The organism is Shewanella litoralis (assembly GCF_009828585.1).
Taxonomy (GTDB): Bacteria; Pseudomonadota; Gammaproteobacteria; order Enterobacterales; family Shewanellaceae; genus Shewanella; species Shewanella litoralis.
This window is the reverse complement of the sequence record NZ_WSRZ01000011.1, coordinates 1-57671: the sequence shown is the minus strand read 5'-3', so window position 1 is coordinate 57671 and position 57671 is coordinate 1. Positions and strand designations below refer to the sequence as shown.

Here is a 57671-nt window from a genome sequence, read left to right as displayed (position 1 = left end):
CATTACCGATGAAGCCTGCGGTTTCTTTACCCAAGAGTATCAATTCGATTACTTACTCCATCAGTTTGGCAAACCCGTTTTAGTGTGGGGTGATGGCATTGTCATGGGTGGCGGCTTAGGTTTAATGGCCGGCGGCAGTCATCGTATCGTCACTGAGCGCAGTCGAATTGCCATGCCAGAAGTCACCATTGGTTTATACCCTGATGTCGGTGGCAGTTACTTTTTAAACCGCATGCCAGGCAAGACTGGGCTGTTTTTAGGCTTAACCGCCTACAACATGAATGCGAGCGATGCGCTATATGTTCAACTGGGCAATCATTATTTAACCAGTGATCAACAAGAGCCATTGTTCGATGCGATGGCAGAGCTTAACTGGAGCCAGGACTCTGAGCACAATCATCAGTTGTTAAGTGATTTACTCACCACAATGACCGAGCCGCATTTAGCAACGCTGCCAGACAGTCATTTACAGCAATTTCAAACTCAAATCGATTTATTAATGGCGGGCGATATTTTAGATGTTCATCACCAATTATCGACCTTAAATACTGAGCTTGAATGGCTACAACGAGCGCAGAAAACCGCGCTAGCCGGTAGCCCAATTAGTTGGCATTTAATTTTTGCTCAAGCCCAATTAGGTACTGAACTCAGTTTAGCGCAATGTTTCCAGTGGGAGCTTGGTGTTAGCGTGAATTGTTGCTCTATGGGTGATTTTTGCGAAGGGGTTCGGGCATTATTGATTGATAAAGACCGCCAACCTAAATGGTTGTTTAGCGATGTTGAAGCCGTAGAACAAAGCCGAATTGACCAACTGACCACATCCCCGTGGAACGCTGACAACCACCCATTAGCTGACTTTACTGAATAAGGATTATTATCATGGCAACAGTAGCATTTATTGGTTTAGGTAATATGGGCGGCCCAATGGCGGCCAATTTAATCAAAGCCGGCATGACCGTGACAGTATTTGATTTAAATCCGCTTGCAGTCGAAGCGTTAACTTCACAAGGTGCACTCAGTGCTAAAACCGCTTGCGGCGCAGCGGCATCAGCAGACTTTGTGATTACCATGTTGCCTGCAAGCAAACATGTTCTGGGTTTATATTTAGGCGATGCCAATAACAAAGGTTTACTTGAGGTGGTGTCTAAACAGACCTTATTAATTGATTGCTCAACCATTGATGCCGACAGTGCTCGTATTGTGGGTGCAAAAGCTGCCGACATGGGGATTGAGTTTATGGACGCGCCAGTATCGGGCGGAACCGCAGGCGCTGCAGCAGGCACCTTAACCTTTATTTGTGGTGGCTCAGAGGCGGCTTACACGCAAGCCCAAACCGTGTTAACCGTCATGGGCGGTAATATTTTTCATGCGGGCGCAGTAGGGGCAGGACAAGTTGCCAAGATTTGTAATAACATGCTGTTGTCGGTATTGATGATTGGTACCAGTGAATCTATCCAATTAGGCTTAGATAATGGCTTAGATCCTAAAGTGTTGTCTGATATCATGAAAGTCAGCAGCGGCGGTAACTGGACACTCGAAAAGTACAATCCATGTCCAGATGTAATGGAAAATGTGCCGTCGTCTAAAGGGTATCAAGGCGGCTTTATGGTCGACCTCATGGTAAAAGATTTAGGCTTGTCGCAACAGGCGGCATTAGCCTCTAACTCGAGTACACCGATGGGCTCACTTGCACGTAGTTTGTATGTTAATCATGCGCGTCAGGGTAATGGTAGCCGCGATTTCTCGAGTATTTTTGAACAGTTTGCAAAGAAAAAATAAAGGATTCAGTTGATGGAATTAAAAGATAAGGTTGTCGTCATTACTGGCGGAGCAGGTGGTTTAGGTCTGGCGATGGCCCATGATTTAGCTGCCCAGGGTGCTAAATTGGCGCTTATCGATGTTGACCAAACCAAGCTTGAGCAAGCTTGTGCAGATTTAGGCGCAACAACTGAAGTACAAGGTTATGCGCTAGACATTACCGACGAAGAAGATGTGGTGGCGGGCTTTAAGTATATCGTTGAAGACTTTGGCCAGGTGAATGTGCTTATCAATAACGCGGGCATTTTACGTGACGGCTTAATGGTTAAAGCCAAAGATGGCGTTGTCACCGACCGTATGTCGTATCAGCAGTTTCAATCGGTTATCAATGTTAACTTAACTGGCAGCTTTTTATGTGGCCGTGAAGCCGCTGCAGCAATGATTGAAACCAAGCAAGCAGGGGTCATCATTAACATCTCTAGTCTGGCTAAATCGGGCAACATGGGTCAATCAAATTATTCAGCATCTAAAGCCGGTGTTGCCGCGATGTCTGTTGGCTGGGCTAAAGAGTTAGCGCGTTACAACATCCGCAGCGCTGCTGTAGCGCCGGGTGTGATAGCCACTGAAATGACCGCGGCCATGAAGCCAGAGGCATTAGAGCGTTTAGAGAAAATGGTCCCAGTAGGACGTTTAGGTCAACCTGCAGAAATCGCATCAACGGTTCGTTTTATCATTGAAAATGATTATGTAAACGGCCGCGTATTTGAAATTGACGGCGGTATTCGCTTATAGAGCGGTGGTATTTAGCTTCGTCAGTTTGTTATGATGCTGTCACGCCGAGCCATACAATGTGTATTCGCTCGGCGTGACTTTTTTACTTTTAGGGATTGATCACGTGGCAAAATTAGAACTCATACTCAAAAAAATCATGCTTATCGTGGGGATCCTGGGCGTTGTGATTATCTATGGCGGCTTTTTGTACCTGTTGTTTTCGGGGCGCTCTACCGCAGCCCTGCCATGGTTCTTACTTATTTCCCCGTGGATTTGTGTGTATTTTGGTTTGAGCCACGTACAACAAGTAGCGGTGATAAGCTGGTTTGTGAGTAAATTCAGCTTTAAAAAGTCATCTAAGTAATGCACTCTCAGTAAGGTTAATCTATGGCTTCTGCCACGCCACTATCACGCAGCGCACTGACATTTTATACCTTAATCGCTTTAATCGCGTTTGCGGCTAACTCAGTATTTTGCCGCCTTGCATTGTCAAATGAACAGGCTGTACCTCTTATTGACCCAAGCAGTTTTACCGCCATCAGATTAACATCTGGTGCATTGATGTTGGCCTTATTGATGCTGCTAACATCGGCAAAAAAGCGATCAACACAAGATCTCGCAACAGAAAACCGAGCAACAAAACATACATTGCCAACACAAGCCCATGGCAGTTTTTTAGCCGCAGGCCTGTTGTTTGTTTATGCCATTGGGTTTTCGTACGCGTATGTACTGCTCGACACCGCGACCGGAGCATTAGTCTTATTTGCCGCAGTGCAAATTAGCATGATGTTTATCAGTTATTTACAAGGTCACAGACTGAATGTACTTGAGATAGTTGGCGCGCTAGTAGCGTTTGCCGGCTTTGGTTATTTAGTGTGGCCGAGCATCAGCCTTGGCAGTGAGACATTATCAATTAGTGGCTTAGTGCTGATGGCCATCAGTGGTTGCGCCTGGGGCGGTTATACCTTGATGGGCAAAGGCGCGGCAAAGCCATTGTTTGCCACTGGTTACAACTTTATTCGCACTTTACCCTTAGTGTTGTTAATGCTTGCCAGCGTATGGTTGTTATCGATGTTAATGCCTGTCGACCCAATGCAATCAGAATCAGCAGGGCTAGCATTTCACTTAAGCACTCAAGGGATTGTACTGGCTATACTGTCTGGCGCGCTGGCCTCAGGTGTTGGCTATGCGTTATGGTATCAAGCACTTAGAGGGCTCAGTGCTAATCATGCCGCAGTATTACAACTGTCTGTGCCGGTAATAGCAGCCGTTGGCGGCGTTATCTTTGTTGGCGAGCAAATCAGTGTTCATCTTATTATTTGTACCAGTATTATTTTGTTTGGCATTGCCCTGGTTATTTTCGCCAAAACAAAACATAAACTTTAACGAGAATTAACGATAAAAGAGGTTTCATGACAGATTCGACTGTATACCCAATTGGCACACCGGGACAAAAATGGACCGACGCTGAAAAAGCCCAATGGCTTGCCCAAGTGACGATTAAGCGCTCATATCAAGAAGAAGTGGTGAGTAAATTAACCCCGCTGGCAAACCAGTTTGAGCAAGTGCAATACGGCGCATTATCTTATGACACTGACAAGTATCCGTTATTTGGCTTTAAAACGCCTAACTGGGACAGCAACAAAAAGACCATTTTAGTGACCGGTGGCGTACACGGCTACGAAACCAGTGGTGTCCATGGCGCAATTCAATTTTTAGCCACTAAAGCCAAACACTACAGCCAGTATTTTAACATTGCCGTGGCGCCCTGTGTCAGCCCGTGGGGTTATGAAACCATTAATCGTTGGAACCCAAAAGCGATAGACCCAAACCGCTCATTTTATGCCAATAGCCCAGCAGAAGAGTCTGCGGCCTTAATGGCGTTTGTGGCCACATTAGGTGAGGTGTATGCCCACATCGATTTGCATGAAACCACCGACACAGACGAGCTAGAGTTTAGACCGCTACTGTCTGCCCGTGATGGCGTTGAATACGATAAAGGCGTTATTCCTGACGGATTTTATTTGGTTGGCGACAGTGATAATCCAACCCCTGAGTTTCAAAAAGCCATTATCGATTCGGTGGCCAAAGTGACTCATATTGCACCAGATGATAATGGCCAATTAATTGAAGTACCGATTGAACAATTTGGGGTGATTAATTACCCGGTTAAAAAGCTCAGCCTGTGCGCAGGGATCACCGTAAATCATTTCAATACCACCACAGAAGTGTATCCAGACAGCCCACATGTTACGACGCAACAATGTAACCATGCGCAAGTGGCTGCCATTACAGGCGGCTTAGATTACATTGTGGATTATTTAAATTAACAAAGTCGTTAAATTGCAAATGCTTTGCTGTTGCGGTTTTTCATTGCATCAACGGCAAAGCATTATGATTGGGTTTAGGTTGATAAATAGACCAAAAATCCTTACAATGTCGCGCTTTATATCTACCCCTTCGGCGATGCCGTATATCAGTTTAAATCTCACTATTATTTGTTTAACATTTTTTAAGAGCTGACTTGAGTCATACAGATGTCAACTCGCACCGTTAAGCTATAATGTGATACCGGTTTAAACACACAACACGATTTGGAATTTCATTTTGATTACAACAGCTAACATCACAATGCAGTTTGGCGCTAAGCCACTGTTTGAAAATATCTCTGTCAAATTTGGTGGCGGTAATCGCTACGGTTTAATTGGCGCGAATGGTTGTGGTAAATCCACCTTTATGAAAATCCTTGCCGGTGATTTAGAGCCTTCAAGCGGTAACGTATCGTTAGACGTTAACGAGCGCATGGGTAAACTAAACCAGGACCAGTTTGCATACGAAGCCTTTTCAGTCGTAGACACTGTGATCATGGGCCACCGCGAATTATGGAAAGTGAAGCAAGAGCGTGACCGCATCTACTCACTACCTGAAATGAGCGAAGAAGACGGCATTAAAGTGGCCGAGCTTGAAATGGAATTTGCTGAAATGGACGGTTACACCGCTGAATCTCGCGCGGGTGACTTATTATTAGGCGTCGGCATAGGCACTGAGCAGCACTTTGGTTTAATGAGCGAAATCGCCCCGGGTTTTAAATTACGAGTCTTGCTAGCGCAAGCGCTGTTTTCTGACCCGGATTTATTGCTACTAGACGAACCAACCAACAACTTGGACATCGACACCATCCGTTGGTTACAAGATATGTTGAACCAACGTAACAGCACCATGATCATCATCTCGCATGACCGTTATTTCTTAAACTCAGTGTGTACTCACATGGCTGACTTAGATTACGGTGAGCTGCGCGTATTCCCAGGCAACTACGACGAATACATGATGGCAGCACAGCAGTCACGTGAACGTTTAATGAGCGACAACGCCAAGAAAAAAGCCCAAATTGCTGAACTGCAAACCTTCGTTGCACGTTTCTCGGCTAACGCATCTAAAGCGAAACAAGCGACATCGCGTGCAAAACAAATTGATAAAATTAAGCTTGATGACATTAAAGCCTCTAGCCGTGTTAACCCGTTTATTCGTTTCGAACAAGAAAAGAAATTGTTCCGTAACGCATTAGTTGTAGAAAACCTAGCAAAAGGTTACGACACACCCTTGTTCAGCAAATTTGACCTAATGGTTGAAGTGGGCGAGCGCATTGCGATTTTAGGTCAAAACGGTGTGGGTAAAACCACCCTTTTACGCACCCTAGTGCACGACATTCCGCAGGATGAAGGTACGATCCACTGGTCTGAAAACAACAACATTGGTTACTACGCCCAGGATCATGAAGCAGACTTTGCTAACGACATGACCTTATTCGAATGGATGAGCCAATGGCGTAAAGAAAACGATGACGACCAATCAGTACGTGGCATTTTAGGCCGTATGTTGTTTGGCGCAGACGACATTAAAAAGTCGGTTAAAGTGTTATCGGGTGGTGAAAAAGGCCGTATGTATTTCGGTAAACTTATCATGCAAAAGCCAAATATCTTATTGCTTGATGAACCAACCAACCACATGGACATGGAATCGATTGAGTCATTAAACAACGCCCTAGAGAAATACGAAGGCACATTAATGTTCGTCTCTCATGACCGTGCATTTGTATCGTCACTTGCGACACGTATCCTTGAAGTCACGCCACAAGGCATTAATGACTTTAAAGGCACTTACGATGAGTTCCTCGCAAGCAAAGGTATTGAAGGTTAAGTTAATTCGCTTTCAAGCAAGTTAATTAAAAAAGCCCTGAACATATGTTCGGGGCTTTTTTTATATTATTGATTTAAGAGTATGAATATCAATATACTCAAGCCATTAAATGATAACAGGCAGAAAAATACATGAGCATTACCCTTGAACAAGCAACTAGTACCTTGAATGAACTTAAATGTCGTACTAATTTTAATATTAAGAATGTCACCGAATACATGTTGCCAGAGCTCAAAGAGCCGGTATATGTGCATGTAGAAGGTAAAGTACCGTTATTGATTATCCGTCCTGCATTTGAAGTTTTCTCAAGTGAGCTTGCCACTATTGACGGCGTGCACGCCAAATACGATTATTATCACAATGCCCAAATGACACGTTTTCCAACAAGGCAATACAAAGGCTTAAATGAAACCCACTACGGATTAGCGTTTAGGTTTGATAATGTTGAAGCCATCAAACTGTTTATTAATCGATTAATTGAAATCGTAAAAGGATAAGTAGGAGAATCCCTCGCCATGACAGAACAATTTAATATCAATCAATTTAATTGTTCCATTAGCGGTAAAGGCCAAAGCCTGCTATGGGCCCACGGCTTATGTGGTTGTATGCAAAGTGAAGATGCCATTGGCGTGTATGCATGGCATCGGTTTCCTAAAAAACTTCAACTTATTCGCTACGACGCCATTGGCCATGGCTTATCAACTCAAGGCGAGTCTGTTGATGACTACCTTTGGCCAAATCTAGCCAAAGACATGCTCCGTGTCGCCGAGCATTATCGCGTGGCAACACCGCTTATTTTAGGCGGTCAATCTATGGGCAGTGCCACCAGTTTGTATGCTGCATTAGCCCATCCAGATAAAGTTAAAGGCCTGGTGTTAATGACGCCACCCATAGGATGGCAGGCAAGGGCAGAAAAAGTCGATTATTACCATAAAATAGCCAAAGCGGCGCGAATGTTAGGCGGTAAAGGCCTCGCCAAAATGAATGCTAAGCATTTAGATAAAATGCTGCCTAGCTGGTTAATCGATGCTCATAAACACAGCGTGTTAGGCATGCTCGACGGCTTAAAATCGATGAAACGCCAAACATTACATCAATTGTTTACCGCAGCAGCACACAATGACTTACCCACCACAGCGCAACTTGCCTGTATTGATGTTCCAACACTCATTTTGGCCTGGGAGGGTGATGATGCTCATCCTGTCGACAGTGCTGTTGCCTTAAATAAATGGCTGCCCAATGCCACTTTGCACATTGCTAACTCAATGGACGATGTTAATGAATGGCCAGCATTAATCAGTGAGTTTTGTCTTGCAGTGAATCAATAGCGCGGATTGTCCAGCCGCTACCTCAGAGTAGGTAGCGGGTGTTGCAGTTAAGTGATATTAGCTAATTTAGCTGTGAGCTATGTCTGAGTTTGATTTATTTGGCATACAAAAATGAATCAAATCAGTTAACCTCAGCCTTACTATTATTGTGTTTATATAATCAACAAGGAATGTTTATGAATTGGCAGTGGATAAGTAACCTTAAAATATCGCGTAAGCTTGCTTTGCTTGTGTTACCCCCGCTGCTCACGACTATCTTGTTTGGTGGCATGTACGTCAATAATGAATATCGCACTCAGCAGCAACTGCAGTTAGTTATCGAGTTGTCTAACGTTGCCATTATTAACAGTTCGCTAGTGCATGAACTGCAAAAAGAACGTGGCATGAGCGCCGGTTTCATTGGGTCTACAGGGCAATCATTTAAAGAGGCCTTACCTAGTCAACGTAGCCAAACAGACAATCAAATAAGCCGCTTTAAACAATTTGCCCAACAAGCTGATTTCCCCGTCCAATTACAATCTACTTACGATCAAGTAGCCTCATCGTTGACTCAATTGAGTCGTATGCGTGATAGGGTCAGTAATTTAGCCGTTTCAGTGCCAGAGCAAGTGGGTTATTACACCCAAATGAACACGCTTTTACTGTCGATGGTCGATGAAGCCGCTAGCCAAAGCCAAGACAGCGAATTGTCAATGCGCCTAAAAGCGTTTGCGGCTTTCTTGCAGTTAAAAGAGCGTGCAGGCATTGAACGAGCAGTATTGAGTACCACTTTTGGCAATAGCGAATTTGCCCCGGGCTTGTTTCGCAAATTTGTCACTTTAGTCGCAGAGCAACAAACCTATGCTGAGCGATTTATCGCAGCGGCGAATACCAGCAACATTAAGGCATTTAAACAAGCACAGCAAAGCAGTGCCATGGCAGAGGTAGAGGCGCTTCGTGAAGTGGCGTTTACACAAGATGGCGCAGCCATGTTGGCGCAAAACCCAGAAGAGTGGTTTAAAACATCAACAGCACGCATTGCAATCCTAACAGCACTTGAAAAACAATTTGGTGATGACTTAATTCAGCTCAGCCAAAACAAGCTGGGCCAAGCTACCCAACACATGTATTACACCGGGTTATTATTACTGCTCGCATTAGTGTTTGTCATTGTAATGAGCATGAGTGTGTCCGGGTATTTACACCGCAGTTTAAGCGTATTGCACAAGCAAATGCTCCATGCTGGCACTCAATTTGATTTAACCACCCGTTTACCTCATCAATCTGAAGACGAATTTGGCCAAATTTCAATAGCCTTTAATCAAATGATGGCCGAGTTCGAAGATATCATTTCTCAGGTACGCGTTAATGCGGTCAATCTGGTCAATGCCGTTGAGCAAATGAATGGTTACACACGCTCAATGCAAACCGACGTGCTACAAGGCTCATCAGAAGCAGAGCAAGTGGCTTCAGCCATGACACAAATGAGTGCAACCGTGCATGAGATTGCCGCCAATGCTGTTCAAGCTTCAGATGCGTCAGCTAAAGCCAATTTAGAGGCCAAAAGCGGTGAAAGCGATGTCAGCAAAACCGGTGATGCAATTCAGTTACTAGCCAATGAAATAGCTGATGCTGCAGAAGCAATTGGTCGTTTAGATACTGATGTACAAAGTATTGTGACCATTCTTGATGTGATTAGCGCTATTGCAGAACAAACTAATTTGTTGGCACTGAATGCTGCAATTGAAGCCGCAAGGGCAGGCGATCAAGGCCGAGGCTTTGCCGTTGTGGCCGATGAGGTTCGCACGCTCGCGCAGCGTTCGCAAAGCTCAACAGAAGATATCAAAAATATGACAGAGAGATTAAAGTCCGGTGCAGCCACCGCAGTCAGTGCAATGAAACGCGGCCAAGCGCAGGCACAGCTCAGTGTTGAGGAATCTAAGCATGCTGGCAGTGAACTTAAGCTTATTGCACAACATGTTAGCGTGATTGACAGTATGAATGAACAAATTGCCGCCTCGACGCATGAACAGTCAGCCGTGGCAGAAGAAGTGAATCGTAATGCGATGAAAATTACAGAAATTTACCACCACACCCAACAAATATCACAACAACTTGCAGAGCTTAACGACAGCCTACTCAACGACGCCAGCAATATGTCACAGCAAGTCAGTAAGTTTACCTTATCAACAGAGTAGAGCGCTAAATCAAAGGCCGCATCAACAAAAACACCTGGATCCCTGATAAAGGATCTCAGGGATGACGGCATAAAGAAACACCAGGATCCTCAATAAAAGCATTCGAGGTTGACGGCATAGAGCAACATCAAACACCGTCAACTACCACGTCATTTGCTTGTTCATATTCAAACAACGTCAACTACTCCGTCGTTCCGGCAATGCTGTTGAGCCGGAATCCAGGTGTTGGCTTTTTACGCTTTTAGGCCCTAGGTTCTAGGAACTCGCAAGCTCGCCAGAGAGCGGACTTCGTCCTTCTAGAATCTAAGAAACACCTGGATCCCTGATAACAGATCTCAGGGGTGACGTGCGAGTGTGGCCAAATGGCACATTTGCTTATTCATATTACAACAACACCAGCTAATACGTTGTTTGCTCATTAATATTCAAGCACCGCTTACTACTCCGCATTTTGTTCTTTCGTATTCAAACAACGCTTATTACTGCGTCGTTCCGGCAATGCTGTTGAGCCGGAATCCAGGTGTTGGTTTTTAGGGTTTTAGGCCCTAGGCCCTAGGCCCTAGGTTCTAGGAACTCGCAAGCTCGCCAGAGAGCGGACTTCGTCCTTCTAGAATCTAAGAAACACCTGGATCCCTGATAAAAGATCTCAGGGATGACGTGCGAGTGTGGCCAAATGGCACATTTGCTTATTCATATTCAAACAACACCAACTAATACGTTGTTTGCTCATTCGTATTCAAGCACCGCTTACTACTCCGCCTTTTCTCATTCGAATTCAAGCACCGCTTACTACTCCGCCTTTTGTTCTTTCGTATTCAAACAACGCTTACTACTCCGTCGTTCCGGCAATGCTGTTGAGCCGGAATCCAGGTGTTGGTTTTTAGGGTTTTAGGCCCTAGGTTCTAGGTTCTAGGAACTCGCAAGCTCGCCAGAGAGCGGACTTCGTCCTTCTAGAATCTAAGAAACACCTGGATCCCTGATAAAAGATCTCAGGGATGACGTGCGAGTGTGGCCAAATGGCACATTTGCTTATTCATATTCAAACAACACCAACTAATACGTTGTTTGCTCATTCGTATTCAAGCACCGCTTACTACTCCGCCTTTTGTTCATTCATATTCAAATACCGTCCACTACTCCGTCGTTCCGGCAATGCTGTTGAGCCGGAATCCAGGTGTTGGTTTTTAGGGTTTTAGGCCCTAGGTTCTAGGTTCTAGGAACTCGCAAGCTCGCCAGAGAGCGGACTTCGTCCTTCTAGAATCTAAGAAACACCTGGATCCCTGATACAAGCTCTCAGGGATGACGTGCGAGTGTGGCCAAATGGCACATTTTCTTATTCATATTAAAACAACACCTGCTAATACGTTGTTTGCTCATTCGTATTCAAGCACCGCTTACTACTCCGCCTTTTGTTCTTTCATATTCAAACACCTTCCACTACGCCGTCGTTCCGGCAATGCTTTTGAGCCGGAATCCAGGTGTTGGCTTTTACGTTTGAAAGCGACAGCCAAAGTCGCAAGACATGAGAGACAAGAAACACCTGGATCCCTGATAACAGATCTCAGGGATGACGGCATAAAGAAACACCAGGGTCCTCAATTAAAGCATTCGATGATGACGTGCTAGAACCTAGAACCTAGAACCTAGAACCTAGAACCTAGAACCTAGAATCTAGAACCTAATCCCTTGAGTCTGTAAGCGAAGTGTTCGGTAAACCGTTATCAGTCTACGCTTTAGTACAATGCTGCAATAATTTAATAAAAAACTCACTGCCTTTGCGTTCAGCAAAAGCAATATTGCGTTCAGGGATAGATTCGGGGTCGGTGTAGTTTGCCAGCGCAACTTCCATGCTGGCTTCGCGAATGATGTGTAAGGTTGGGTAGGGGGCTCGATTGGTAAAATTAGCGGCGCTGTCTTGGGCTTCGCCTTCAAAGCAGTAGTCTGGATGAAACGTCGCAAGCTGATAAACACCTTCATAATCATGCTCAATTAAGGTATCAGTGGCTTCGTCGACCAAATCTAAATAAGCATAAAACCCTTCAAATCCACGCGGCAGAATAAACAAGGTGGTTTCGGTTTCTGGGTGTTCATCAAGGTATTGGCATTCCGTTATCAATGCTTTTAATACCGCTTTGACTTTAGTGTGTTCAATGGCCACATAACGAATACTGGCACGTTCAACTTCTCTACGAGCAAACGGGCAAATATTGTATTTCATGATGACATCAACAACCCACTTTTCTGTGTGGGCGAGGCATTCATGTTGTTCCATTGTTTAGCCTTATCTTTATAACTGTGCTGATGCGGGTAACACCATAGGGATAATAGATGCCACTAATAACACTGCCATCGAAATATTAAAAATGCGTTGCTGGCGTTCATTTTTTAACAGGCGTTTTAATGCAACACCAAAACTAAGCCACACGATAGCACAAGGAAACGCCACACATAAAAACACACTGGCAATCGTAATCACCTGGCTGTTGAGTTCATGTTGTACTGAGGTGAACGTGGCAATTGCACCCACGGCCATAATCCAGCCTTTGGGGTTAACCCATTGAAATGCGGCCGCTTGAATAAAGCTAAACGGTTTACTGACTTGTTTACCTTCCATTTTGCTGCTGCTATTAGCAATGAGCCACGACAAATAGAGTAGGTAGGTAATACCAACCACTTTGATGACAGTATGAATAATCGGGTACGCCTGAAATATGGCACTTAAGCCTAATCCCACGGCTAAAATCATGGTCGGAAAACCTAAGCTGATCCCAAGCAAATGCGGAATACTGCGTTTAATGCCAAAGTTAACGCCGGAGGTCATCAACATAATGTTGTTGGGCCCTGGCGTAATACCAGCAGAAAAAGCAAACAATGCGATGGCGAGCACTAACTCCATGAACGGATCTCTTAAGCTACGATGTTGAGAAGCAGAATTTTAGGGGAATTTTTCAACTGTTCATAATGATATTTTAATAAATGTGTAAATAAATTTTCTCGCAAATCAGCGAAACTGCTGAACATAAAGAACAGCAGTCGCCACAACACTTAAGTTGATGTGATGGTTATACCATTACGCATGACTTCGAAAGAGAATAACTATTCATTCAGTCATTCGCCTTGTTTAAGCCCTTTTAAATTCTCGCTGAGAGATCACTTATTAACGCGGAATGGTATTACTTAAAAACTCACTTCAACTTCATAAGATGAAAACTTACGAATGTTAATCACGCCAGTATCAAAAATCAGATATTGGCCTTTAATGCCTTGCAATGTACCTGTAACCTCTGCAATTTTATCAAAGTTATGTGATTTCACTTTGGTTGGAAACGCGGTAATAGGGTAGCTAATGGCCTGAATATTGGCATCTAAACGCTCAATGACAATATCTTCATGTTCTATGGCAAGTGCTTGCAGTTTGTCTTCAATTAACGGAATAAGCTGCGCGGCTTGCTCAACCAGATCAATGTCATCATTGTGGCCTTTTAACATGGCCTGCCAATGGGTTTTGTCGTTAATAAACTTAGCTAACTCGATTTCAATTAACCCTGACATTTTACGGGTCGATACTTTAAATATTGGCAAACCCTGAGTGGCACCCTGATCTATCCAGCGCGTAGGGATTTGCGTGTGACGAGTGATGCCAACTTTAATGCCAGAGGTATTAGACAAGTATACGTAATGCGGTACAAAGCAGTTTGACATGGCCCACTCTGGCTCACGGCAGGTGCCTTGATCAAAATGACAGGTTTCAGGTTTCATGATGCACATATCGCAACTGGCAAGCTTGCTCATACACACATAGCAATGACCTTGCGAGTAACTCTTCTTGGTTTTTTTGCCGCAGCTGCTGCAAAAAATATTACCAGTGTGCGTCATGGTCAGGGTTTTACCTATTAATGGGTTGAGGGCTAAACGCGCCTCACCTACAGGTAAATGATACTCCACCTCATGACTGTCATTGAGGTGGGTTTTCAGTTTTGATAGCGTTCCAAACATGGTGAATCCATTTTATCGTCTTTATTTGCTGGCAGTTTAGCAGATGATGAAAATGGAATTTAGCCTTAATTTGCCCAACTTGGTTTATGTGCTGTTTGTCTGTTAACTTTTTAAGCTGACTGGCTCAATTTATCTAATACCACATCGTCACCCATTTCATACAAGGAAGTAGCAATCATTTCTTCTTGTGCCGGGTCGGTAAGCCCAAGCTCCATGGTGGCCCTAAATAAAGCAATTCCGGTATGGCTGGCGGTTTCATATTGGCTACTAAACTTTTCAATGTTAATGCCTAATGCATTCATTTTATTAGAAATATGTAACACAATGCCTGGGCGGTCATAAGCGACAAGATTGTAACGGAGTTGCTTGATGGGTTTTGCACTTAAACTGGTTTTAGCGAAGGTCAAAGTGAGGCCATCAATGCATTCAAGCGCATCAACCAACTCGTCCCATTTGGGTGCCGGAACTTCCAACTGTAATATTGCGGCAAAAACACCATCAATATGGCGCATTTCAGAATCAAGCCAGTTACCGTTGTGGCGACTGACTACATTGGCGATTTGTTCAACTAAACCTTTTCTATCAGGTGCTTGCAAAGTGATAAGGTAACGCATCATACGATATTTCTCCTATATACATTGGCTGTAACACAACTGTCATCTTTACGTCATATAATCGCAGCCACTTAAGATTGCGTTATGGCTTTACTGTTGTTTTACGACGATTGACCTATGCAGCTAATGGCGATTGAGTGATTAACACTGACGAGGGCATCAAGCCGCAATATTCGTTGTTAATTTACTGAGTTTAGTTAGCTTTTAGTCATAAATATTTATTGTTAGCACAGTAAACTGCACAATCAAAGCGCTAATTATGGCATCGATTAATTATTAGAGGTTCTTAATGGAAAGTCAGGTAAATCAACCTGGTTCTGCTGAAAAAAGTTTACTTGCCGGTAAACAAGCATCACGCAGAGCATTTAAGGATAAAGCAGCAGAGTTTGGGATAACCGTCGGCGGCACCATGGTGTTTGTGGCGTTGTTATTAATATTTTTCTACTTGCTGTATGTCATCAAGCCTATCTTTGATGGCGCACACATAGAACCTGTAACCAGTGTGAGTTATCAACATACTGATGCCAAAACGTTAATGATTGGCAGTGACGAGCAAAACGAAGTGTTATATCGCGTCACGCAATTAGGGACGGTTGATTTTTACTCTTCAGTAACGGGGCAATTAATTTCATCGTTTACACCGACCTTGCCAGAAGGCGCGACCATTACCAGTAGTGCTAAATCAAGTCCAAGTGAGCAACGTTTTGCATTAGGCCTAAGTAATGGCCAGGTGATTGTTGTCGGCATCGACTTTGCGGTGACCTACCCAGACAATCAACGCCAAATTACGCCTAAATTGACTTATCCAATTGGTGATGAGCCCTTAACCATCAACGAAGATGGCGCCGTATACAACCTAGTGTTCGACTACAGTGGCAGCCGCATGAGTTTTGCCTACCAGGATGCTAATGGGGCATGGAAACTCAATCGCCAGGAAGGCGAAGAAAACATGATGACAGAAGAAGTTGAATGGTCTTCTATTGAAGTGTTTGTTGAAGATGCGCCTAAGCAAGTGGTGTCAGCATTAATGACCCCCGATCATCGCCAACTTATTTTAAGCACCACTGACAAGTTATTTGTGTACAACACTCGCGATGCTGACGAGGTTGAATTACTGCAAGTACTGGATGTGAAAAAGGGTGAAGCCAAAATCAAGCAAGTTAACTTACTTGCTGGCGCTAGCTCAATTATGATCAGCTACGACAGTGGTGTGATTAGCCAATACTTCCAGGTGAATGGCGATAAAGGCCGTTTGTACCAGCAAATTCGCGAGTTTGACGATGTTGCGCCAGTAAGTACCATGGCCACTGAGTTTTATCGTAAAAGTTTTGCAGTGTTGAGTTCAGAAGGGGAATTAACCTTACTGTACACCACCAGCCAACGTAACCTATTTGATGAAAAGTATTCGCTTCCTAACCCAGGTTTAATGGCCTTTAGCCCACGTTCAAATGCCTTAGTCATTGAAGCGGATAACAAGCTAAATCTGTTTTCTGTAGAGAACGATCACCCAGAAGTATCATGGAGCGCCCTTTGGCAAAAAGTGTGGTACGAAGGTTACCCAGAGCCACAATATGTGTGGCAGTCAACCTCTGGCTCAGATGACTTTGAGGCTAAATTAAGCTTAATGCCACTCGCATTTGGTACCATGAAAGCTGCGTTCTACGCCATGATGTTTGCTGTACCGCTGGCCATTGCGGGCGCGATTTACACCGCTTACTTCATGACACCTAAAGTGCGTAACGTGGTTAAACCGACCATTGAAATCATGGAAGCATTACCCACGGTAATTTTAGGTTTCCTAGCCGGTTTATGGTTAGCGCCACTGATTGAAGATCACTTGCCAGGCATTGTGGTGTTATTGACGCTATTGCCAGTGTCGATATTAGTCACTGCATTTGCCTGGAGCAAAATGCCAGAAACCTGGAAGCACCGCTTACCAGAAACCTACCAAGAGCTGATGTTACTGCCAGTGATTATCTTTGTTGGTTGGTTCTCGTTCACTATTAGTCCAGTGATTGAAGTGGCATTGTTTGACGGCAACACACGTCAATTTATCACGAATGATTTAGGCATTACCTTCGACCAACGTAACGCGTTTGTGGTCGGTATTGCGATGGGCTTTGCGGTTATTCCAACCATCTTCTCGATTGCCGAAGATGCGATATTCTCTGTACCACGTCATTTATCAAACGGCAGTTTGGCATTAGGTGCCACCAACTGGCAAACCCTAACACGTGTGGTATTGCTCACAGCAAGTCCCGGTATTTTCTCAGCCATTATGATGGGCCTTGGCCGCGCTGTAGGTGAAACCATGATTGTATTAATGGCAACCGGTAATACAGCAATATTAGAGTGGAGTGTATTTGAAGGCATGCGTACCCTGGCGGCCAACATTGCGGTTGAAATGCCAGAGTCGGCCATTGGCAGTTCGCACTATCGAGTGCTGTTCTTAGCCGCCTTTGTCCTGTTTATTTTCACCTTCTTCTTCAACACCATTGCAGAAGTCGTACGCCAGCGTTTACGCGACCGTTATAGCTCACTGTAAGGAAAGATGATGACTCATATATTGATTATTTCGCCAATCGCCTTGAGAGGTTTGTGCAATGGGTAAGTGGTTTAAATCAGGCTCACCGTGGATTTGGATGACCGGTGGTGCCGTAAGTATCAGTTTGATTGCCGTTTTAGGCTTATTACTGTTAATCGCATGGCGTGGCTTGAGTTACTTTTGGCCAGCTGACATTTACGAATGGCAACTAGAAGATAACAACGGTGTAAAAAGCACCTTAATCGGTGAGATTTATGATCGAGAAGAAGTGCCAACTGAGCGCTTAATCTCAGCCGGTCATAAATTTACTGAGCACCCAGGTGAGTTTGTGACACGTTACCTCGTTAAAACCGGTAACCGTGAGTTTGTGGGCTTAGATTTTCGCTGGATATTAGCCACAGATATCGTGAGCCGTACAACCCCAGCTGATGTTGCAAAACTAGAACGTACCAAAAACGGTAACTTCTACGGCTACCCAGTGGCAGTGATTGAAGATGGTAAACGCTTAGAGCTCAATAGCGAAGCCGATATCGAAGCGTCGTTGTTTAGCCATATTGACCGTGCAGTTGAGATTTCTGACCAGGCATTAAGTTTGCAAAAATCTGACATCGGCTCAATTAACTACCAAATTGAACGCTTGCGCTTAAAAGAGCGTGGTTATGAACTCGATGGCAAACTAACTGACAAGCGTAAAGCTGATATTAAAGCGCAAATAGAACAGCTAAACCAAGATTATCTAGTGCTTGAAAAAGACTTGTTTGCACTGCGCGATGAGGCCGCACGAGACTCAGTTGTTGTGCGTGACATGCGCGGTGAAGAAGTGATACTCAAGCTAGACTCTATTTTAGATGTTAGCTACGTTAACCACATGAATGTCATTCAAAAAGTCGGTCACTGGTTTGTCGGTATTGGCCGCTTTATAAACGATGACCCGCGTGAAGCCAACACTGAGGGTGGTGTATTCCCAGCCATATTCGGTACTGTGTTCATGGTAATGTTAATGGCGGTTATCGTGACCCCGTTTGGTGTTATTGCCGCCATTTACCTGCACGAATATGCCAAAAAAGGCCCGATCACTAAGATGATCCGTATCGCGGTGATTAACTTAGCCGGTGTACCGTCAATTGTGTATGGTGTGTTTGGTTTAGGCTTCTTTGTTTACATGATGGGTGGCTCAATTGACCAATTGTTTTTCCCTGAAGCGTTACCCGCGCCAACATTTGGCTCACCAGGGGTTATTTGGTCTGCACTGACATTGGCTATTTTAACCTTACCGGTTGTGATTGTATCGACAGAGGAAGGTTTAAGCCGTATCCCAAGTGCGGTACGTCAAGGCAGCCTGGCATTAGGTGCTACTAAAGCAGAAACCTTATGGCGCATTGTTATTCCAATGGCAAGCCCAGCCATTATGACCGGTTTAATTTTAGCCGTAGCGCGTGCAGCCGGTGAAGTGGCACCGTTAATGTTAGTCGGTGTGGTAAAATTAGCCCCAACATTACCGATAGATATGAACTTCCCGTTTGTGCATTTAGAGCGTAAGTTCATGCACTTAGGTTTCCATATTTACGATGTAGGCTTCCAAAGCCCTAACGTTGAAGCGGCTCGCCCATTGGTGTACGCAACGTCATTCTTATTAGTATCAGTAATTGTTGCACTTAACTTAACCGCGATTAGCGTGCGCAACCATTTACGTGAAAAATTCCGTTCGCTAGAACACTAATTAGCGATATCCTGAAGGAAAGAAAAAAATGATTTCTATTGATAGTTCAGCAATGCAAACTCAAGCAGTTGATTTAGTAAACTTACCCGCGCAGGATACCGCACTTGAAATCCGTAACCTTGATTTACGTTATGGTGACAAACAAGCGTTATTTGATGTGTCGATGAAGATCCCTAAAAAACAAGTCACTGCATTTATTGGCCCAAGTGGTTGTGGTAAATCAACGCTGTTACGTTGTATCAACCGCATGAACGATTTGGTTGATAGCTGTAAAATTGACGGCGAAATTTTGCTTCATGGACAAAACATTTATGACAAGAAAGTCGATGTCGCATCACTTCGTCGTAATGTGGGTATGGTGTTTCAGCGTCCTAACCCGTTCCCAAAATCAATCTACGAAAACGTGGTATACGGCTTACGCTTACAAGGGTTAAATAACCGCCGCGAATTAGATGAAGCCGCAGAGCGTTCGTTACGCGGCGCGGCAATTTGGGACGAAGTTAAAGACCGTCTACACGACAACGCCTTTGGCTTGTCTGGTGGTCAGCAACAGCGTTTAGTGATTGCACGCGCGATTGCCATTGAGCCCGAAGTGTTATTACTCGACGAACCGACATCGGCTTTGGATCCTATTTCAACCTTAACCATTGAAGAATTGATCACCGAACTTAAACAACAGTACACCGTGGTGATTGTCACGCATAACATGCAGCAAGCTGCACGTGTGTCAGATCAAACGGCGTTTATGTACATGGGTGAATTGGTTGAATACGCCGATACCAACACGATTTTTACCACCCCGAAAAAGCGTAAAACCGAAGATTATATTACCGGTCGTTACGGTTAATCCGCGCGATAAACGCTTTTAATAACCAGACAATTTTTTAGGTGGGTATGATGGAAAAAATGAATTTAAGTAAACACATCTCTGGTCAGTTTAATGCTGAGCTTGAAGATATTCGTAACCGTGTTTTGGCCATGGGCGGTTTAGTCGAGCGTCAACTTGAGCAAGCTCTTGATGCACTGACAACCTTAGATGCCGAATTGGCACAAAAAGTGATTGAAGGCGACCACAGAGTCAACGGCATGGAAGTGGCGATTGACGAAGAGTGCACCCGTATTATTGCCAAGCGCCAGCCAGCGGCGAGCGACTTACGCATGATTATTGCTATTTCAAAAACCATTGCGGATCTTGAGCGTATTGGTGATGCGTGTGTGCGTATCGCCAAAGCGGCGCTTGAAAAACGGGCAAATAGCCAGCAGCCTTTACTTGTGAGCATTGAAAGCATGGGCCGCCATGCAACACGCATGTTGCACTCAACCCTTGATGCACTTGCACGTATGGATGCGGAGCAAGCACTTGAGTTACATAAAGAAGATGCCAAGTTAGACAAAGAGTACGAAGGTATTATTCGTCAGTTAATGACCTACATGATGGAAGATCCACGCTCAATTCCTGGTGTGTTAGACGTGCTATGGGCTGCTCGCGCAGTAGAGCGTGTTGGCGACCGTTGTAAAAACATCTGTGAATACGTGATTTATTACGTAAAAGGTAAAGATGTGCGCCACACTTCTTACGAAGACATGGAAAAAGACCTGTAACGTTTCAATCATAAGATGTAAACGTGTTACACGACCGTTAATCGCGATGCTATGTTTGTTAAGGCCCCTTAATAGGGGCTTTTCTATGTCTGTTAAATGGCGAATTTTTCAGTTTACTAACGGTATCAACCATTACTACATAGCGACGCCTTAATCAAAAACCGCTGGATGCATTCTGAGTGGTCACTTATTAATGCGGCATGGTGTAATCACAATCATGTGGACATAATGACAGTATTGATAATATGTACTGGTTCAAATTGTCCCAGTCATTTTTGTCAATCGGTCTTTTACTTTGACGTAAGTCTCACTTTTGATGTGGCACTGTAATTGCTAACTTTAAGTATCTATTAACTTCGGCAAGATTTATGAGACGTGAAATCAATCGATACCACAACGTCAATAAGATTTCAGGTGAATTTAGTGGCGCATTTGCGGACTTAGGCACCTTCCTTCCTTTAGTGTTAGGTTTAATTGCGCTTAATCACTTCTCTCCACAAGGGATATTTTTCGGTTTCGGTTTGTTTGCATTATTTACAGCACTTTATTACCGAAGACCCATGCCTATACAACCTATGAAGGTTATTAGTGCGTTAATTATTGCAGAAGGAATGTTGCTTGGAATGCTCCAGGCATCAGCCATACTAATGGGTATTATCCTGCTGATATTAGCTTATAGCGGCATTATTCAATGGATGGCTAAGCAGTTATCGCCAGCAATCAGTATCGGTATCCAGTTAGCAATAGGACTCCAGCTTATTTGGCTCGGTGGTGTCATGATGAGCGAAACCTGGTTTATTGGTTTATTGGCCTTTGGGTTATTGTTCGCGAGCCGTTACATGTCAATGCAATATTTGGTCATGCCGTTAGTGATTATCCTTGGTATTACTTGGCAATTTACCAGCGGTACAGCGCCTAGTTTTAATTTTAGTCAGGCCAGTGCATGGCAATTAAGTTGGCCGAGTATCCATGAATGGGGCTCAGCTGCAATGCTATTAGTATTACCCCAATTAGCCCTCACATTAACCAATGCCGTGATTGCCGTATCGGCAATGGCGAAACATAAATTCCCAGAAGATGCCGCTAAATTTGAGCCACAACAATTTGCTAAAACTTCTGGTTGGGCTAATTTATTGTTAGCGCCTTTTGGGGCTACAGCCATGTGTCATGGCGCCGGAGGGCTAGCAGTGCAATATCACTTTGGTGCTCGGACATGGCTCGCTCCCACTATATTTGGCAGTACATGTCTACTTATTGCTATTTTTTGGGGCCAGGGCATTGCCAGTGCACTTTCATTTATTCCTCTCGCTATTTTAGGCAGCCTACTTGCCATAGCCGGTACACAATTAGCGTGGTCAAAGCGGTTTATCGATGGTAAGCCTTTTTGTATTGTTGTTATTTTTTCAACCGCAGCAACATGCTTATTAATCAATACTGCAGCAGGGCTGGCCATTGGCGTTTTGTTAGAGTTAGGCCGTCATCAATGGCTGAATGTCGCTAAAACAAATAAGTAATCTGTTATGTTTGCACCCTGTGTTCTGAGATACACATAGCCGTTAACCGATCTCAGGTCGTGAGTCGCTTATAGACAGTGAGTAGATTTGAAGTGACTAATCAGCAAACTGTGTTAACATTTTTGACCTGTTTTTTCTGCTTTTGTGTGTTTAATGAAAAAGACCCTTGCCCGTGGTTTAATGAATTTATTGCCGATGGTGTTATCCATTTGGCTTTTTTGGTCGCTATTTATATCACTTGATGGTTTAGGTAAATTATTACTTGAACTTGTGGGTGTTCAATCTGTTTTTGTCGGCGCAGGTTTTGGTCTGGTTGCCAGCCTAGTGTTTGTTGCCGGTTTGCTTTTTTCAGTCAGCCCAATCGCCTGGGTTTACGGTTGGATTGAAAAGCAACTGATGAAATTTCCGCTGTTTAAATCTGTATATGGCAGTATTCGTGACATTGCCAGTTTAATGAACCGCGACGGCGAGCCTAAAACCCAAAAAACCGTATTAGTGAAACAAGCCAATGGCAGTTATGTGGTCGGGTTTATTATGAGCGAGTCAGCACCGCAGCCGTTAGCCGATGCTCTGCCAGATGGCGATTGGGTGCCGGTGTTATTTCAGCTCAGTTACCAAATGGCCGGTGTGACCAGTTTGGTGAAACGTGATGATTTAATCTTTGTTGATTGGTCATTTGAAGATGCCATGCGCTTTAACTTAACCGCAGGTATTGCCAACAGTAAAGCGCAATAACGTCTAGGACTATCACTGACGTTACTCGCTCGTTAAGTCTCATTGCATCTTACATAAGTATTGAAAATAAAGGTTTCAGCCCAATTTGTGGCTGAAATCTTTTTTTATACCGATTAAAGCGCAATGTTTATCACAAACCACAGACTTTCCAATTGTTTTGTTTTTGTCTATGGTAATATCTGCACTTATCCCAAATTGAAATAGAATTTATGTTGGCTTGAGCAATTTTGTTCATGGCCAACTCATTTTGTTTTTATTTTTCTCTATCTTGGAGATTTTATGTCAATAAAGTCGAGTATTAATCCGCCGGTGTTTTTTTCATCGGTGGTGATTATCTTTTTTATGGTGTTGCTCTGTGCCGTTTGGCCAGAAGGCGCCAGCCATTTTTTTAAAAGTGTACAGTCATGGTTAGAAATTAAAGCGGGTTGGCTTTATATTCTGGGCGTTGCCATCTTCTTACTGTTTATTCTTTTCGTTATGGTCAGCCGTTTTGGTGATATTAAATTAGGCCCTGATCATGCGGTGCCTGATTACAGCTATAAAAGCTGGATTGCGATGCTGTTTTCAGCAGGCATGGGTATTGGCTTAATGTTTTTTGGTGTGGCAGAACCGGTAATGCATTTTCTTGCACCGCCAGATGCAACACCTGAAACCATTCAGGCAGCCAAAGATGCACTCAAAATTACCTTTTTCCACTGGGGTATTCATGCATGGGCTATTTATGCCGTTGTCGCGCTAAGCTTAGCGTATTTCTCATACCGTCATAAACTACCGCTATTACCGCGCTCAGCGTTATATCCGCTAATTGGCGAACGTATTTATGGCCCAATCGGCCATGCGGTCGATACCTTTGCCGTTATCGGCACCATGTTTGGTGTGGCCACGTCATTAGGCTTTGGTGTGTTACAGGTTAACTCTGGTTTGAGTTACTTAATGAGTGACATTCCAAATAACACCACAGTGCAGGTTGGTTTGATTATTGTTATCACTGGTATTGCAACCTTGTCAGTGTTTTCTGGTTTAGACAAAGGGGTTAAACGTTTAAGTGAGCTTAACCTTGGTCTAGCCTGTTTGTTACTTGTGTTTGTATTATTGCTTGGTCCAACCGTGATGTTACTGCAAGCATTTGTGCAAAACACCGGTAGTTATTTAAGCGACATAGTCGGCAAAACCTTCAACCTATATGCCTACCAGCAAAAAGAAGATTGGATTGGTGGCTGGACATTATTGTACTGGGGTTGGTGGATATCATGGTCACCATTTGTCGGTACCTTTATTGCCCGCGTCAGTCGTGGTCGTACTATTCGTGAATTCTTAATCGGTGTGTTGTTTGTACCCAGCGCGTTAACCTTCCTATGGATGACCGTATTTGGTAACACAGCAATCGACGCCATTATGAACCACGGTGCAACCTATTTAGCTGAAGCGGTATCAAGTGATGTGTCAGTGGCGTTGTTTAAGTTCTTTGAACATATGCCAATGTCTAACGTGTTGTCTGTTATTGCACTGTGTTTAGTGGTGACGTTTTTTGTAACCTCATCAGATTCAGGGTCATTAGTGATTGATAACCTGACCTCTGGCGGTGATGCAAATGCGCCAGTATGGCAACGTATTTTCTGGGCCTTATTACAAGGTGTGGTTGCATCAGTGTTGTTAGTTGCGGGCGGATTACAAGCTCTGCAAACTGCCGCGATTGCCAGTGCATTACCATTCTTAATTGTGATGTTATTCATGTGTGTCGGCTTATACCGAGCATTACAAGATGACTGGCTTAAAATCAACATCGTACAGTCGCACAACACCAGTGTGCAGTATGTAAAAGCCAACATGAGCTGGCAAGACCGTCTTGATGTATTGGTGTCACAACCTACTCACCACGATGCTCAGGTGTTTTTAGATACCATTGCTCGTCCAGCACTAAATGAAGTCAAAGACACATTTGTGGCTAAAAACATTCAAGCTGAAATTATATTGCGTGATGGTCGCGTACGTTTGGTGATTGGTGCCGACGAATCGTTAGCATTTGCTTATGGTTTACGGATTCGAGCACACACCATGACAGGTGCTGAGTTAACTGATGAGAGTGTCGAACAAGCCTTTTATCGTGTTGAAGTGTATCTAGAGCATGGTGGACAGCAATATGATGTAATGGGTTACACCCGTGAGCAGATTATTGCCGACATTATCACTCAGTATGAGCGATACCTGCATTACCTTTATTTATCGAATTCAGCTCCAGTAGCCGAATAATCGTCAAATAACCGCGTATAAACAATTGCCCCAAGCGATAACAGTGATTATCCTTGGGGTAATTTTTTTGTATAAGTGATGCATCATGTCAACCAATCAAAATCCAAGTAAATTAGACAAAGTCTTAGCAGAAGCCCGCGACTACAAAGCCACCCGTGAAAAGGGCTATCGCGAACAAGCACTTAAATTATACCCATGGGTCTGTGGCCGCTGCACCCGCGAATTCACCCATAAAAATTTGTCAGAACTCACGGTTCACCACCGCGATCATAACCATGATAATAATCCTTCAGATGGCACCAACTGGGAATTATTATGCCTGTACTGTCATGACAATGAACACTCACGATTTGAAGAACTCATCCGCTACGGCAGCACCAAAGAAGCCAAACAAGAAGCCGCCACCTTCAACCCGTTTGCAGACTTAAAAGCGATGATGGAGAAGAAGTAGGTTTCCCCCGCTTTTGGACAACGCCCGCACTTCATCATTCAAACAACGCCGACGACTCCGTCGTTTGCTCATTCGTTTTCCGATGACGCAGACTACTCTGTTGTTTGCTCATTCGTATTCCGATGACGCCCACTACCACGTCGTTCCGGCAATGCTTTTTAGCCGGAATCCAGGTGTTGGCTTTGGGGTTTTAGGCCCTAGACTCTAGGAACTCGCAAGCTCGCCAGAGAGCGGACTTCGTCCTTCTAGAATCTAAGAAACACCTGGATCCCTGATAAGAGATCTCGGGGATGACGGGCGGGTAGAGCAACAGCTTTACCTAGAACCTAGTACCTAGAACCTGATTTTAAAGAAACACCTGGATCCCTGATACGAGCACTCAGGGATGACGGGCAAGAAGATGACGGGCGAATGGGGCGATTGCTTTACCTAGAACCTAGTACCTAGTACCTGATTTTAAAGAAACACCTGGATCCCTGATACAAGCACTCAGGGATGACGTGCGGGTGGGACCAAGCTTTACCTAGAACCTAGAAGGACGAAGTCCGCGCTGGGCGAGCTTGCGAGCTCCTAGAACCTTAAATATAAGAAACACCTGGATCCCTGATAACAGATCTCAGGGATGACGGCATAGGGCAGTAGCAAACACGGTTCACTACCACATCGTTTGCTCATTCGTATTCAGACACTATTCACTACTACGTTGTTTGCTCATACGTATTCAAATACCGCCCACTACTACGTCGTTCCGGCAATGCTTTTGAGCCGGAATCCAGGTGTTGGCTGTTAGTTTTTTACCTCTTGTTGATACGCTTTTCTGCAGCTAGCCATTGGGCGCGTGACAAGGTTTTGTTGTTACTGTCGCCCATAAATAGTTGCTTTCTATCGTCTAGCTTATCCAAAATCTGTTGTTTTTGCTGATCTGTGGCTTGTGACCAAATCACAATTTCGTCAATGTGGCGAAAACAGCCCATACAATAATCGTCAGCATTTAAGCCACAGCGGGCGACACAAGGCGAGTGCATAGTTTACAATTCCGGTTTGGGTGTTCAATGCCGTGCATCCTATCATTTCAATCGCCTAAGGTTAACTGTAATACCAATATGTCAGCACTCGATTATCAACAGTCTTTTCAATCACTCGACTCATTGCTTGAAGCATTAAAACCCTTATGGCAGCTGGTGGCCTTTGAGTGTGACCACTTACCCTGGCAGCAGGCATTTCCTTGTTTAGCGCAAACAGTATGGCAATTAGACGATGCTGAAATTGATGCGATTGATGCAGACCAGCATAAGCTTGTACATGCATTATTACCTAGCCTCATAAGCGACATAAAACAAAGCGATAATCCAAAGGCAGATGAATTAATTGAGCGATTAAGCTTGTTAGTCATCACTTTGCCTACAAGCTTGAGCACAGCAGAGCCGACAGCCCAGCAGCAAGCGGATTTAGCTCATTTTAGCGCCCATATAAAAGGCCGGAAGTGGCAACAAATTACCGCTTTTGCTGAGCAAATAAACCCGCAATACCAAACGACATTAACGCCTTTACCCATATTAGAATGGTGCGCAGGCAAAGGGCATTTAGGCCGTTTAGTTGCCAAGCAGCAACAAGTACAAGTGACCAGCCTTGAATGGCAAGCCAGTTTATGCGAACAAGGCCAAGCGTTTGCTACACAATGGCAATTACCACAGCGCTTTATCTGTGCCGATGCATTTGCGCCGCTTAACCCCAATGAGAGCATTTTTTATCCGCAGCAACACGCCATTGCATTGCATGCCTGCGGCGATTTACATGTGCGCTTGTTAAACCTTGCGACTAAGACCAACACTCAGGCGATTTCAATTTCGCCTTGCTGTTACCATTTAATTCAAGACTCGCATTACCAACCACTATCGATTCAGGCCAAAGCCAGTCAAATTAAGCTTTCAAGGCATGACCTACAACTGCCATTACAACAAAGCGTGATTGCCAGCCCTAAACAACAGGCATTAAGGTTACAAGAAGTGTCATGGCGGTTAGGGTTTGATTGTTTGCAACGCCAAATTCGAGGTATTGATGCCTATTTACCTGTGCCGACGATTAAACAAAGCCAACTCAGTGGCAGCTTTACCGATTTTTGTCTTTGGGCTGCACATTACAAACAGTTAGCGCTACCTAACGACATCGATTTTGATGCATTGTTACAACGCGGAATAGCGCGACAACGGCTTACAAAGCGCATAGACTTAGTCGCGCATTTATTTCGTCGTGCACTCGAAATGTGGTTGTTACTCGACCGAGTCTGTTTTTTGCAACAACATGGATATGACGTTTCATTGAGTGAATTTTGTGCAAACAGTGTCACACCAAGAAATGCGTTTATCCAGGCAATTAAAACAACAGCTTAAGCACGTTAATAAGCAGTTTTATTATTAAGCCTTTGTTTAAGCTATTTTATTTAACTTAAGTCTGTAATAATCAAGATGCTAGTTAATCAACAGCATTCACAAAGCCGTAAAAAAAACGTCAAATAAGCCGAGTTAGCTGCGGTTTTTGATTGAATAATCATGCCATTCTTGTTCAAATGGCGGGTTAATAACGAATAACAACTATTCTAGAGGCTTTTGGGCTTGCTAGAGCGAAGCGAATTATACGGTTTAATGAAATATTCACGCGTCTTTATCAATAGTCTGGCCTATGAGCTAGCACCACAAGTAGTGTCGAGTAGCGATTTAGAATCTCGCTTAGCACCGCTATATCAAAAGTTTCGCATTCCAATGGGGCAACTTGCCGCATTAACCGGAATTACCGAGCGTCGCTGGTGGCCTAAAGGTCATCGTTTATCCGACGGTGCAATTGCTGCTGCACGCAAAGCAGTTAACGAGACTGGCATTAATGTCAGCGAGCTTGGCGCCGTGGTGTATACCGGCGTATGTCGTGACCAACACGAACCGGCTACCGCATGTCGTATTGCTGCAGAGCTTGGCGTCTCAAAAGACACTGCCATTTACGACATCAGTAATGCCTGCCTAGGCGTACTGTCTGGCATTTTAGACATCGCTAACCGTATCGAATTGGGCCAAATTAAAGCGGGTATGGTGGTGTCTTGTGAATCGGCGCGCGACATTGTCGATGCCACTATCGATCACATGCTGGCCGAACCCACAATGCAAAATTTTGCCCAATCACTTGCAACCTTAACCGGTGGCTCTGGCGCAATAGCCGTGATTTTAACCGACGGCACTTTACCGCTCACAACCACTCGTCAGCATCAATTATTGGGTGCCAGTCATTTGTCTGCCCCTGAGCATCATCAGTTGTGTCAATGGGGCCTGCAAGAAGCAGGGCACTTGTTGTATCGCGAGTTTATGCGCACCGACGCAGTCACATTATTAAAAGAAGGCGTTGAGCTTGCAAAACACACCTGGGAGCACTTTTTAGCCCAGCGTGATTGGGTAGTGGAGCAGGTTGATAAAGTGATTTGTCATCAGGTTGGCGCATCAAACCGTCGCCAGGTACTAAATGCACTTAACATTCCGCACGAGAAAGAATATCCAACTTATCAAAAGCTTGGCAACATGGGTACGGTATCGCTACCGGTAACCGCCGCCATCGCGCACGACGCAGGTTTTTTACGTGTTGGCGATCAAGTCAGCTTTTTAGGAATAGGCAGTGGTTTAAACTGCATGATGTTAGGGATTAAGTGGTAAGCCTAAGGCTGCGCTAATTTTTGCATTTCATTATAAAAATAGTTTACAGGATGCAACATGCAAGACAACTTACTGCCCTTTAAAAGTCATTATTTAGACCGTAACGGCAATAAACTGCACTACATCAATGAAGGCCAGGGTGAGCCAGTGGTGATGGTGCACGGTAATCCTAGCTGGAGCTACTATTATCGTAACCTGGTCAGTGCATTGAGCGACCAGCATCAATGTATCGTACCAGACCATATTGGTTGTGGTTATTCAGACAAACCCGATGATCCACAATACGACTACACCTTAAATAATCGTATTGACGACCTAGAAGCCTTGCTCGACAGCCTCGATGTTAAACAAAACATCACTTTAGTGGTACATGACTGGGGTGGAATGATCGGCATGGGCTTTGCCGCTCGTCATCCTGATCGCATCAAACGCATTGTGTGTTTAAACACGGCAGCGTTTCATTTGCCTAAAACCAAGCCGTTTCCTTGGGCATTATGGATTTGCCGTGAAACCTTATTAGGCACCTTACTCGTTCGCGGTTTAAATGCGTTTTCATCTGCTGCATCGTATGTGGGCGTTAAGCGTAAGCCCATGAGCAAAGAAGTGCGCGAAGCTTATGTAGCGCCGTTTGACTCATGGAAAAACCGCATTTCGACTTTACGTTTTGTGCAAGATATTCCATTAAAGCCAGGCGATCGCAACTACGATTTAGTGACCAGTATTGGCGACAGCTTAAATCAATTTGCGACCGTACCCACCTTGATTTGTTTTGGCTTACAAGATTTTGTATTCGACAAGTACTTTTTAGCAGAGTGGCGCCAGCGTATGCCACATGCTCAGGTACACGAGTTTGCAGACTGCGGTCATTACATTCTCGAAGACGCCAGCGACGAAGTGATAGGCTTAATTAAAGACTTTATCGCGCAAAACTAAACAATAAAAGGCTCATTTGAGCCTTTTATGTATGTTAACCGCCTACAAAGATTGCTTATGACTCAAACATCCACTCAAGCTAATGCCAACATCTGCCAGCACCTTAAGCGTGCTGCGCAAAACATGCCAACGGGCTTAGCTGTTGCCGTACAACACGCTAAGCAAGGTCAGTTTACTTACCAGGAAATTGACTTTGCCAGCTTACACCAACAATCAGACATGATTGCCAAAGGGCTTATTCAATACGGCATTACCCGCGGCATGAAAGCCGTGTTAATGGTTACCCCAAGCATTGAGTTTTTCTCGTTAACCTTTGCCTTGTTCAAAGCCGGGATCATTCCTATTTTGGTTGACCCAGGCATGGGCATCAAAAACCTTAAACAGTGTTTTGAAGAGTCGCAACCAGACGCCTTTATCGGTATTCCAAAAGCGCATATTGCCAGACGTATCCTCGGCTGGGGCAAGGGCAGTGTAAAACAGGTCATTAATGTCGGCGGCTCAGGGTTACAGCGCTGGTTAGCCAACGCCACAAGCCTTGAAACCATTACTGAAATTGGCCGAAATGAAGCTTATCCCTTTGAAATGGCCTTGTTAAAACCAGATGATATGGCCGCCATTTTGTTTACCAGTGGTAGCACAGGTACGCCCAAAGGTGTGGTATACAGCCATGCCATGTTTGAAGCGCAAATCAGCGCATTAAAAGATGATTATGGTATTGCCCCTGGTGAGCGTGATTTAGCGACCTTTCCGCTGTTTTCACTATTTGGTCCAGCGCTTGGCATGGCCTCAATTGTGCCTGACATGGACGCCAGTAAACCCATTACCGCCAACCCTGCTAACTTGTTTGCCGCTATCGAGCAATATCAATGCAGCAACATGTTTGTTAACCCAGCATTACTTGAACGCCTTGGCCAGGCTGGCGAGCAAACACAACATAAACTAAACAGCGTTAAGCGAGTCATTTCAGCAGGTGCACCCGCGACCATTAGCTCGATTAAACGTTTCAGTAAAATGCTCAACCCTGGGGTGCAAGTGCTGAACTCTTATGGCGCGACAGAGTCATTACCCATCAGTATGATTGGTAGCGACGCGCTATTTACCACCAGTGAATTGACCGATCAGGGCAAAGGCATTTGTGTCGGCAAACCGATTTCGTCGGTTAACATCAGCATTATTGCAATAAGCGATCAGCCGATGCCACGTTGGGATAACGTTACGCCGTTGGCGCCAAACCACATCGGTGAAATCGTAGTCAGTGGCCCTATGGTTAGCCAATCATATTATCAGCGTCAACAAGCCACCAAAAATGCCAAAATTTTCGACGGTGAAGTTTATCGCCATCGTATGGGCGATGTAGGTTATCTCGACGATGACGGCTTATTGTGGATGTGCGGCCGCAAAGGGCATATTGTCGACGCCAAACGTGGCCAACAGAAGCTTAAACGTTTTTATACTATTCCTTGTGAGCGCGTATTTAATACCCATCCGCAAGTGAAACGCTCTGCCATCGTAGGCGTTGAAGTTGCGGGCGATACAGTACCTGTGGTGTGTATTGAGTTAAACAAAGACATCGTATGTTCAACCGCTAACGTACTGTACCAAGACTTGATTAAGCTCGCTGAACAATACCCGCACACCGAAGGCATTAACCGCTTTTTAATTCATCCAGACTTTCCGGTCGATGTGCGCCATAACGCCAAAATTTTCCGTGAAAAATTAGCGGTATGGGCACAAGCTAAGTGGCGAGAATAAGGGTTCTGCATGCAATTGACTGATTTAGCACAACAAGAGCAACACGCACTTTCGCAACTCAGCGCTAAAGTAAGCAAAGTGTTTGTTACCGGCGCAGGCGGCTTTTTAGGCTTCGCGATTTGTCAGCGTTTACTTGCCGCTGGCATTAACGTGGTGGGCTTTGCCCGTGGCGCTTATCCTAATCTTGTAGAACTCGGCGTTGATATGCATCGCGGAGACATCAGCGATTTTGCTAGTGTAAAACAGGCTATGCAAGGTTGTGACATGGTGTTTCATGTGGCATCAAAAGCGGGTGTGTGGGGCAGCAAACAAAGCTACTACTCACCCAATGTTGATGGCGCAGCCAATATTATCAATGCTTGCAAGACACTTAATATTCAATCGCTTGTGTATACCAGCACCCCAAGTGTCACCTTTGCCGGCGTCGATGAAAACGGCATTAATGAGTCAGCCCCTTATGCCAGTGAGTATTTAAATTACTACGGCGAATCAAAAGCCCTCGCTGAACAAATGGTGTTAGCCGCCAACAGCAACAGTTTAAAAACCACAGCGCTACGCCCACACCTTATTTGGGGGCCAAACGATCCTCATTTAGTGCCGCGAGTCATTGAGCGAGCCAAAGCAGGGCGATTAAAATTGGTGGGTAAACAAGATAAACTGGTCGACACCATTTATGTCGACAATGCCGCATATGCGCATATTTTGGCAGGTGTTGATTTAGTTAATCGTGCTAACAGCGCCGGTAAAGCGTACTTTTTAAGTAACGACGAACCCATCACCATGGCCGCCATGTTAAATCAAATTTTAGCCTGTGCCGATTTAGCGCCCGTTACAAAGCGCGTGCCAGCAGGTATCGCCTACGCCGCAGGTGTAGTGCTTGAAACCGTCTATGGATTACTGAATAAATCACAAGAACCCATCATGACACGCTTTGTCGCACGGCAACTCTCAACCAGCCATTACTTTAATATCAGTGCTGCCAAGCAAGATTTAGGCTACCAGCCACTGGTTAGCATTGAACAAGGCATGCAAAAGCTGAAGCAATCCTTATCGAAATAACGGCTTTGTTTACCAGCCTGACATTTAAAATAGATGATTTATGTAAACAGCTGTTTGTAAAATTGTTTTTACAATATTTTAAGGGTTATTTTTCAGCAATTACTTGGTTATATTTTATTCCGCTGTATCTTAAATTCCGACCACCACAACAATAACCCCAAAGAGGGTAAAACTCATAACAAGGTGGCGCAGGGAGAAGCAATGCAAAATAATAATCAGGGTAAATGGAACTTAGCCACACTCGCCATTCATGGCGGACATCAACGCGAAGCCTTTGGCTCGCTCACCACACCTTTATATCAAACCGCCACCTTTGTATTTGACAGCGCCGAACAAGGCGGAGCCCGTTTTGCGGGTGATGAACAAGGTTACATCTATACCCGTTTAGGTAACCCAACCACCGCAGAATTAGAGCGCAAAATGGCATTGCTAGAAGGCGCAGAAGACGCCGCCGCAACCGCATCGGGCATGGCCGCCGTATCAAGCGCACTATTAACCCATTTGCACGCAGGCGATCATCTTGTTGCCTCTAAAGCCGTTTACGGTTGCACCTTCGCGCTCATGACCACTCAGTTAACGCGCTTAGGCATTACGAGTACATTAGTCGACTTTACCGACATGCCAGCAGTTGAGGCGGCCATTAAGCCAAACACCAAAGTGTTATTTTGCGAAACCCCAGTTAATCCACATCTACAAGTGTTCGACCTTACTGCCATGGCAAACGTCGCTAAAGCGCATAATCTCGTGTCAATCGTCGACAACACTTTTATGACCCCATTGTTGCAACAACCACTTTCACTTGGGATCGACATGGTGATCCACAGCGCCACCAAATACTTAAACGGTCACGGCGATGTGATAGCAGGGATTGTGTGCGGCAATGCAGAACATATGCATCGATTAAAGTTTGAAATACTAAAAGACTTTGGCGGAGTGATTTCACCACACGATGCATGGTTAATCTTACGCGGGTTAAAAACCTTAGACGTACGCTTAACCCGCCATTGCGACAATGCAGAAGTGTTAGCGGAGTATTTAGATAAACACCCTAAATTCAGTCAGGTGTTTTATCCAGGCTTAACACACCATCAAGGCCACCGCTTTATCGGCAACCAAATGAAACGCGCCGGCGGCGTTATCGCATTTGAATTAACAGGCAACAAGCAAGACTCCATCAACTTCGTCAATCGCCTCAAATTATTCACTATCGCCGTAAGCCTAGGCGACGCCGAATCGCTCATACAACACCCCGCATCCATGACACACTCACCCTACACCCCAGAAGCCCGTTTAGCCGCAGGCATCACCGACAACCTACTGCGTATCTCGGTTGGTTTAGAAAACGTACAAGACTTAATAGCAGACATAGAACAAGCACTGCTGTAGTTAGGCTTGCCCCCGTCATTTGTTAATTCGTATTAAGAATGAAACCCACTATTCCGTCGTTCCGGCAATGCTTTTAAGCCGGAATCCAGGTGTTAGTTTTGGGGTTTTAGGCCCTAGGCCCTAGGCCCTAGGCCCTAGATTCTAGGAACTCGCAAGCTCGCCAGAGAGCGGACTTCGTCCTTTTAGAATCTAAGCTACACCTGGATCCCTGATACAAGCACTCAGGGATGACGGCAAATGATGACGGGCGGGGCGATGATAGCTTTACCTAGTACCTAGAATCTAGAACCTGATTTTAAAGAAACACCTGGATCCCTGATACGAGCACTCAGGGATGACGGCAAAAAGATGACGGGCGGGTGAGGCTATAGCTTTGCCTAGAACCCAGTACCTAGTACCTAAAACCTGATTTTAAAGAAACACCTGGATCCCCAATTAAAGCATTTGAGGATGACGGCAAAAGATGATGTACGAGTAGGCCAACACTTGCATGCCACTACTTCGTTGTTTGCTCATTAATATTCAAATACCGCCAACTACCACGTCGTTCCGGCAATGCTTTTGAGCCGGAATCCAGGTGTTGGTTTTTGCTTTTAATGTCCAAGCAAGGTCAACTGAAACACCTGGATCCCTGATACGAGCACTCAGGGATGACGGGCGGGTGAGGCAACACCTGGATCCCTGATACAAGCACTCAGGGATGACGGCATAAAGATTACTGCAACGTTCACTACTTCGTTGTTTGCTCATTAGTATTCAAGCAACGTCCACTAACACGTCGTTCCGGCAATGCTTTTGAGCCGGAATCCAGGTGTTGGCTTTTGCTTTTAATGCCCAAGCAAGGTCAACAGAAACACCTGGATCCCTGATAACAGATCTCAGGGATGACGGCATAAAGATTACTGCAACGCCCACTACTTCGTTGTTTGCTCATTCGTATACAAACAACACCCACTACTACGTCGTTCCGGCAATGCTTTTAAGCCGGAATCCAGGTGTTGGCTTTACGTTTGAAAACGACAGTCAAAGTCACAAGACATGAGAGACAAGAAACACCTGAATCCCTGATACAAGCACTCAGGGATGACGGCATAAAGATGACGGGCGGGTGGGGCGATGATAGCTTTACCTAGTACCTAGAATCTAGAACCTGATTATAAAGAAACACCTGGATCCCTGATACGAGCACTCAGGGATGACGGCATAAAGATTACTGCAACGCCCACTACTTCGTTGTTTGCTCATTAGTATTCAAGCAACGCCCATTATTCCGTCGTTCCGGCAATGCTTTTGAGCCGGAATCCAGGTGTTGATTTCAGCTTTTGCATTCAATAACAGGATTCTGAGCTTTGTTCGGACCGACGAAGCTTGCATTTAACTGCTATATTTTGAGATTACGTTAATTGAGCTAAGTAATTATGGATAAGCAATCATATATTTACATCATGGCTAATCGGCCCAATGGCACACTCTATATTGGAGTGACTTCTGATTTAATCAGACGAAATTGGGAACATAAAAATGGCTTGGCTGATGGCTTTACCAAAGAACATTCAATTAAAATGTTAGTTTATTACGAAGTGTTTGATGACATCTATAATGCTATTACCAGAGAGAAACAGCTTAAAAACTGGAAGCGTGAATGGAAGATTAAATTAATTGAGAAGTTTAATCCACGCTGGGAAGATCTTGAAATTTAGATGCCCAAGCAAGGTCAACAGCAACACCTGGATCCCTGATACGAGCACTCAGGGATGACGGCATAGGGCAGTAGCAAACACGGTTCACTACCACGTCGTTCCGGCAATGCTTTTTAGCCGGAATCCAGGTGTTGGCTTTACGTTTGAAAACGACAGTCAAAGTCACAAGACATGAGAGACAAGAAACACCTGGATCCCTGATACGAGCACTCAGGGATGACGGCATAGGGCACTAGCAAACACGGTTCACTACCACGTCGTTTGCTCATTCGTATTCAGACACCGTTCACTACTTCGTTGTTTGCTCATTGGTATTCAAACACCGCTCACTACCACGTCGTTCCGGCAATGCTTTTGAGCCGGAATCCAGGTGTTGGCTTTTTGCTTTAATGCCCAAGCAAGGTCAACAGCAACACCTGGATCCCCAATTAAAGCATTTGAGGATGACGGCAAAAGATGATGTACGAGTAGGCCAACACTTGCATGCCACAACTTCGTTGTTTGCTCATTCGTATTCAGACACCGTTCACTACCACGTTGTTTGCTCATTCGTATACAAACAACGTCCACTACTTCGTTGTTTGCTCATTCGTATACAAACACCGCCAACTAACACGTCGTTCCGGCAATGCTGTTGAGCCGGAATCCAGGTGTTGTCTTTACGTTTTTAAGCAACGTCAAAAGAAACACCTGGATCCCTGATACGAGCACTCAGGGATGACAGCAAAAGATGACGGGCTAAGAGGGTAAAGCATTAGAGAAACACCTGGATCCCTGTGATAAGAGATCTCAGGGATGACGGGCTAAGAGGGCAAAGCATTAGAGTAAAACCTGGATCCCTGATACAAGCACTCAGGGATGACGGCATAGGGCAGTAGCAGACACTGTCCACTACCACGTCGTTCCGGCAATGCTGTTGAGCCGGAATCCAGGTGTTGGCTTTTGCTTTTAATGCCCAAGCAAGGTCAAAAGAAACACCTGGATCCCTGATAACAGATCTCAGGGATGACGGGCGGGAGAGGCAACACCTGGATCCCTGATACGAGCTCTCAGGGATGACGAGTAAATGAGATAAAGAAACAATTGTGGAGCGTCAACTTTGCCTAGAACCTAGAAGGACGTAGTCCGCTCTTAGGCGAGCTTGCGAGTTCCTAGTCTCTATTCTTTTTTTAACCCACAAAAAAGCCCAAATTAATGGGCTTTAATATGACAGTAATGTCGGGGTAGTTTGCTAATTAGCGAGCTAATTAGTTGCCAGAAGCACCAGCTCCGCCGCCGCCACCGCCGCCGCCGTTATTACCACCAGTGTTACCGTTGCCACGGCCAGGGTTTGGTCTGTTAGCCGCTGCAATTGCAACAGGGTTGTTAGAGTTAGCAGCGTTGTTAGAACCCGCAGCAGTTGCTGAGTTGGTAGCAGCAGTGACTACGTTAGCAGATACGCCGTTTACAGCAGCTACAGCCGCAATCTTGTCTTGTGACACACCAGCAGTGGCTGCAGCAGCAAGAATTTTGGTTTGTGCAGCTTCATCAGCGCCAGCAGCTTGAAGTGCGGCAGCTAAAATAGCTTCTGCTTCTTCAGCGGTTGCGCCTGCAAGCATTTGTTCGGTGTAATCACCAACAGTGCCAGCGGCGACTGCGGCTTCTAAACCTGCGTTGAAATCATCTAGGCTGGCAGCTGAAACACCGGCAGACATCCCAGTTGTCAACAGCGCTGAAACTAGTAATAAAGTGAGTTTGTTTTTACGCATCATGATGCCTCGTTATTTGTTGAGTGACTAAAGTCGTTCAGCTGCAATGCACTGATCCATGTGTTGGTTGCATTAGCAGGTATGATTGTACTGAAATTCCGTACGGCATACAATCCATTACCTTGCAAACCATCGATATTCATGAGTGAAAAGTGTTCACCTATCATTGCCGATTCCACCTGTGGCGCAATGATTTTAATACCAATCCCATGGCATATTTGCGTCACTGTTTGCACAAAAAAGCGTGTGTCAGCCTCAGCAATATCACGCACATAGCTAGGATCAATCTTAATAAAATCAATGTTTAAGTTTCTGATATAACAAAATGAGCTCAAACTAGAACCAAAACGTTCAATCGCAATACCAATATCTAATCGTTTCGCCCGGCGGATAAATTTCTCCGTAGACTCAAGCGAAAGCATGGCACCCGCCTCGTTAAATTCATACAAAAGTGGTGGAAGCGATTTGTGCATTTTTTGATAAAGATCGAACAACCAATCCGTAAATACCGGATTATGCATCGCGCGGTTACTAATATTAATCGCCACACGGGTATGCTCAATGTGCGTAAGCTTATAAAAAATGAAACACACAACCGCCTGCTCAAGCTCTTGTAACACCCCTAAACGCTCCGCCATAGCAAACACGTCTAAGGTCGATAACACTTCGCCCTCAACTTTAAAGCGCACAAAAGACTCAACGTAAAGTATCGACTGCTTATCATCCACTACCGGTTGCAGCATTAAATCAAATATTTTATCTAACGGAATACACTTAATGGCAAAGTCATTAGGATGACAATGGCTAATCTCATTTTTAAAGTATTCAGTAAACTGGGTTAATATGCCCACCCATTCTTCGCGCGAATGGTTTTTTTGCATTGCCTGAGCCGACACCAGGCCTTTGTCATTGTCAGCATATTGATTATGCACCAGCTGATGGTCCAGGCGTTTAACCACTTCGGCAAAGTCTTCTTGATGATTAACACGGGTCAGCGAATGCTTAGCAAAACCATGATTAAAGCGCGACGAGCTTTCAATCAAAATACTGGCGGCAATTTGCTGGTCAATTTGTTTTGCTGCGTCTTCAGTCAGTAAACTTAAAAAGGCAAACTCAGAACCCGAAATACGATATAACGTGGCATCTTGCATGTGGCTCATTTGTTGACTAAACAACTGCGCACCCGACAAAATATAATCATCACCACTGCCATAACCTTCAATATCGTTAATGTGTTTTAACGACGTCATCGACACTAAGCCTAAATAAAATCGATTACCGTGAGTATCATACTCAGCCTGAATCGACTCAAAACGTTTTAACAACGCACGGCGATTAGGCAGACCAGTGTGAGGGTCAATGTACACCTCTTGCGACAACGCCTCTGCTAATTTTGTTTGTTCGTTAAACGAACGTTGAATGTTTTCAACCATACGATTAATCGCATTTACCACAGTACGTAACTCTGAAGTAAACGGGTTTATTGAATTAAGGCTAAAGCGCTTTTGAATCACCGACTCAGCTTGTTTTTCAATGCTGCGCAGTGGCGTTAACACCGCCTTTAAAATTAAATAAGCGCAAATCATCGCCACAAACAACTGTAATAGTGTTGCAGTTAAACTGCTCACTGCATGGTCCCACAAACTTTTATAAGAGGTACCCGCATGCGACTGCACCTCAAGTTGCCCCGCAATACGCCAGCCATCGCTTACTTCACTGGTCATAACAGGTGGGTGTAAAGTAAACCAATCAATAAACCATTGCGGTACAGCAAAGTTACCTTGTGGATTAATGCGCTCAAATATCAGTTTGCCATCTAAATCAGTAAACGTAATATGCTGGTAATAGCCCGAATCAAAAATAGCGTTGGTCATGGTTTCGGCAATCACTAAACCTTCTTCATCCATATAAGGCGAAATAGACAACCCCAAACTGTGGGCAGCACCTTGCGCATGCGACGCTAATTGCTCATTTAAATAGTCGCGCATATTTGACACATTATTATACAGCGACGCCCCAAAGCTGAATAAAGACAAACACGCAATTAACAAATACAACTGTATCCGTAAAGACATTCCCTTTCTAAACATAATTTTTAACCTTGTAAAAGTTATTCACCATTTTCTATTCGCAGCATTAAAGTAGACCAATCATTAGTCCCTTTACTGTCTGGTTTACTCGAGCTTAAACCATGTGCCTTTGCTAACCACAACCCCTGGCCATTAAAAGAGTAAATCGGTTTTAAATCGGGCCTACGGTTTGCCGACAACACCTTACGATTAAGATTATCTAATACCAGTGGTAACGACGACGGCGTCTCAAAATAAATCAGTACCATATGTGGTTCATCATAAGTTAAAGCGCGCACATACATTAACCTAAGCTTGTGTTCGTCCATGCCCATAGCAATCAATGTCATATACTTAAAAATGGCATAATCTTCACAATCACCACTGCCGGTGCCTAATGACTCTATAGGCGTCGCCCAGTAATCTAATTTATGCCAATGGTCTGAATCAGATTTAAACTCAATGTTTTCATTAGCAAACTTATTTGCTAACAATAATCGGTCGTAATCATCAATATTTTGGCCATCACTAATCGTTTCATGCCAATCAACAAAATCATCAACCTTATCTTGGCCATAACGCTGGCTCATTTGAGTAAAAAAAGCATCAGTAAACAAACTGTCACTTAGAGAGGCGAAACACACAGCCGAAAACACCACTGGCACAATTAACCAATGGCGATAAGTCATCTTGCCAAAAAAAGTAAAACAGCTGTTCAAAATGTCTACTGTAAATGCCTGTTCAAATGTGTTTGTAATAAATACACGTAAATTAATACCAAAGCAGCGCACATCATAATCTAGTTAATCTCAAAACGACAATAAAATGACGACAACAGCAGCTCACAAGCGTTTGAAACGAAATAAAACATTTTAGGTCATTCTAAAGTTGTACAAAATAGCAGCGGTGATTTTTTACAAAAAAAATCACCAGATATACAACTAAATTTGACGCTGTCAATTTGTTGGCATGTTAATTGTTTGTTGTAATTTATGTTCGCGACAAAAAACAACAATAAACAGAAGCCGAGAGATAAAAACACGGCTTTTAACAAAAATAAACCTTAATTAGTGCGAACAAAAAGTACTAACACAAACTGAATGTTATCGACTTATATTAGGTAAAAATGTTAAAGCAAGCTAAAACAGGTGCTTATGTTTTTACCGCAGTAAAGAGAATTAACGAGTCATATAGAAGTTACAAAATGATATATCTAAAGTGATGTATAGGCTATTGCACCAAAACAGCTCTTTTTGTTCCAAAATGTGACATCGTGGACCTCAAAAGAGCCTTCAGCCTGTTACATTACAATGTTAATGGCATGAAGCATAAAAATGACAAGAACAACTAAACCACAAGCAAATAAGGTAAGAGTGGTAGTTAGTCCTAAAGTAGTAAAAAAGCGGTGTTGCGTGATTAAAATGCGTAAAAGTGATGAAAAAATAACGATTAACAAAAGAACGTCAAAAAACTGTCATTAAATTACCGTATACATTATAATTGCCAAATCATTAAGAGGACTGACGTAAAAACAGAGAGTAGAAAAGGAACATTCATACAAGGCATGACGCCACCGAGAACTGTTGTTGAGGCCATAAATCACCTGATTTAACCTCATTAGTTACCGATGCGATCTCATATCGTGTAGTTCCTACTGTGTCCAAAATACATACTTTTAGGTGTAATGCCTCAACAGCAGCACCATTTTAAAATGTATGGCCAATTGCAATAAGTGGATAGCAAATAAAAACATCACTTAGCTGCCTGGCAAGCGAGCAACAGCCGCAGGACCTTTTCTACTGTTTCGTTCTGAAACGTCAAAAATCTAAAGTTTTGCTCGATAGTTTACACATGAGTTTACAAGTGAGTTTACAAGTTCGATTTTAAAAGTGTTAAGCATATAAAAAACAAGCTTTTAGAATAACAATTTAACAGGTTTTACAGCAATCTAGAGGCTGCAATCTAGTGGCGGTAGCGTGCTTTTTTCAGGCAAAACAGCTCTACGCACTCCATCGTTACGCACGTCATTCCTGAATGCTTGTATCAGGAATCCCTGTGTTGCTTTAAAGGCACGTCATCCTCAAATGCTTTAATCGGGGATCCAGGTGTTGCTTTAAAGGCTCGTCATCCTCGAATGCTTTAATCGGGGATCCAGGTGTTTCTTAGATTCTAGAAGAACGAAGTCCGCTTTCAGGCGAGCTTGCGAGTTCCTAGAACCTAGAATCCGTACACCGTTATCTAACCACTAAAACGAAGAAGTAATAGACGGTGCCTGTATACGAGTGGGCTAAAAACAATTTTGTTAGCAATGGAAATGCTTTAAAGGAATTTGAAATGATAAAAGTATTATCGGTATTTGGTACCAGACCAGAAGCAAAAAAAAGGCGCCATTAGTTAAAGCGCTAGAAAATACAGAAGGTATTGACGCTCAGGGCGAGACTGTGAACTTTTTTCGCACAAATTAAGGTCGTTTAATAAACTTCCGTAGTTCGATAAATCTTCATAGTTAGGATGGTTTCTTGTTCTTCTGCTTGCAGGTTAAACATAGAGCACAAAAAGTAAGCACTCATGCGGTTTCCCTGTATTGACGCTAAAGTATGCGTACCTTACTACACGAAAAAATTACCATTTATAATTAGTAACCAACTCAATTGAGATTAAAGAGCATGCTGATGATATAGTAAATTGGCAAAAATAAACTTTATAGTTGAAATTATGCAATGGTAATTTACTTATGAAAATTAATGGATAAATTTTATAAAAATATTTTTTAAAATAGTAAATGTTTACCCTTTAAGCTAATTTAATTCTGCCTTATATTCTTCCAAAGTATTCTTATCTTGAGACAAGGATTATCGTGATATCACTAGGTACCATTTTTTTTTACATTTATCCAATTATAATCACTATAAGAAGTGGACTATTTACTACAAGAAGTATTTTTTTTACTTATACTTTCTTAGGCGCTTGGATGTATGGTTTATTGCTTGAGACAAGTATTCTTCCACCCTCGCATATGATAGCTTTTTGGGCTATTAAGTTTGATTCAATTCCTTGGGTTGAATTTGCAATAATTAATTTTATTATATTTATGGCTAGTGTTGGTTCCGACGGGATTATCCCTGGTAAAAATAATGGGAGTAATATATCTAAACAAAAAAAAGAAATATATATAAGTCGAAATAAAATTTATTCGCTAAGTTTTATTTTTGTTACATTTGTAATGGTAGAGTTTTTGATCACTGTCAGTATTTACGGTAGTTTGTCTGAGTTCATACAAGCTTCTTACTCTCGTACTGCATTAGAAGATACAAATGTAAACTTTATTTTCCCATTGCTACTTTTTTGTAACGTTTTGAGTGTAATAATTTTTTCTTTTTACATTAATGAAAGGTATAGGGATTATGTAAGATACTATATCCCATTTATAATTTCACAAGTGATTTACTGTTTTTTTGCTGGAGGAAGATCTATTGCTCTCTTGCTACTAATATCATTGATTATAGTGAAGTATAAAACAATAAAAAATATTGGTATAAATAAATTTGTAGTAGGTATCTTTATATTTGCAGTTATTTCAGGAACTATGATTTCAAAACGTTTCGAGACACAAGGTGCTGATGCATATGTTGCTAATAATTTTATTTCAATCATAGAAGCCGCATATACAGGTTTGCCTATGATCGATCACTTAGGCTTATCGATAAAATATGTAGAGGAGAATGGATACGATTATGGTGATGTATATATTAATTCAGTTTTGTTCTTTATACCTAGAAGCATCTGGGTTAACAAGCCGCTTCAACTAAGCCGATTAATGAGGGAGAATTTTTATGGGGATACGACTGGAGGAATACCTCCAGGTTTATTCGGTGAATCTTATATTGCCTTTGGTTGGGTTGGTGTTTTTATTATTGCAGTGCTTTACGGGTTTCTAATTAGATTTCTAGATAAAATAATAATTGATTGCCCATTAGACATATTTAGTCGTTTAAGGCTTGCAGTCATACCTACCCTATTTGGTTTTATCTTAGTCAGGGGGGGGGTTGATATAGGTATATATAGAGTAGGTTTAATTATTTTCCTTTATTTTTTAATGGAATCTTATATCAGAGTTAAAGTGGTTTATAATGGCCGTTAGAGCAGAGTTTAAAAAGATTTTTAGTATAATATCAGGTGCTTTTATAGGTCAATTATTATTATTTTTGGCCTATGGGTATGGACTTAATTTATATCCTGTAATATTAGGGCAAATTAGTAACGCAGTTGGCTTATTCATATTAATATCACTTATTTGTGACTTTGGGGGAGGATTTTATTTAAAACAAAATTATGAAAATGAAACGAAAACTCATGCGTTTTTAACAATTAGATTAATTATCAATTTTATATGTTCTGTTGCAATCCTTATTATTTCTTTTTTTGTACAGGATGAATTTATAAGTGAGTTCTTATTTTACATATCACCATTTATTTTTTTTAATTCACTAAATGTTAACTCTTTGCTTGATGTAACTAGTGAAAAGTCTTGGTTTAATATCATATCGAGCATGCATTTGTGTTATACGGCTATTTTTATATTTTTTAGAAATGAATCAGCAATGTATTTAGCCATTGGAATTTCATTTTTTTACACATCATATAGTATCGTTACTTTTATCGTATCAGGTTTGAAAATATCTTGTTTTTTTAAATTTGAATTACTTAACCAGCACAAGTATGTTTTTATCGAATCACTAAAGATTTGTGTGGTTTTACTTCCAGGTCAATTAATACCTAGACTTTTGTCATTGATAATTTACACTGGTTTCTCAGAGATATATGCTGCAGTATATAATTTTTTAAAGACATCTCAAAATATATTCAACCAAGTTGTTACACTTGTGAGGAGAGTAGCTTTTGCTCCAATGAAATTATTATATTTGGAAAGGGGGTTCTACTTAAAATCTGTATTTTCAGTTGGGGTATCACAGTTTTTCCTATTTATATCGCTATTTTTTATGGTAGTTTTCTTTTTTTTAGTTCCGCTACTGTATCAACCAGTTTCTATATATGACTCTATGGCATTTATATTTCAGAGCTTAACTTGGTATCTAATATCAACCTATATATTTTACCTTCAATGTTTAGGGAATAATAATATTCCTGCTACATATTCATTTTTTATCATGTTGTTTTTTGTTACTTTTTTAGTTTTTTTTGAATTTAGTAATCTGGTTAGTATAGTAATTTTTGAAGCGTTTTGTTCTATTTTGGCGCTATTTTCCACTTTGATATGGAGTAAGTTTTTTAATGGAAATAACAATAGTTAATGCTTATGGAAGAACAAACAGAGGGGACTCTGTACTTTTAGATGAGTGTATTCATGAATTGAAATGTAAATATCCTGAAGCTAACATTTCGGTTGTTTTATTTGATGATGAAGGTTTTGATATTGTACATCCTGATATAATGTATAACGAAAGGATTTGTAATACTTCTTCGAATCACAAAAGATTTAATATATATTTTTATAAAGTTTATTCATTTTTAATTTTAGTTTTATCGGCATTGTTCAAAATACGTATTCTATCTAATTTACTGAGTAGAGAGCAGAAAATTACATTTGAGAGGATATTGGATTCTGACTTGGTAATAAGTGCACCTGGTGGTTACTTACATGATACAAACTTTGCGTTGTATGTAGCTTTAATGCATTTGCATATAGCAAATGTTTTTAATATTAAAACTATTTTAGCTCCACAAAGTTATGGGCCAATAAAGTCTTTCTTTGGAAGAAGTATTTTTAAATACATTTTGAATAAATGTTATGCAATATGTGCAAGAGAAGGTTATAGTTACACATTTCTTTTGAATGCCGGCGTGAAAGAAAGTTTAATTTTTAAAACTGGAGATTCTGCATTTTGGAATTTCAACTTAGATCATTCTGAATGCAAATATATATTTGAAAGGCATGGTGTACATGTGGGAGAGAAGTTTTTAGGCATGACATGTGTAGATTGGACTTATCCACATCAACTAAATCCAATTGATAAGAGAAGAATATATATAAATAATATGGTTGAAATCATTAATCGTATTCATGATAACTTTGGTATGAGAACGCTGATATTTAATCAAGTTAAGGATGATCTAAATATTAGTGAAGAAATTGCTAAAAGCGTGCCTAATAAAGTTGTTCATATTAAAGAAGATTACGAACCTGAAATATTAAGGTCGCTAATTTCTTTTTCTCATGTATTTTTAGCTACTAGATTTCATTCTTGTATATTTTCTTTAATGTCTGACGTTCCAACAACTGCTATTGCTTATTTACCAAAAACTGATTATATCTTAAAAGATTTAGGCATCTACGATAAGGGGTTTGATATTAACGATATGCCAGTAGATTCAATTTATGAATCTTTATCTTTTGATATAACTAATAATAAAGAAGCAAGGGAGACTGTAAGATTTAGTGTTGAAAAGTATAGAAGAAATATGAATAGATTAATGGATATCATTTAGGTTTTTATATGAAATTATGTATCAATGTACCCACGATAAATACTGATGGTGGTGGTGTCGCTACCGCTGTAATACAAATCTATAATAATTTATCTACGATTAATTCTGATTACGATATTTGCATAAAAACTATTAATTCAGGTAGTCAATATGAACTGGAATCTAGGATAAAGCATATAGTCTATAAGACAGTTGGCCCCAAAAGGCTTGGTTTTTCAATTCAACTTTTGAATTCGGTTTTTCAAGATGATAGTAATATATTGCATTGTCATGGTACTTGGATGGCAAATACCATCTATAATAATTTATTTAATAATATAAATAAAAAACCATATGTTATATCACCTCATGGCATGCTAGATAGTTGGATTTTATCTAGAGGTAAGACTCAAAAGCTTTTTGCAAACTTAATTTATGAAAAATCTTCTAGGAATAATGCCTTTGCTTTTCATGCTTTAAACTCAACGGAAGCGGATTCAATTTTGAAGATTAATCCTAAAGCAAAAATATTTGTAATACCTAATGGTATAGATACCTTAAAAATAAATAATTACTTTCGTTTAAACCCTGTGTTCAATATAACTTTTTTAGGTCGATTCCATGAAAAAAAGAATATAATTAATCTAATTTGTTCTATTTTAGATATATCTGAGGATGTTTACAGGAAAAAACCATTTATCTTAAATCTAGCAGGTTGGGGTGATGTTAAGTTAGTCCAAAAAATTAAGGAGTTGATACAAATAAAGCCTGAAAGGTTTAACTTTATCGGTCCTGTATATGGAAAAGAGAAAGAAATGCTATTTAAAAATACTAATGTTTTTATTCTTCCCTCTTTTTCTGAAGGTTTACCTATGGCAGTTCTAGAAGCTTGGGCTTATGGTACACCTGTTATGATGACAAAGCATTGCAATTTAAGTGAAGCATTTAATAAAGATGCAGCGCTTGAATGCCCTGTAGATAGAGAAGGATTAAAGAAATCCCTTCTTAGAATATTGTTAAGCTATTCCCCTGAAGATTTGAGTGTATTAGCAAGCTTAGGTCATAAGTATGTTTCGGATAATTACTCTTGGCGGCATGTTACTTCTTTATATGACCAGATGTATAAGGAAATTTGTTTAAAATGTTAAAAAAACAATCACTGACCGATCCTATCTTTAATTTTAGCAATAAATTATTTCGTTCTGTATGGACTATAGCTTACTTTATATTTTTTCGGTTCAGTCCAGTTTTTCTCTTCAAATGGCGTTGTTTTATACTTAAAGTATTTGGAGCTAAGATTAGTCTAGATAGTAGAGTATACCCAACCGCTAAAATTTGGTTGCCATCTAATTTGATAGTAGGTGCCTATTCTACAATAGGACCAAATGTAAATGTTTATAATCAAGGAAAGATTGTAATAGGTGAACAAGTGATTATTAGTCAAGGAACACATTTATGTGCAAGTACTCACGATTACAATGATCCATTACATCCACTTTTATTGTGTCCAATCACAGTAGAAGACAATGTTTGGGTTTGTGCTGACGCATTTATTGGACCTAATGTCTATTTATCAGATGGTTGTGTCGTTGGCGCCAGAGCTGTAGTGATGAAAAATACAAAACCTTGGTCAGTATATTCTGGAAATCCTGCTGTCAAAATAAAAGATAGGGTATGGGGTGATAAATGACCAGTATAGCGGTTTTGATACTCACATATAACGAACAACATCACATTGAACGTTGTATAAAGTCATTGCTAACTTTTACAAATAATATCTTTGTTGTTGATAGTTATTCGACTGATAACACAGTATCAATATGTGAAGGTTTAGGTGTAAAAGTTTATCAGCGTAAGTGGAAGAATTATGCTGATCAATTTCAATGGGGTTTAGATAATTGTCCAATTGAAACTGAATGGGTAATGCGAATGGATGCAGATGAGTATATCGAACAGGATTTAATTGATGAATTAATTAATAAAAACTTTAGTTTGGTTAAACCTGAAATATCCGGGTTCTATATTAGAAGAAAATACTTCTTTTTAGGTCAATGGATTAAATATGGTGCTGTATACCCATTAAACCTATTACGTATATGGCGAACGGGTCAAGGGCGGATTGAAAATCGCTGGATGGACGAGCATATTGTTTTAAGCCGTGGAACAACTTCGCAACTTTCAGGGCATATTATTGATGACAATTTAAATAATACCCGTTGGTGGACAGAAAAGCATAATAATTATGCTGATAGAGAAATGCTTGATATTTTGGATAAAAAATATTCTTTATTCACAATAGACGATTCCTTAAAAGAAAATAAAGAAGGATCGCAGGCAAAGTTTAAAAGAACGGTGAAGGAAGGTGTTTATAATAAACTCCCTATTTTTGTAAGACCTTTATTATATTTTTTATATCGATATTTTATTCGGTTTGGTTTTTTAGATGGTAAAAAAGGTTTTGCATTCCATTTTTTTCAAGGTTATTGGTATCGGTCTTTAGTCGATTTACGTGTGTATGAAGCTGAAATGAATATTGCTAATTTACCAACGAATGGTGAGAGAATTAACTGGCTAGAAAAATTCACTGGTCTTACGTTACGATGAATATAATTCTACAAAGCCTTAATTACTCACCAGAGTTAACCGGCATAGGCAAATATAACGGTGAAATGTGCCCTGAGTTAGTTAATCGTGGTATGGATGTAACCGCAATAGTGGCGCCACCTTATTACCCTGAGTGGAAAATTCATAGTGGTTTTAAGCGCTTTAGCTTTAATACCACTCATGTTGATGGTGTTAATGTAATACGTTGCCCTTTGTATGTGCCTGCAAAAGTAACAACCATAAAACGTATTATCCATTTGGCTAGTTTTGCTTTTTCTTCAACGTTGGCACTCGCTAGTCGTATGTTTAACAAGCCAGATGTGATTATGTTGGTACAGCCCACATTATTTTGTGCCCCCTTTACTTTATTGTTTGCCAAATTGGTTGGTGCAAAAACGGTAATGCACATTCAAGATTACGAAGTTGATGCATTATTTGGATTAGGCATGATGGGCAATGGCATTACTGCCAAAATTGCTAAATCATGTGAGCGTTTTTTAATGCAACGTTTTGATGCTATTTCTACCATCTCCTATTCGATGATAGAAAACGCCAAAAACAAAGGCGTCGATCCTGCCAATATTATTCATTTTCCTAACTGGTCTGATACAGAATTTGTTACCCCAGATACAGATGGCTCAAGTTTAAAAGCTGAATGGTGCTTTAGCGCTGACGATAAAGTCATTTTGTATGCGGGCAATATTGGTAATAAGCAAGGGCTAGAAATTGTACTTGAGGCAGCTAAACACTTTGCAAGCCAGCCAAATATTAAATTTGTGTTGGTAGGAGCGGGTGCCTACGTTGATACACTAAAAGCATTAGCTCACCAATTACAATTAACAAATGTGTTTTTTAAGCCGTTACAAGCCTGGGCGCGTGTGCCAGAAATGCTAGCCCTTGCAGATATTCATTTAGTGGTACAAAAAAAAGGAGCTGCAGATGCTGTACTCCCCTCAAAGTTAACCAATATTTTATCTGCAGGCGGCCATGCCATTGTTACAGCTGAGGCCCATACTGAACTTGGCAAAATAGCAGCCAAGTACCCAGGTGTTTATGATTGTGTTGAGCCTGAAAATACTGATGCTTTTATTTCGGGTTTAAATACTCTGTTAACTCGAGATTTAACCCAAACCAATAGCGTCGCACGTGGTTTTGCAGAGCAATTTTTAAATAAAAAACAAATTATTGACCAATTTGTGTCTGATTTAACAACACTTGTTGGATCTAAATCTAAATCTAAATCTTAATCAAACTTCAAACTTCAAACTTCAAACTTCAAACTTCAAATATTCATTTTATATTCGTTTTACAAGGACATGTTATGACAAGTAAGGTCGCGTTAATCACGGGTGTTACCGGGCAAGATGGTTCATACCTTGCTGAGTTGTTATTAGAAAAAGGCTATGAAGTGCACGGAATTAAACGCCGTGCATCAAGCTTTAACACTGAACGTGTTGACCATATTTACCAGGACCGTCATGAAACCAGTCCTAAATTCTTTTTGCATTATGGCGATTTAACCGACACCTCAAATTTGACCCGTATTTTAAAAGAAGTGCAGCCTGATGAGGTGTATAACCTGGGGGCGCAAAGCCATGTAGCCGTGTCGTTTGAGGCGCCAGAGTACACTGCCGATGTTGATGCCATGGGTACCTTGCGTTTATTAGAAGCTATTCGCTTTTTAGGCCTAGAGAAAAAGACTAAGTTTTACCAGGCGTCTACCTCTGAGCTATACGGTGAAGTGCAAGAAATCCCACAAAAAGAAACCACGCCGTTTCACCCACGCTCACCTTACGCAGTAGCCAAAATGTATGCCTACTGGATTGTAGTTAACTACCGTGAGTCTTACGGCATGTATGCCTGTAATGGCATTTTGTTTAACCATGAATCACCACGCCGTGGTGAAACCTTTGTGACTCGTAAAATTACCCGTGCACTGGCTAACATTTCGCAAGGGTTAGAGAAGTGCCTCTATCTGGGTAACATGGATGCACTACGTGACTGGGGCCACGCTAAAGATTACGTACGCATGCAGTGGATGATGCTACAACAAGAGGTTGCCGATGATTTTGTTATTGCCACAGGCAAACAGATTTCGGTACGCGATTTTGTGCGTTTGTCTGCTAAAGAATTAGGCATTGAGCTTGAATTCACTGGCACTGGTCTTGATGAAGTGGCCAAAGTGGCATCGATTACCGGTGACAATGCGCACGCGCTAAAGGTTGGTGATGTGGTTGTGCGCGTTGACCCACGTTACTTTAGACCTGCAGAAGTTGAAACTTTATTAGGCGATCCGTCTAAAGCCAAAGCCATTTTAGGCTGGCAGCCAGAAATTACCGTTGAGCAAATGTGTGCTGAAATGGTACTTAATGACTTAAGTAAAGCCAAGCAGCATGCGTTATTAAAAGCCAACGGTTACCACAACAGCGTATCGGTTGAATAAGTTATGAGTATCAAAACCATATTTGTAGCAGGCCATCGCGGCATGGTAGGTTCTGCTATTGTGAGGCAGTTAAGTGCTGATAATAACGTTAAGCTAATCACTCGTAGCCGTGATGAGCTTAATTTACTTGATCAACAAGCTGTGTTTAATTTTTTTACTGAACACAAGATTGATCAAGTGTATTTAGCCGCGGCAAAAGTGGGCGGTATTGTGGCTAACAATACTTACCCGGCTGAGTTTATTTATGAAAACTTAACCATTCAAAATAATATCATCCATGGTGCTCACATGGCGGGAGTTCAAGACTTACTGTTTTTAGGCTCGTCTTGCATTTACCCTAAGCTTGCCCCGCAACCTATGGCCGAAACGGCGTTGCTAACTGACACATTAGAGCCGACTAATGAGCCTTATGCCATTGCTAAAATTGCCGGCATTAAAATGTGTGAGTCTTATAACCGTCAGTACGGTCGTAATTATCGTTCTGTTATGCCAACAAACTTGTATGGCGAGAATGATAATTTTCATCCTGAAAACTCCCATGTTATTCCTGCATTAATTAGGCGCTTTCATGAGGCTAAATTAGCCAATGCAGAAAAAGTAGTGGCCTGGGGCTCTGGTAAGCCGATGCGTGAGTTTTTACATGTTGATGATATGGCCGCCGCCTCTATTTATGTAATGAATTTAGAGCAAGCTACATACCTTGCTAATACTGAGCCAATGCTGAGCCACATTAACGTGGGTACGGGTATTGATTGCACTATTCGTGAACTGGTTGAAACCGTTGCTAAGGTAGTCGGTTTTACAGGCGAGATTGAGTTTGATGCTACCAAGCCAGATGGCGCACCGCGTAAATTGATGGACGTATCGCGCCTAGCATCACTAGGTTGGCAAGCCAGTATTGAGTTAGCGGATGGTTTGCAAACCACTTACCAGTGGTTTTTGGCCAATCAAGACAGCTTTAGAAAATAAGGTGTGTGATGTTTCTTGATAAAGATACTTTTGCAACGGTTATTGCGTCTAGCCCGTTAGTGTCTATTGATTTGGTGGTAATAAACCATTTAGGTCAGGCACTGTTGGGCAAGCGTCTTAATAAGCCTGCCCAGGATTACTGGTTTGTACCCGGTGGCCGGATTGTTAAAAACGAGTCGATTGCAGATGCCTTTAAAAGGCTGACCTCTGATGAGTTAGGCACTGAATTTGGTATTACCGAGGCCTCATTATTAGGCCCATATGATCATTTTTATGATGACTGTGTGTTTGATAATGATGTTAGTACCCATTATGTAGCGATAGCTTATGTGCTTAAACTTAAACATGAGTTAACTGCTTTACCTTTAGGCATTCAGCATGCGCATTACCAGTGGTTTGATATTGATGCCTTGTTAATGGCTGAGCATGTGCATATACATAGCAAAAACTATTTTATTGATATTAAACAACACGCCAAATTAGATTAATAAAGGGATTTTATGATTTTACCTATCATTATGGCGGGTGGTTCAGGCTCGCGTTTGTGGCCTTTGTCGCGCCAGCAATTTCCTAAGCAATTTTTGACCTTGTTAGGCGAGCATTCAATGCTGCAAACCACTGCAAATCGTTTAGCGGGTATTGAACATGCGCCAACGTTAGTGATTTGTAATGAAGAGCACCGTTTCTCTGTTGCCGAGCAATTACGTGTAAACCAGATCCCCAATAGCGGTATTGTGCTCGAGCCTGTTGGCCGTAATACGGCTCCCGCTATTGCACTGGCTGCAATGCTGGCGTTAAGCAAGGGAGATGACCCGTTATTGTTAGTATTAGCTGCAGACCATGTGATTAAAGACGAAGCGGCTTTTTGCAATGCAGTGAATAAGGCTATTCCACTGGCAGAGCAAAACCAACTGGTGACTTTTGGCATAGTGCCTACCGCACCAGAAACGGGTTACGGTTATATTAAGCGCGGTGATGCTTTGAGCCATTGTTTAAACAATGGTTTAGGCAATGGCTTAGAAAATAGCTTAGAGAATGCATTAGGGTTTAACGTAGCCAAGTTTGTTGAAAAACCGAATTTAGCCACCGCACAAGATTATATCGCGACAGGTGAGCATTACTGGAACAGCGGCATGTTTATGTTTAAAGCCAGTACCTACTTACAAGAATTAAAGCAACATAGCCCTAAAATTTTTGCAGCGTGTGAAGCATCGATAGCAAATCCACAATATGACGTAGACTTTATTCGTATTAACCAACCTGCTTTTGAGGCGTGTCCAGACGATTCGATTGACTATGCCGTAATGGAGAAAACCCAGCACGCAGTGGTTGTGCCAATGGATTGTGGCTGGAACGATGTCGGCAGTTGGTCGGCACTGTGGGAAATAGACGATAAAGATGAGCAAGGCAATGTGTTTAAAGGCGATGTGATTGGTATCAATACCAGTAATAGCTATGTGAATGCTAACGAAAAGTTAGTGGCTGTTATTGGGTTAGATGATGTTGTTGTAGTTGAAACCAAAGACGCCATTTTAGTAGTAAAACAGTCGCAAGTGCAGCAGGTTAAACAGGTGGTTGAGCAACTTAAAGCCGAGCAGCGCAGCGAATGGCAACATCATCGTGAAGTGTATCGCCCATGGGGTAAGTACGATTCAATTGATAATGGTGGCCGTTTTCAGGTTAAGCGTATTACCGTAAAGCCTGGCGCTAAGTTGTCGGTACAAATGCATCATCATCGCGCTGAGCATTGGATTGTGGTGTCGGGTACGGCCAAAGTGACTAATGGTGATAAGCAGATTTTACTTACCGAAAACCAGTCTACCTATATTCCTGTTGGCGTGGTTCACGCATTAGAAAACCCAGGTAAAGTGGATTTAGAACTGATTGAAGTTCAGTCAGGCTCGTACCTCGGTGAAGATGATATTGTGCGTTTTGAAGATCGTTATGGTCGAGTTGCGCCTGTGGAGGCAAACTAATGCTAGTTAGCCACAACGTGATTAGGCACAGCAATATTGCTTTTGGCACCAGCGGCGCGAGGGGATTGGTAGACGATTTTAGCGCCTATGTGTGCGCAGCATTTACCGTGTCGTTTATTGAAACCATGCGTTTTGCGTTTTCGTTTAACACAGTGGCGATTGCAATAGATAACCGCCCAAGCAGTTATGCCATGGCACAAGCCTGCGCCAGCGCTGCTGAGCAATTGGGTTTGTCGGTGATTTATTATGGTGTTATCCCAACGCCTGCCTTAGCGTATAAAGCAATGGCGTTGAATATTCCTTCTATTATGGTGACTGGCAGCCACATTCCGTTTGACAGAAACGGGCTTAAGTTTTATCGCCCAGATGGAGAAATTACCAAAGCGGATGAGTCGTCGATTATTAATGGTCAATTTGTATTTGAGCCATTAGAGGCGTTAGTCAAACTACTGGCGAGCAACGATGCTGCAGATGCATATGTATCGCGTTACCTTGATTTGTTTGACAGTCCATTTTTAACGGGTAAACGCATTGGTATTTATCAGCATTCGAGTGCAGGGCGTGACATTTACCCTGCATTGTTTGAGCGATTAGGTGCCGAAGTGGTGTTAATTGGTCGCAGTGATACCTTTGTGCCGATTGATACCGAAGCGGTGAGCGAAGCCGATTGCCAAAAAGCCATTGAGTGGACAGCGCAATATGAGTTAGATGCGTTGTTTTCAACCGACGGTGATGGCGACAGGCCAATGCTCGCTAATGAGCAGGGGCAATGGCTGCGCGGTGATATTTTATGTTTATTGTGTGCTCAAGCCTTAAATATTCGCGCGTTAGCAATACCTGTTAGTTGTAATAGTGCGGTTGAGTTATCACATCAGTTTGCCCATGTGCTGCGCACTAAAATTGGCTCGCCTTATGTTATTGCTGGCTTTGAAGCATTAAAAGACCGTTATGAAACCTATGCCGGTTTTGAAGCCAATGGGGGCTTTTTATTAGGCAGCAATGTAACTGTGAACCAGCATGAGTTAACCGCGTTACCCACGCGAGATGCCTTATTACCGGTATTAATGGTGTTGTTTAGTGCAAGGCAATCTTCTGTGCTGTCGTTAATGAGCGAGTTGCCACAACGTTATACTCACAGTGATCGGTTAACTGAATTTGCGATAGAAAAAAGTCAGCAGATTATTAGCTATGGTAAACAACATACTAACCAATTAGTAGAACAACTGGGTTTTGCTGGTGTGGGTTTATTAAACGTTAATATTACCGATGGCTTGCGGTTAACATTAACCAATAATGATGTGGTGCATTTAAGACCGTCTGGTAATGCGCCTGAGTTTAGATGTTATGCAGAAAGTCATACGTTAGAACAAGCCAAAAAAATTGTTAATCATGTTTTGCCGTTACTGGCGGATATAAAATTTTAGTTTTATAACTCTTCTAGGTGAGTCAAATGGACAGACCATCCAAATTCCAATTTGTTGGTTCTTCTTCGAGCTTTTTATTGCGCATTATTGATATTTCATTAGTGGTTTTTGCATTATTAGTGATTATGCAAGGTTATAATGTGGCATTTAATAAAGACTACTTATTAACCTTAGGCGGCGTGTTATTGCTGTTTAGCTATATTGGTGAATCTATAGGCTTATACCGCTCCTGGCGTTTGGGTAAGTTTGCTCACATGTGCCGCTTATTAATTGGCGTTATCACCATTTGTTTTTTGCTAATATTTGCGGTGCTGTTTTTATTTAAATATACCGAGTTATATTCGCGCGTGGTGATGGTGGGCTGGTACTCGTTTACTGTGGTGTTATTACTGAGTTGGCGTTTGTGTGTGCGCGAAATTAAACGTATACGCCGCAGTAAAGGTTTAAGTGTTGAGAAAGTCGCGATTGTTGGCTTAACCGAAACTGGAATGAGCCTGTATAACGAAATATGGAAGCATGATGAGTTAGGGTTTGACTGTGTTGGTTTTTTTGATGACAGAGAGCCTGGCAGAATAGTAAATCTGGAGCCTAAGTTAATTGAGGGCAATATAAACCAGGCGATTGAGTTGGCTAAAAGTGGCGCAATTCAAAAGTTGTATATTTGTTTACCCCTATTAGCAGAGAAGCGTATTGCTGATATTATTGAGCAATTAGGTAACACCACCGTAGATGTACTCATTACCCCTGACTTTTTAATGAAAAATTTAATGCATGCGCGCATTGGCAGTGTGGGTGATGTTGATACGATTAGTGTGTTTGAGTCGCCAGTGAATGGCATGAAGCGCTTTTATAAACGTAGCTTCGACATAGTGTTTAGTGTTTGCGCCATTGTGGCGATTTCACCGGTGTTGGTGGCGGTGTCGATTGCAGTTTATTTGTCATCCCCTGGGGCGATTTTGTTTAAGCAAGACAGATATGGCCTGGACGGACGTAAAATTAAGGTGTGGAAGTTTAGGTCAATGACGGTGACTGAGAACGCCAACAAAGTCGTGCAAGCCAGTAAAGGCGATGCGCGTATTACTAAAGTGGGCGCCTTTATTCGCCGTACATCATTGGACGAGTTACCGCAGTTTTTTAATGTATTAAAAGGCGATATGTCGGTGGTAGGCCCACGCCCACATGCAGTAGCACATAATGAAGAATATCGTAAATTAGTGACTTACTATATGCTACGCCACAAAGTGCTCCCCGGCATTACCGGCTGGGCACAAGTTAACGGCTGGCGCGGTGAAACCGATACTTTAGATAAGATGGAAAAGCGCGTGGAATATGATTTAGCCTACATCCGCAACTGGTCACTCTGGTGGGATGTAAAAATCGTGTTTTTGACGTTTTTTAAAGGCTTTGTAGGTAAGAACGTATATTGATCTTAGGTGGTTAGTGCGAGGTATTAGGAACTCGCAAGCTCGCCTGAGAGCGGACTTCGTCCTTCTAGTGGCTAGATGACGGTATACAGAACACTACGCTTACGGTTTTTTGGTTTTTAGTACGTCATTCCGGCAATGATTTTAGCCGGAATCCAGGTGTTTAGTACGTCATTCCGGCAGTGATTTTGAGCCGGAATCCAGGTGTTGGTTTTTTATTACGTCATATATGGACCCACCCGTTTTGCAAGTGATTTCGAAGCGTTAATAAACAAATTCATTGCCTTCATATATCCGGCTTGTAAATCGGGTGTTTTATATACCCGCAGCCCTAATGCAATTAGC

Annotated in this window: 46 protein-coding genes (1 of these 46 running past the window's edge); 38 read left to right on the top strand and 8 right to left on the bottom strand. The window is 42.4% G+C overall.

Annotation, left to right across the window (positions count from 1 at the left end; translation table 11 throughout):
* The 10 genes from GQA99_RS10460 to GQA99_RS10415 all read left to right on the top strand — a co-directional run.
* A protein-coding gene (locus tag GQA99_RS10460; protein WP_160053830.1) for an enoyl-CoA hydratase/isomerase family protein crosses the window boundary here: on the top strand, positions 1-868 show its 3' portion. The gene continues 254 nt to the left of window position 1, outside the view; the window shows 868 of its 1122 coding nt (coding positions 255-1122); its start codon lies off the left edge, out of view; the stop codon is at positions 866-868.
* Positions 869-879: 11 nt separating this feature from the next.
* The gene (gene mmsB / locus GQA99_RS10455; protein ID WP_160053829.1) at positions 880-1779 is read left to right on the top strand and encodes a 3-hydroxyisobutyrate dehydrogenase; all 900 of its coding nucleotides are present in this window, start codon (positions 880-882) and stop codon (positions 1777-1779) included.
* Between the two features lie 12 nt (positions 1780-1791).
* A complete protein-coding gene (locus GQA99_RS10450) occupies positions 1792-2550 on the top strand; it encodes an SDR family oxidoreductase (protein ID WP_160053828.1) in 759 nt (252 codons plus the stop codon).
* 136 nt (positions 2551-2686) lie between these two features.
* A complete protein-coding gene (locus GQA99_RS10445) occupies positions 2687-2893 on the top strand; it encodes a hypothetical protein (RefSeq protein WP_160053899.1) in 207 nt (68 codons plus the stop codon).
* 23 nt (positions 2894-2916) lie between these two features.
* The gene (locus GQA99_RS10440) at positions 2917-3915 is read left to right on the top strand and encodes a DMT family transporter (protein ID WP_189386218.1); all 999 of its coding nucleotides are present in this window, start codon (positions 2917-2919) and stop codon (positions 3913-3915) included.
* 26 nt (positions 3916-3941) lie between these two features.
* The gene (locus tag GQA99_RS10435; protein WP_160053827.1) at positions 3942-4859 is read left to right on the top strand and encodes a M14 family metallopeptidase; all 918 of its coding nucleotides are present in this window, start codon (positions 3942-3944) and stop codon (positions 4857-4859) included.
* Between the two features lie 277 nt (positions 4860-5136).
* Positions 5137-6729, top strand: a complete 1593-nt coding sequence (locus GQA99_RS10430) for an ABC-F family ATPase (protein WP_160053826.1) — start codon at positions 5137-5139, stop codon at positions 6727-6729.
* A gap of 131 nt (positions 6730-6860) precedes the next feature.
* On the top strand, positions 6861-7226 hold the full coding sequence (locus GQA99_RS10425) for a hypothetical protein (protein WP_160053825.1): 366 nt from the start codon (positions 6861-6863) through the stop codon (positions 7224-7226).
* A gap of 18 nt (positions 7227-7244) precedes the next feature.
* Positions 7245-8057: an alpha/beta fold hydrolase gene (locus GQA99_RS10420; protein WP_160053824.1), complete on the top strand. Its 813-nt coding sequence runs from the start codon at positions 7245-7247 to the stop codon at positions 8055-8057.
* 176 nt (positions 8058-8233) lie between these two features.
* Positions 8234-10234 (top strand): methyl-accepting chemotaxis protein, encoded by a 2001-nt coding sequence (locus GQA99_RS10415; RefSeq protein ID WP_160053823.1) that lies wholly within the window; start codon positions 8234-8236, stop codon positions 10232-10234.
* Between the two features lie 1726 nt (positions 10235-11960).
* On the opposite strand, the gene GQA99_RS10410 is transcribed toward GQA99_RS10415, so the two are convergent.
* From GQA99_RS10410 to GQA99_RS10395, 4 genes are all read right to left on the bottom strand, one after another.
* A complete protein-coding gene (locus tag GQA99_RS10410) occupies positions 11961-12506 on the bottom strand; it encodes a DUF1415 domain-containing protein (RefSeq protein WP_160053822.1) in 546 nt (181 codons plus the stop codon).
* Positions 12507-12521: 15 nt separating this feature from the next.
* On the bottom strand, positions 12522-13130 hold the full coding sequence (locus tag GQA99_RS10405) for a LysE family translocator (RefSeq protein ID WP_160053821.1): 609 nt from the start codon (positions 13128-13130) through the stop codon (positions 12522-12524).
* Positions 13131-13411: 281 nt separating this feature from the next.
* On the bottom strand, positions 13412-14230 hold the full coding sequence (locus tag GQA99_RS10400) for a DUF2797 domain-containing protein (protein ID WP_160053820.1): 819 nt from the start codon (positions 14228-14230) through the stop codon (positions 13412-13414).
* 110 nt (positions 14231-14340) lie between these two features.
* On the bottom strand, positions 14341-14847 hold the full coding sequence (locus GQA99_RS10395) for a glycine cleavage system transcriptional repressor (RefSeq protein ID WP_160053819.1): 507 nt from the start codon (positions 14845-14847) through the stop codon (positions 14341-14343).
* Positions 14848-15133: 286 nt separating this feature from the next.
* On the opposite strand from GQA99_RS10395, the gene GQA99_RS10390 reads away from it, so the two are divergent.
* The 8 genes from GQA99_RS10390 to GQA99_RS10355 all read left to right on the top strand — a co-directional run bounded on the left by GQA99_RS10390 (position 15134) and on the right by GQA99_RS10355 (position 25661).
* On the top strand, positions 15134-17389 hold the full coding sequence (locus GQA99_RS10390) for an ABC transporter permease subunit (protein WP_160053818.1): 2256 nt from the start codon (positions 15134-15136) through the stop codon (positions 17387-17389).
* Positions 17390-17447: 58 nt separating this feature from the next.
* On the top strand, positions 17448-19109 hold the full coding sequence (gene pstA, locus GQA99_RS10385; protein ID WP_160053817.1) for a phosphate ABC transporter permease PstA: 1662 nt from the start codon (positions 17448-17450) through the stop codon (positions 19107-19109).
* 28 nt (positions 19110-19137) lie between these two features.
* On the top strand, positions 19138-19956 hold the full coding sequence (gene pstB, locus GQA99_RS10380) for a phosphate ABC transporter ATP-binding protein PstB (protein WP_160053816.1): 819 nt from the start codon (positions 19138-19140) through the stop codon (positions 19954-19956).
* A 50-nt stretch (positions 19957-20006) separates the two neighbouring features.
* The gene (phoU, locus tag GQA99_RS10375; RefSeq protein WP_160053815.1) at positions 20007-20711 is read left to right on the top strand and encodes a phosphate signaling complex protein PhoU; all 705 of its coding nucleotides are present in this window, start codon (positions 20007-20009) and stop codon (positions 20709-20711) included.
* Between the two features lie 368 nt (positions 20712-21079).
* Positions 21080-22225 carry a putative sulfate/molybdate transporter gene (locus GQA99_RS10370; protein WP_160053814.1) on the top strand — a complete coding sequence of 382 codons (1146 nt, stop codon included), beginning with the start codon at positions 21080-21082 and terminating at the stop codon, positions 22223-22225.
* 153 nt (positions 22226-22378) lie between these two features.
* On the top strand, positions 22379-22960 hold the full coding sequence (locus tag GQA99_RS10365; RefSeq protein ID WP_160053813.1) for a DUF502 domain-containing protein: 582 nt from the start codon (positions 22379-22381) through the stop codon (positions 22958-22960).
* Between the two features lie 279 nt (positions 22961-23239).
* The gene (locus tag GQA99_RS10360) at positions 23240-25210 is read left to right on the top strand and encodes a BCCT family transporter (RefSeq protein WP_160053812.1); all 1971 of its coding nucleotides are present in this window, start codon (positions 23240-23242) and stop codon (positions 25208-25210) included.
* A gap of 85 nt (positions 25211-25295) precedes the next feature.
* Entirely contained in the window at positions 25296-25661 is a 366-nt protein-coding gene (locus tag GQA99_RS10355) for a YajD family HNH nuclease (RefSeq protein WP_160053811.1), read from the top strand.
* A gap of 794 nt (positions 25662-26455) precedes the next feature.
* Here GQA99_RS10355 and GQA99_RS10350 read toward each other — a convergent pair.
* Positions 26456-26686 (bottom strand): DUF1289 domain-containing protein, encoded by a 231-nt coding sequence (locus GQA99_RS10350; RefSeq protein ID WP_160053810.1) that lies wholly within the window; start codon positions 26684-26686, stop codon positions 26456-26458.
* 78 nt (positions 26687-26764) lie between these two features.
* On the opposite strand from GQA99_RS10350, the gene GQA99_RS10345 reads away from it, so the two are divergent.
* From GQA99_RS10345 to GQA99_RS10315, 7 genes are all read left to right on the top strand, one after another.
* Entirely contained in the window at positions 26765-28051 is a 1287-nt protein-coding gene (locus GQA99_RS10345; RefSeq protein WP_160053897.1) for a methyltransferase, read from the top strand.
* A gap of 252 nt (positions 28052-28303) precedes the next feature.
* Positions 28304-29353 (top strand): 3-oxoacyl-ACP synthase III, encoded by a 1050-nt coding sequence (locus GQA99_RS10340; protein ID WP_160053809.1) that lies wholly within the window; start codon positions 28304-28306, stop codon positions 29351-29353.
* Positions 29354-29410: 57 nt separating this feature from the next.
* Positions 29411-30286 (top strand): alpha/beta fold hydrolase, encoded by an 876-nt coding sequence (locus GQA99_RS10335; protein WP_160053808.1) that lies wholly within the window; start codon positions 29411-29413, stop codon positions 30284-30286.
* A 57-nt stretch (positions 30287-30343) separates the two neighbouring features.
* Positions 30344-32038, top strand: a complete 1695-nt coding sequence (gene oleC, locus GQA99_RS10330; protein WP_160053807.1) for an olefin beta-lactone synthetase — start codon at positions 30344-30346, stop codon at positions 32036-32038.
* 9 nt (positions 32039-32047) lie between these two features.
* Positions 32048-33097, top strand: a complete 1050-nt coding sequence (gene oleD / locus GQA99_RS10325; protein WP_160053806.1) for a 2-alkyl-3-oxoalkanoate reductase — start codon at positions 32048-32050, stop codon at positions 33095-33097.
* Positions 33098-33298: 201 nt separating this feature from the next.
* Positions 33299-34483 carry a methionine gamma-lyase gene (gene megL, locus GQA99_RS10320; RefSeq protein WP_160053805.1) on the top strand — a complete coding sequence of 395 codons (1185 nt, stop codon included), beginning with the start codon at positions 33299-33301 and terminating at the stop codon, positions 34481-34483.
* Positions 34484-35901: 1418 nt separating this feature from the next.
* Complete coding sequence (locus GQA99_RS10315; RefSeq protein WP_160053804.1) at positions 35902-36183, top strand: GIY-YIG nuclease family protein; 282 nt, start codon at positions 35902-35904, stop codon at positions 36181-36183.
* 1247 nt (positions 36184-37430) lie between these two features.
* Here GQA99_RS10315 and GQA99_RS10310 read toward each other — a convergent pair.
* Genes GQA99_RS10310 through GQA99_RS10300 form a run of 3 tightly spaced genes read right to left on the bottom strand, consistent with a single transcriptional unit; the run spans position 37431 to position 40719 of the window.
* Positions 37431-37934 (bottom strand): hypothetical protein, encoded by a 504-nt coding sequence (locus GQA99_RS10310; RefSeq protein WP_160053803.1) that lies wholly within the window; start codon positions 37932-37934, stop codon positions 37431-37433.
* A complete protein-coding gene (locus GQA99_RS10305) occupies positions 37931-40006 on the bottom strand; it encodes a bifunctional diguanylate cyclase/phosphodiesterase (RefSeq protein ID WP_160053802.1) in 2076 nt (691 codons plus the stop codon). Before GQA99_RS10305 ends, GQA99_RS10310 begins: the two co-directional genes overlap by 4 nt.
* A 35-nt stretch (positions 40007-40041) precedes the next feature.
* On the bottom strand, positions 40042-40719 hold the full coding sequence (locus tag GQA99_RS10300; RefSeq protein ID WP_229785868.1) for a transglutaminase-like cysteine peptidase: 678 nt from the start codon (positions 40717-40719) through the stop codon (positions 40042-40044).
* Between the two features lie 2138 nt (positions 40720-42857).
* Between GQA99_RS10300 and GQA99_RS10295 the strand changes: the two genes are divergently transcribed.
* From GQA99_RS10295 to GQA99_RS10235, 13 genes are all read left to right on the top strand, one after another.
* Complete coding sequence (locus GQA99_RS10295; RefSeq protein WP_268244221.1) at positions 42858-44141, top strand: O-antigen polymerase; 1284 nt, start codon at positions 42858-42860, stop codon at positions 44139-44141.
* Positions 44131-45312 carry a hypothetical protein gene (locus GQA99_RS10290; RefSeq protein WP_160053800.1) on the top strand — a complete coding sequence of 394 codons (1182 nt, stop codon included), beginning with the start codon at positions 44131-44133 and terminating at the stop codon, positions 45310-45312. Before GQA99_RS10295 ends, GQA99_RS10290 begins: the two co-directional genes overlap by 11 nt.
* Positions 45293-46507, top strand: a complete 1215-nt coding sequence (locus GQA99_RS10285) for a polysaccharide pyruvyl transferase family protein (RefSeq protein WP_160053799.1) — start codon at positions 45293-45295, stop codon at positions 46505-46507. The genes GQA99_RS10290 and GQA99_RS10285 overlap by 20 nt, the downstream gene beginning before the upstream one ends.
* Before the next feature lie 8 nt (positions 46508-46515).
* Positions 46516-47634: a glycosyltransferase gene (locus GQA99_RS10280; RefSeq protein WP_160053798.1), complete on the top strand. Its 1119-nt coding sequence runs from the start codon at positions 46516-46518 to the stop codon at positions 47632-47634.
* Positions 47628-48176, top strand: a complete 549-nt coding sequence (locus tag GQA99_RS10275; RefSeq protein ID WP_160053797.1) for an LbetaH domain-containing protein — start codon at positions 47628-47630, stop codon at positions 48174-48176. The genes GQA99_RS10280 and GQA99_RS10275 overlap by 7 nt, the downstream gene beginning before the upstream one ends.
* Positions 48173-49090: a glycosyltransferase family 2 protein gene (locus tag GQA99_RS10270; protein ID WP_160053796.1), complete on the top strand. Its 918-nt coding sequence runs from the start codon at positions 48173-48175 to the stop codon at positions 49088-49090. The genes GQA99_RS10275 and GQA99_RS10270 overlap by 4 nt, the downstream gene beginning before the upstream one ends.
* A complete protein-coding gene (locus GQA99_RS10265) occupies positions 49087-50337 on the top strand; it encodes a WcaI family glycosyltransferase (protein ID WP_160053795.1) in 1251 nt (416 codons plus the stop codon). Before GQA99_RS10270 ends, GQA99_RS10265 begins: the two co-directional genes overlap by 4 nt.
* A gap of 74 nt (positions 50338-50411) precedes the next feature.
* Positions 50412-51533, top strand: coding sequence for a GDP-mannose 4,6-dehydratase (gmd, locus tag GQA99_RS10260; RefSeq protein ID WP_160053794.1), 1122 nt, complete (start codon positions 50412-50414; stop codon positions 51531-51533).
* Between the two features lie 3 nt (positions 51534-51536).
* Complete coding sequence (fcl, locus tag GQA99_RS10255; RefSeq protein ID WP_160053793.1) at positions 51537-52502, top strand: GDP-L-fucose synthase; 966 nt, start codon at positions 51537-51539, stop codon at positions 52500-52502.
* Positions 52503-52510: 8 nt separating this feature from the next.
* On the top strand, positions 52511-52990 hold the full coding sequence (locus GQA99_RS10250) for a GDP-mannose mannosyl hydrolase (protein ID WP_160053792.1): 480 nt from the start codon (positions 52511-52513) through the stop codon (positions 52988-52990).
* A gap of 12 nt (positions 52991-53002) precedes the next feature.
* On the top strand, positions 53003-54478 hold the full coding sequence (locus tag GQA99_RS10245) for a mannose-1-phosphate guanylyltransferase/mannose-6-phosphate isomerase (protein WP_160053791.1): 1476 nt from the start codon (positions 53003-53005) through the stop codon (positions 54476-54478).
* On the top strand, positions 54478-55902 hold the full coding sequence (locus GQA99_RS10240) for a phosphomannomutase (protein ID WP_160053790.1): 1425 nt from the start codon (positions 54478-54480) through the stop codon (positions 55900-55902). The genes GQA99_RS10245 and GQA99_RS10240 overlap by 1 nt, the downstream gene beginning before the upstream one ends.
* A gap of 26 nt (positions 55903-55928) precedes the next feature.
* The gene (locus tag GQA99_RS10235) at positions 55929-57329 is read left to right on the top strand and encodes an undecaprenyl-phosphate glucose phosphotransferase (protein WP_160053789.1); all 1401 of its coding nucleotides are present in this window, start codon (positions 55929-55931) and stop codon (positions 57327-57329) included.
* The last annotated feature ends 342 nt before the right edge of the window (positions 57330-57671 follow it).

Coding starts and splice junctions, on each gene's coding strand:
- mmsB (WP_160053829.1), top strand. CDS start 880: ATGGCAACAGTAGCATTTATTGGTTTAGGTAATATGGGCGGCCCAATG.
- GQA99_RS10450 (WP_160053828.1), top strand. CDS start 1,792: ATGGAATTAAAAGATAAGGTTGTCGTCATTACTGGCGGAGCAGGTGGT.
- GQA99_RS10445 (WP_160053899.1), top strand. CDS start 2,687: ATGCTTATCGTGGGGATCCTGGGCGTTGTGATTATCTATGGCGGCTTT.
- GQA99_RS10440 (WP_189386218.1), top strand. CDS start 2,917: ATGGCTTCTGCCACGCCACTATCACGCAGCGCACTGACATTTTATACC.
- GQA99_RS10435 (WP_160053827.1), top strand. CDS start 3,942: ATGACAGATTCGACTGTATACCCAATTGGCACACCGGGACAAAAATGG.
- GQA99_RS10425 (WP_160053825.1), top strand. CDS start 6,861: ATGAGCATTACCCTTGAACAAGCAACTAGTACCTTGAATGAACTTAAA.
- GQA99_RS10420 (WP_160053824.1), top strand. CDS start 7,245: ATGACAGAACAATTTAATATCAATCAATTTAATTGTTCCATTAGCGGT.
- GQA99_RS10415 (WP_160053823.1), top strand. CDS start 8,234: ATGAATTGGCAGTGGATAAGTAACCTTAAAATATCGCGTAAGCTTGCT.
- GQA99_RS10410 (WP_160053822.1), bottom strand. CDS start 12,506: ATGGAACAACATGAATGCCTCGCCCACACAGAAAAGTGGGTTGTTGAT.
- GQA99_RS10405 (WP_160053821.1), bottom strand. CDS start 13,130: ATGGAGTTAGTGCTCGCCATCGCATTGTTTGCTTTTTCTGCTGGTATT.
- GQA99_RS10400 (WP_160053820.1), bottom strand. CDS start 14,230: ATGTTTGGAACGCTATCAAAACTGAAAACCCACCTCAATGACAGTCAT.
- GQA99_RS10395 (WP_160053819.1), bottom strand. CDS start 14,847: ATGATGCGTTACCTTATCACTTTGCAAGCACCTGATAGAAAAGGTTTA.
- GQA99_RS10390 (WP_160053818.1), top strand. CDS start 15,134: ATGGAAAGTCAGGTAAATCAACCTGGTTCTGCTGAAAAAAGTTTACTT.
- pstA (WP_160053817.1), top strand. CDS start 17,448: ATGGGTAAGTGGTTTAAATCAGGCTCACCGTGGATTTGGATGACCGGT.
- pstB (WP_160053816.1), top strand. CDS start 19,138: ATGATTTCTATTGATAGTTCAGCAATGCAAACTCAAGCAGTTGATTTA.
- phoU (WP_160053815.1), top strand. CDS start 20,007: ATGGAAAAAATGAATTTAAGTAAACACATCTCTGGTCAGTTTAATGCT.
- GQA99_RS10370 (WP_160053814.1), top strand. CDS start 21,080: ATGAGACGTGAAATCAATCGATACCACAACGTCAATAAGATTTCAGGT.
- GQA99_RS10365 (WP_160053813.1), top strand. CDS start 22,379: ATGAAAAAGACCCTTGCCCGTGGTTTAATGAATTTATTGCCGATGGTG.
- GQA99_RS10360 (WP_160053812.1), top strand. CDS start 23,240: ATGTCAATAAAGTCGAGTATTAATCCGCCGGTGTTTTTTTCATCGGTG.
- GQA99_RS10355 (WP_160053811.1), top strand. CDS start 25,296: ATGTCAACCAATCAAAATCCAAGTAAATTAGACAAAGTCTTAGCAGAA.
- GQA99_RS10350 (WP_160053810.1), bottom strand. CDS start 26,686: ATGCACTCGCCTTGTGTCGCCCGCTGTGGCTTAAATGCTGACGATTAT.
- GQA99_RS10345 (WP_160053897.1), top strand. CDS start 26,765: ATGTCAGCACTCGATTATCAACAGTCTTTTCAATCACTCGACTCATTG.
- GQA99_RS10340 (WP_160053809.1), top strand. CDS start 28,304: ATGAAATATTCACGCGTCTTTATCAATAGTCTGGCCTATGAGCTAGCA.
- GQA99_RS10335 (WP_160053808.1), top strand. CDS start 29,411: ATGCAAGACAACTTACTGCCCTTTAAAAGTCATTATTTAGACCGTAAC.
- oleC (WP_160053807.1), top strand. CDS start 30,344: ATGACTCAAACATCCACTCAAGCTAATGCCAACATCTGCCAGCACCTT.
- oleD (WP_160053806.1), top strand. CDS start 32,048: ATGCAATTGACTGATTTAGCACAACAAGAGCAACACGCACTTTCGCAA.
- megL (WP_160053805.1), top strand. CDS start 33,299: ATGCAAAATAATAATCAGGGTAAATGGAACTTAGCCACACTCGCCATT.
- GQA99_RS10315 (WP_160053804.1), top strand. CDS start 35,902: ATGGATAAGCAATCATATATTTACATCATGGCTAATCGGCCCAATGGC.
- GQA99_RS10310 (WP_160053803.1), bottom strand. CDS start 37,934: ATGATGCGTAAAAACAAACTCACTTTATTACTAGTTTCAGCGCTGTTG.
- GQA99_RS10305 (WP_160053802.1), bottom strand. CDS start 40,006: ATGTCTTTACGGATACAGTTGTATTTGTTAATTGCGTGTTTGTCTTTA.
- GQA99_RS10290 (WP_160053800.1), top strand. CDS start 44,131: ATGGCCGTTAGAGCAGAGTTTAAAAAGATTTTTAGTATAATATCAGGT.
- GQA99_RS10285 (WP_160053799.1), top strand. CDS start 45,293: ATGGAAATAACAATAGTTAATGCTTATGGAAGAACAAACAGAGGGGAC.
- GQA99_RS10280 (WP_160053798.1), top strand. CDS start 46,516: ATGAAATTATGTATCAATGTACCCACGATAAATACTGATGGTGGTGGT.
- GQA99_RS10275 (WP_160053797.1), top strand. CDS start 47,628: ATGTTAAAAAAACAATCACTGACCGATCCTATCTTTAATTTTAGCAAT.
- GQA99_RS10270 (WP_160053796.1), top strand. CDS start 48,173: ATGACCAGTATAGCGGTTTTGATACTCACATATAACGAACAACATCAC.
- GQA99_RS10265 (WP_160053795.1), top strand. CDS start 49,087: ATGAATATAATTCTACAAAGCCTTAATTACTCACCAGAGTTAACCGGC.
- gmd (WP_160053794.1), top strand. CDS start 50,412: ATGACAAGTAAGGTCGCGTTAATCACGGGTGTTACCGGGCAAGATGGT.
- fcl (WP_160053793.1), top strand. CDS start 51,537: ATGAGTATCAAAACCATATTTGTAGCAGGCCATCGCGGCATGGTAGGT.
- GQA99_RS10250 (WP_160053792.1), top strand. CDS start 52,511: ATGTTTCTTGATAAAGATACTTTTGCAACGGTTATTGCGTCTAGCCCG.
- GQA99_RS10245 (WP_160053791.1), top strand. CDS start 53,003: ATGATTTTACCTATCATTATGGCGGGTGGTTCAGGCTCGCGTTTGTGG.
- GQA99_RS10240 (WP_160053790.1), top strand. CDS start 54,478: ATGCTAGTTAGCCACAACGTGATTAGGCACAGCAATATTGCTTTTGGC.
- GQA99_RS10235 (WP_160053789.1), top strand. CDS start 55,929: ATGGACAGACCATCCAAATTCCAATTTGTTGGTTCTTCTTCGAGCTTT.